At 45.8% G+C, this 57,671-nt stretch carries 47 protein-coding genes and 1 other annotated feature (1 of these 48 only partly in view); of the genes, 5 read left to right on the top strand and 42 right to left on the bottom strand.

Annotated features, from left to right (window positions below):
- Positions 1–84: 84 nt before the first annotated feature.
- Positions 85–304 (top strand) — a binding site (T-box leader).
- A 70-nt stretch (positions 305–374) separates the two neighbouring features.
- Positions 375–1,202 (top strand): pyrroline-5-carboxylate reductase, encoded by an 828-nt coding sequence (gene proC / locus ACKA06_RS14540; protein ID WP_032087797.1) that lies wholly within the window; start codon positions 375–377, stop codon positions 1,200–1,202.
- A gap of 97 nt (positions 1,203–1,299) precedes the next feature.
- Complete coding sequence (gene namA / locus ACKA06_RS14535) at positions 1,300–2,316, top strand: NADPH dehydrogenase NamA (RefSeq protein ID WP_411159962.1); 1,017 nt, start codon at positions 1,300–1,302, stop codon at positions 2,314–2,316.
- An 892-nt stretch (positions 2,317–3,208) separates the two neighbouring features.
- On the opposite strand, the gene ACKA06_RS14530 is transcribed toward namA, so the two are convergent.
- Positions 3,209–3,745 (bottom strand): histidine phosphatase family protein, encoded by a 537-nt coding sequence (locus ACKA06_RS14530; RefSeq protein ID WP_198259261.1) that lies wholly within the window; start codon positions 3,743–3,745, stop codon positions 3,209–3,211.
- A gap of 18 nt (positions 3,746–3,763) precedes the next feature.
- Positions 3,764–4,690 (bottom strand): ribonuclease Z, encoded by a 927-nt coding sequence (gene rnz, locus ACKA06_RS14525; RefSeq protein WP_032087794.1) that lies wholly within the window; start codon positions 4,688–4,690, stop codon positions 3,764–3,766.
- A gap of 366 nt (positions 4,691–5,056) precedes the next feature.
- Between rnz and zwf the strand changes: the two genes are divergently transcribed.
- Positions 5,057–6,559, top strand: a complete 1,503-nt coding sequence (zwf, locus tag ACKA06_RS14520) for a glucose-6-phosphate dehydrogenase (protein ID WP_032087793.1) — start codon at positions 5,057–5,059, stop codon at positions 6,557–6,559.
- Between the two features lie 56 nt (positions 6,560–6,615).
- Here the strand turns inward: zwf and gndA are convergent, their stop codons facing one another.
- The 6 genes from gndA to mce form a co-directional block, all read right to left on the bottom strand.
- The gene (gene gndA / locus ACKA06_RS14515) at positions 6,616–8,025 is read right to left on the bottom strand and encodes an NADP-dependent phosphogluconate dehydrogenase (protein ID WP_198259262.1); all 1,410 of its coding nucleotides are present in this window, start codon (positions 8,023–8,025) and stop codon (positions 6,616–6,618) included.
- Between the two features lie 146 nt (positions 8,026–8,171).
- Entirely contained in the window at positions 8,172–9,425 is a 1,254-nt protein-coding gene (locus ACKA06_RS14510) for a DNA polymerase IV (protein ID WP_198259263.1), read from the bottom strand.
- A 21-nt stretch (positions 9,426–9,446) separates the two neighbouring features.
- A complete protein-coding gene (locus ACKA06_RS14505; protein ID WP_411159961.1) occupies positions 9,447–9,917 on the bottom strand; it encodes a chemotaxis protein CheW in 471 nt (156 codons plus the stop codon).
- A 261-nt stretch (positions 9,918–10,178) separates the two neighbouring features.
- Positions 10,179–11,300, bottom strand: a complete 1,122-nt coding sequence (locus tag ACKA06_RS14500) for a M20/M25/M40 family metallo-hydrolase (RefSeq protein WP_411159960.1) — start codon at positions 11,298–11,300, stop codon at positions 10,179–10,181.
- Between the two features lie 73 nt (positions 11,301–11,373).
- Positions 11,374–12,921 (bottom strand): acyl-CoA carboxylase subunit beta, encoded by a 1,548-nt coding sequence (locus ACKA06_RS14495; protein WP_032087788.1) that lies wholly within the window; start codon positions 12,919–12,921, stop codon positions 11,374–11,376.
- Positions 12,921–13,340: a methylmalonyl-CoA epimerase gene (mce, locus tag ACKA06_RS14490; protein WP_411159959.1), complete on the bottom strand. Its 420-nt coding sequence runs from the start codon at positions 13,338–13,340 to the stop codon at positions 12,921–12,923. Before mce ends, ACKA06_RS14495 begins: the two co-directional genes overlap by 1 nt.
- Positions 13,341–13,514: 174 nt before the next feature.
- On the opposite strand from mce, the gene prli42 reads away from it, so the two are divergent.
- Positions 13,515–13,628 (top strand): stressosome-associated protein Prli42, encoded by a 114-nt coding sequence (gene prli42, locus ACKA06_RS14485; protein WP_156416136.1) that lies wholly within the window; start codon positions 13,515–13,517, stop codon positions 13,626–13,628.
- Between the two features lie 499 nt (positions 13,629–14,127).
- On the opposite strand, the gene ACKA06_RS14480 is transcribed toward prli42, so the two are convergent.
- The 18 genes from ACKA06_RS14480 to ACKA06_RS14395 form a co-directional block, all read right to left on the bottom strand.
- Positions 14,128–14,631: a L,D-transpeptidase gene (locus tag ACKA06_RS14480; protein WP_411159958.1), complete on the bottom strand. Its 504-nt coding sequence runs from the start codon at positions 14,629–14,631 to the stop codon at positions 14,128–14,130.
- Between the two features lie 27 nt (positions 14,632–14,658).
- Positions 14,659–15,645 (bottom strand): aromatic acid exporter family protein, encoded by a 987-nt coding sequence (locus ACKA06_RS14475; protein WP_058297697.1) that lies wholly within the window; start codon positions 15,643–15,645, stop codon positions 14,659–14,661.
- Between the two features lie 149 nt (positions 15,646–15,794).
- Positions 15,795–16,511: an amino acid ABC transporter ATP-binding protein gene (locus tag ACKA06_RS14470; protein WP_032087784.1), complete on the bottom strand. Its 717-nt coding sequence runs from the start codon at positions 16,509–16,511 to the stop codon at positions 15,795–15,797.
- Positions 16,504–17,163: an amino acid ABC transporter permease gene (locus ACKA06_RS14465; RefSeq protein ID WP_032087783.1), complete on the bottom strand. Its 660-nt coding sequence runs from the start codon at positions 17,161–17,163 to the stop codon at positions 16,504–16,506. Before ACKA06_RS14465 ends, ACKA06_RS14470 begins: the two co-directional genes overlap by 8 nt.
- An 83-nt stretch (positions 17,164–17,246) precedes the next feature.
- Positions 17,247–18,017, bottom strand: coding sequence for a transporter substrate-binding domain-containing protein (locus ACKA06_RS14460; protein ID WP_032087782.1), 771 nt, complete (start codon positions 18,015–18,017; stop codon positions 17,247–17,249).
- Between the two features lie 1,032 nt (positions 18,018–19,049).
- Positions 19,050–19,487 carry a BrxA/BrxB family bacilliredoxin gene (locus tag ACKA06_RS14455; RefSeq protein ID WP_411159957.1) on the bottom strand — a complete coding sequence of 146 codons (438 nt, stop codon included), beginning with the start codon at positions 19,485–19,487 and terminating at the stop codon, positions 19,050–19,052.
- Between the two features lie 126 nt (positions 19,488–19,613).
- The gene (gene meaB / locus ACKA06_RS14450) at positions 19,614–20,645 is read right to left on the bottom strand and encodes a methylmalonyl Co-A mutase-associated GTPase MeaB (protein WP_081941101.1); all 1,032 of its coding nucleotides are present in this window, start codon (positions 20,643–20,645) and stop codon (positions 19,614–19,616) included.
- Positions 20,645–22,777, bottom strand: coding sequence for a methylmalonyl-CoA mutase (gene scpA, locus ACKA06_RS14445; RefSeq protein ID WP_411159967.1), 2,133 nt, complete (start codon positions 22,775–22,777; stop codon positions 20,645–20,647). Before scpA ends, meaB begins: the two co-directional genes overlap by 1 nt.
- 20 nt (positions 22,778–22,797) lie before the next feature.
- Entirely contained in the window at positions 22,798–24,606 is a 1,809-nt protein-coding gene (locus tag ACKA06_RS14440; RefSeq protein ID WP_411159956.1) for a methylmalonyl-CoA mutase family protein, read from the bottom strand.
- A gap of 211 nt (positions 24,607–24,817) precedes the next feature.
- Entirely contained in the window at positions 24,818–29,176 is a 4,359-nt protein-coding gene (locus tag ACKA06_RS14435) for a S8 family serine peptidase (protein ID WP_411159955.1), read from the bottom strand.
- Between the two features lie 551 nt (positions 29,177–29,727).
- Positions 29,728–31,056 (bottom strand): dihydrolipoamide acetyltransferase family protein, encoded by a 1,329-nt coding sequence (locus tag ACKA06_RS14430; protein ID WP_411159954.1) that lies wholly within the window; start codon positions 31,054–31,056, stop codon positions 29,728–29,730.
- 42 nt (positions 31,057–31,098) lie between these two features.
- Positions 31,099–32,082: an alpha-ketoacid dehydrogenase subunit beta gene (locus tag ACKA06_RS14425; RefSeq protein ID WP_032087775.1), complete on the bottom strand. Its 984-nt coding sequence runs from the start codon at positions 32,080–32,082 to the stop codon at positions 31,099–31,101.
- A 13-nt stretch (positions 32,083–32,095) separates the two neighbouring features.
- A complete protein-coding gene (locus ACKA06_RS14420) occupies positions 32,096–33,094 on the bottom strand; it encodes a thiamine pyrophosphate-dependent dehydrogenase E1 component subunit alpha (protein WP_058297705.1) in 999 nt (332 codons plus the stop codon).
- Positions 33,095–33,337: 243 nt separating this feature from the next.
- Positions 33,338–34,762 (bottom strand): dihydrolipoyl dehydrogenase, encoded by a 1,425-nt coding sequence (lpdA, locus tag ACKA06_RS14415; protein ID WP_411159953.1) that lies wholly within the window; start codon positions 34,760–34,762, stop codon positions 33,338–33,340.
- 19 nt (positions 34,763–34,781) lie between these two features.
- On the bottom strand, positions 34,782–35,888 hold the full coding sequence (buk, locus tag ACKA06_RS14410; RefSeq protein ID WP_032087772.1) for a butyrate kinase: 1,107 nt from the start codon (positions 35,886–35,888) through the stop codon (positions 34,782–34,784).
- 145 nt (positions 35,889–36,033) lie between these two features.
- Positions 36,034–37,128 carry a branched-chain amino acid dehydrogenase gene (gene bcd, locus ACKA06_RS14405; protein WP_032087771.1) on the bottom strand — a complete coding sequence of 365 codons (1,095 nt, stop codon included), beginning with the start codon at positions 37,126–37,128 and terminating at the stop codon, positions 36,034–36,036.
- A gap of 48 nt (positions 37,129–37,176) precedes the next feature.
- Entirely contained in the window at positions 37,177–38,082 is a 906-nt protein-coding gene (yqiS, locus tag ACKA06_RS14400; protein WP_058298091.1) for a phosphate butyryltransferase, read from the bottom strand.
- Positions 38,083–38,219: 137 nt separating this feature from the next.
- Positions 38,220–40,286 (bottom strand): sigma 54-interacting transcriptional regulator, encoded by a 2,067-nt coding sequence (locus ACKA06_RS14395; protein WP_411159952.1) that lies wholly within the window; start codon positions 40,284–40,286, stop codon positions 38,220–38,222.
- A gap of 141 nt (positions 40,287–40,427) precedes the next feature.
- On the opposite strand from ACKA06_RS14395, the gene ACKA06_RS14390 reads away from it, so the two are divergent.
- A complete protein-coding gene (locus ACKA06_RS14390) occupies positions 40,428–40,667 on the top strand; it encodes a DUF2627 domain-containing protein (RefSeq protein ID WP_032087769.1) in 240 nt (79 codons plus the stop codon).
- Positions 40,668–40,702: 35 nt separating this feature from the next.
- Here ACKA06_RS14390 and ACKA06_RS14385 read toward each other — a convergent pair whose 3' ends face one another.
- From ACKA06_RS14385 to accB, 16 genes are all read right to left on the bottom strand, one after another.
- Positions 40,703–41,431, bottom strand: coding sequence for a glycerophosphodiester phosphodiesterase (locus ACKA06_RS14385; protein ID WP_411159951.1), 729 nt, complete (start codon positions 41,429–41,431; stop codon positions 40,703–40,705).
- Between the two features lie 160 nt (positions 41,432–41,591).
- Positions 41,592–42,347, bottom strand: coding sequence for a sporulation transcription factor Spo0A (spo0A, locus tag ACKA06_RS14380; RefSeq protein WP_411159950.1), 756 nt, complete (start codon positions 42,345–42,347; stop codon positions 41,592–41,594).
- A 630-nt stretch (positions 42,348–42,977) separates the two neighbouring features.
- Positions 42,978–44,267, bottom strand: coding sequence for a SpoIVB peptidase (gene spoIVB / locus ACKA06_RS14375; RefSeq protein ID WP_198258802.1), 1,290 nt, complete (start codon positions 44,265–44,267; stop codon positions 42,978–42,980).
- A gap of 123 nt (positions 44,268–44,390) precedes the next feature.
- Positions 44,391–46,097: a DNA repair protein RecN gene (gene recN / locus ACKA06_RS14370; RefSeq protein ID WP_411159949.1), complete on the bottom strand. Its 1,707-nt coding sequence runs from the start codon at positions 46,095–46,097 to the stop codon at positions 44,391–44,393.
- Between the two features lie 143 nt (positions 46,098–46,240).
- The gene (gene ahrC / locus ACKA06_RS14365; protein WP_032087939.1) at positions 46,241–46,690 is read right to left on the bottom strand and encodes a transcriptional regulator AhrC/ArgR; all 450 of its coding nucleotides are present in this window, start codon (positions 46,688–46,690) and stop codon (positions 46,241–46,243) included.
- Positions 46,691–47,590: 900 nt separating this feature from the next.
- Entirely contained in the window at positions 47,591–48,421 is an 831-nt protein-coding gene (locus tag ACKA06_RS14360) for a TlyA family RNA methyltransferase (RefSeq protein WP_411159948.1), read from the bottom strand.
- Between the two features lie 3 nt (positions 48,422–48,424).
- Positions 48,425–50,317: a 1-deoxy-D-xylulose-5-phosphate synthase gene (dxs, locus tag ACKA06_RS14355; protein WP_411159947.1), complete on the bottom strand. Its 1,893-nt coding sequence runs from the start codon at positions 50,315–50,317 to the stop codon at positions 48,425–48,427.
- 30 nt (positions 50,318–50,347) lie between these two features.
- A complete protein-coding gene (locus ACKA06_RS14350; RefSeq protein WP_411159946.1) occupies positions 50,348–50,959 on the bottom strand; it encodes a hypothetical protein in 612 nt (203 codons plus the stop codon).
- Positions 50,960–51,660: 701 nt separating this feature from the next.
- Positions 51,661–52,533 (bottom strand): polyprenyl synthetase family protein, encoded by an 873-nt coding sequence (locus ACKA06_RS14345; protein WP_411159966.1) that lies wholly within the window; start codon positions 52,531–52,533, stop codon positions 51,661–51,663.
- A gap of 21 nt (positions 52,534–52,554) precedes the next feature.
- The gene (gene xseB / locus ACKA06_RS14340) at positions 52,555–52,788 is read right to left on the bottom strand and encodes an exodeoxyribonuclease VII small subunit (protein ID WP_032087760.1); all 234 of its coding nucleotides are present in this window, start codon (positions 52,786–52,788) and stop codon (positions 52,555–52,557) included.
- Positions 52,781–54,142 (bottom strand): exodeoxyribonuclease VII large subunit, encoded by a 1,362-nt coding sequence (gene xseA, locus ACKA06_RS14335; RefSeq protein WP_411159945.1) that lies wholly within the window; start codon positions 54,140–54,142, stop codon positions 52,781–52,783. Before xseA ends, xseB begins: the two co-directional genes overlap by 8 nt.
- Before the next feature lie 120 nt (positions 54,143–54,262).
- Positions 54,263–55,129 (bottom strand): bifunctional methylenetetrahydrofolate dehydrogenase/methenyltetrahydrofolate cyclohydrolase FolD, encoded by an 867-nt coding sequence (folD, locus tag ACKA06_RS14330; RefSeq protein ID WP_214871836.1) that lies wholly within the window; start codon positions 55,127–55,129, stop codon positions 54,263–54,265.
- Between the two features lie 21 nt (positions 55,130–55,150).
- Positions 55,151–55,534: a transcription antitermination factor NusB gene (nusB, locus tag ACKA06_RS14325; protein WP_064564149.1), complete on the bottom strand. Its 384-nt coding sequence runs from the start codon at positions 55,532–55,534 to the stop codon at positions 55,151–55,153.
- Positions 55,535–55,671: 137 nt separating this feature from the next.
- On the bottom strand, positions 55,672–56,082 hold the full coding sequence (locus ACKA06_RS14320) for an Asp23/Gls24 family envelope stress response protein (RefSeq protein ID WP_032087756.1): 411 nt from the start codon (positions 56,080–56,082) through the stop codon (positions 55,672–55,674).
- 24 nt (positions 56,083–56,106) lie between these two features.
- Positions 56,107–57,459, bottom strand: a complete 1,353-nt coding sequence (gene accC / locus ACKA06_RS14315) for an acetyl-CoA carboxylase biotin carboxylase subunit (protein ID WP_032087755.1) — start codon at positions 57,457–57,459, stop codon at positions 56,107–56,109.
- Positions 57,460–57,474: 15 nt separating this feature from the next.
- Positions 57,475–57,671: the 3' portion of an acetyl-CoA carboxylase biotin carboxyl carrier protein gene (gene accB / locus ACKA06_RS14310; RefSeq protein ID WP_411159944.1), read on the bottom strand. It continues 310 nt past the right edge of the window; 197 of the gene's 507 nt are visible here — the last part of the coding sequence; its start codon lies beyond the right edge, outside the window; the stop codon is at positions 57,475–57,477.

Raw genomic sequence — 57,671 nt, 5'->3', positions numbered from 1 at the left:
GTCATTTTTCTTATCTTGTGAATATACTGAAATAAGCACTTGACAGACAAGCTGCTTTTTTAAGATAATCACCTATAACATATTGGTAAAGCGATGATAAAGAATAGTAACGGACAAATGACGCAAGAGAACGGTGCCCGTCAGGCTGGAAGGCACTGTCGTCCACTTTGTCTGTGAACCTGCCTTTAGAGCGTCTTTAAAATAGAACGTCTCCAGCGTTACATGGAAATCAAGTGTATCCCCCGGCTTTCCCGGTGGATAAAACAAGGTGGTACCACGGAAGCATGACCCTTTCGTCCTTTATGGATGAAGGGGTCTTTTGTTTTTTCAAGCAGGATTAGCTGCAGCATTTTTCATAAGGAGGGAATAGTAAAATGAAGACATTATTTGTCGGTGCCGGGTCAATGGCACATGCCTTGTTAAACGGGGCCCTTGAGGCAAGGGTTTTGGAGAAAGAAAACGTGTACGTCACGAATCGGTCCAACCGTCAGCGGCTGACAGAGGTAACAAACCATTTCGGTGTAAACGGGGTGCATGCCCCCCTCCCTTCACATGAACCATTCGACGTGGTCATCCTGGCCATGAAGCCAAAGGATTTCCACTCTGCAGCTCCTGCCGTCAAGCATTTTTTGACCGGTGATACGCTTGTCATATCTGTTCTTGCGGGCATTGGCATCGAGCAGATCCGGGAAGCCCTGTCATTCAACGGGGCGATTGCAAGGGCGATGCCGAATACGAGTGCTTCAGTGGGACGATCCGCGACGGCCGTCACCTGTAATGGATCTCTCTCAGAAAAGCAGAGGGAATGGACAATGAAGTTTTTCTCTTCGGTCGGTTTGGCGGTGGAAGTCCCGGAAGAACAGATGGATTTGATCACAGCCGTATCAGGAAGCGGACCGGCTTATATTTATTATGTCGCAGAAATGCTTGAAAAAGCGGCAGTGGACCTGGGGCTGCACAGTGAACTGGCAAAAGCCCTGATTAGGGAAACCATTTCAGGTGCATCCGTGATGCTTGAGAAATCCGGCCTCGAAGCTGAAATCCTTCGAAAGAATGTAACCAGCCCGGGCGGAACGACGGAAGCAGGCATCAGTGTCCTTGACAAATATGGAGTAAGCGAAGCCTTTACCCATTGTGTCGATGCAGCAAAGAACCGCTCCAAGGAGATGGGAAGTGAAGTGCTTTTGAACCGGGTAAAATAAAAAGCAGATTTCTTTCTTCACCAAAAAGCTGCTGATATAATGAAAACGCATTATTATTTAGGTACTCGAAATATAGGCGAAAGGGGATTTTTTTGCATTGAAATCAAAACTGTTCGAACCTTATACATTGAAGAATATTGAGCTGAAAAACCGTATCGTGATGGCACCGATGTGCATGTACTCTTCCCATAATGAAGATGGGAAAGTGGAAAACTGGCACCGGACCCATTACGTGAGCAGGGCTGTCGGCGGTACAGGCTTGATCATACAGGAAGCGACCGCGGTCACACCGCAGGGCAGGATCTCCCCGCAGGACCTCGGCATCTGGAGCGACGACCACATTGAAGGGTTGAGCGAACTAGTGAGCCTTATCAAGGAGCAAGGGGCGAAGACAGGAATCCAGCTGGCCCACGCCGGCAGAAAAGCCGTGTTGGAAGGTGACATCATCGCTCCTTCTTCAATCCCTTTCAATGAAGATATGAAAACCCCATTGGAAATGACAGCAGATGATATCAAAGAAACCATCACCGCATTCGTGAGAGGCGCGGAAAGAGCCAAAAAGGCTGGTTTCGATGTTATCGAGATCCATGGTGCCCATGGTTACCTCATCAACGAGTTCCTGTCACCACTCTCGAATAAACGCAGCGATGAATATGGCGGGTCTGCAGAAAACCGCTACCGCTTCCTCCGTCAAGTGATTGACGGCATAAAAGCAGTATGGGACGGCCCCCTCCTCGTGCGTGTATCGGCAAAAGATTACCACGAAGACGGACTGGACGCTGAAGATTATGTGGTATTTTCACAATGGATGAAGGAGCAGGGTGTCGACCTGATCGACGTAAGCTCCGGAGCCGTCGTTCCGGCCCGGATACCGGTATACCCTGGTTATCAGGTGAAGCTTGCCGAAACCATCAAAGAAGGGGCCGGCATCCCTGCAGGAGCCGTCGGCCTCATCACCTCCGGCCTTCAAGCTGAAGAAATCCTGCAAAATGACCGTGCAGACTTGATCTTCCTCGGAAGGGAACTCCTCCGGAACCCATACTGGCCGCGCACCGCAGCGGGCGAACTGAACGAAGAAATCGAAGCACCGAAGCAGTATGAACGGGGCTGGTGAGACGAAAAGCGGAGGCGGCCCGTTCAGCCCCGACAAGCGTTGGAAGTCCGGCAAGTGAAGTCGCTCTTTGACTTCAGTGGACGGACTGAAACGTCTCGAGGGGCTGGCCGCAGGAGCTAGACAATTAGAAAAGCGGAAGTGGGCGTTTGCTCCCTTTGAAAAATGTTCTTAGGCTTTAGAGGCACTGTTTGCCTCAAAAGCCTAAGGTTAATTTTCAAACGGGAGCAGACCACTCGAGCTGGACAATGAGAAAAGCGGAGGCGGCTCGCTCTGGGACGACAAGCATAAGGCGAGCCAGCCGGAAAGGCGTTTTTTGCCTTTTTGGCTGGCTTGACTTATGACCTCGAGTCCCAAGCCGCCGGAGCTGGACATGAGAAAAGCGGAGGCGGCCCGTTCAGCCCCGACAAGCGTTGGAAGCCCGGCAAGTGAAGTCGCTCTTTGACTTCAGTGGACGGACTGAAACGTCTCGAGGGGCTGGCCGCAGGAGCTGGACAATTAGAAAAGCGGAAGGGCTTTGACCAGAGGCGTGGGGCATAAGACGAAGGGGCCGGGAAGGCCCCACGGTCCGGCCAGCACCTTGTTCCCGCTGAAAGCAAACCGACAGAAGATGGCTATTTAAAGATTTGATAATAAAATCCTGTTTTTGATAATATATTGGGATTTTTGATAATATATTGTCCGTTTTTGATAATAAGTCTGATTGGAAGCTTGATTCGAGGTCGTTCTGAGGGCCAGGATGATTCATAGATGGTAAATTTCAACCATGATTGATGAATTTTTCTATAAAACAACGATTTTGAATAAAATTCATACAGTTTTCGCTGAAAAGGATGCTCGGAATGTGGAGATGATCTCCGCATATCCATGCATCCTTTTTAATTACCGGATGAAATCATATCTCCCAAACCCGACGGACCAGCCCTTCACCCGCATTTATAAGATACACATCCGGGTTGCTCAATGCGAACAGTTCATCATATCCATACTTCTCGTCGAAGTAACGAAGGAGCAAAGTCGATAGGTTTCCATGGCTCACGACGACAATGTGATCTTCTTTTCTTTCCAGGACATCGTCAATAAAAGAAGAAGCACGTGCCATTGCCTGTTCATTTGATTCTCCCCCGGGAAAGGCTAGTGAAAAATCCTCAAAACTTTCCCTCAGTCTGTCCTTCCAATCCGGAAGATCTTTTTCACTGAGGATCCGTTCGCCCAGGCGCTCATCTTCCTGAACGGAGATCCCGCTGCAATCTGAGAACGGCTGGATGGTTTGCAGCGTTCGCGTGAAAGGGCTGGAATAAATCGCTTCAATCGGATATTTTCCAAGGAAGGAAGAGAGGCGGTGCGCCTGCTCCCTCCCTTCTGCTGTCAAAGATTCATGAAACGCCTGGCCACCTGCTTTGGCATGACGGACGATATAGATGGTTTTCATGACAGGGTCTCCTCTCTACTATTTTTTCACTGGTATCGTATATTCCAAAAAGTCTTTTGCTATGTAGCTTTCAGGAAAGGTTTCCCTTGCCTCCTTTTGCAGCTCCGGCCAGGATTCTTTCGCGAACCGTGAAGAGATGTGGGTCAGGAACAGGACATTGACCCCGGATTCTGAGGCTGTCTGTGCGGCCTGTTCGGTTGTAGAATGAAAATATTCATAAGCCATTTCTTCCTGATCTTTATTGAATGTCGCTTCATGGACAAGAACATCAGCAGACTTCGCAAGCTCGTATGCAGGCCTGCAGGTTCGTGTATCCCCGAGTATGGTAACCACGCGTCCCGGGATGGAATGGCCTAAATACTCTTTTCCGTCGACGATGCTCCCATCATCAAGAACCACTGCTTCGCCCGCTTTAAGCCTCTTATAGATTGGCCCGGGCTTCACTCCCCTCTCCTTCAAACGGTCTACCTGGAGTTCACCTGGCTTATCCTTTTCCTCCACTCGGTAGCCAAATGTCTGAAGACCGTGCTGGAGTTCCTTCGCTTCTACTCTGAAACTCTCATCTTCAAAGACAATCCCTTCTTCCACTTCCACGATTTCAAGGGGGTATTTCAGATGGGTCTGGCTGATGGATAATGAGACTTCTATAAACTCTCTGATCCCTTTTGGTCCATAGACGACCAGCTCCGATTCCCCTCCCTGAAATGATCTGCTCCCAAGAAGGCCGGGCAGTCCATATATGTGATCACCATGAAGATGGGTGATAAAGATTTTTTCTATTCTTCTCGGCTTTAGACTTGTATGTAAAATCTGGTGCTGGGTGGCTTCACCGCAATCAAACAGCCACACCGCCCCTCTTTCTTCCAATAATTTCAAAGCAATGCTTGTCACATTGCGGAGCTTTGCCGGGACCCCGGCTCCCGTTCCTAAAAATAACAATTCCACATTCTTCACTCCCGCCTGCTTACGATTGGTATCCTTATCATAGCATATTTTCCCGTTTGAATTCCTTTGCTAAAGGAGCATTCAATCGGTTCATCCCACTTCCGCAGACAGACGGGAATTACGGGAATTTGTTATAAGTTTTAAAAATAAAGCCAACATAAAGAAGATGAAGATTTTGAAATGGGATCGACTGGCCACTGGAAGCGGCAGATAAATCCCAAATATTTCCCAATAACAAGCTTATCAGCAAATGATTTGCTAAATCCCCGTTTAATCTTTAAAATTAAGTAATTGTAATAGATATTAAATAGGAAGAAACCATTCAATTAAAACAGATAAGCAACTAGATAAAGTGAGGTCATGACTGTGAAAAACACTGATACACCCTCTTCTCTGATTACTATTTTTGGAGCTACAGGGGACTTAGCCAAAAGAAAACTATATCCATCCCTTTATCATTTATTCCGAAAAGGTAAAATCTCGGAACAGTTTGCCGTCATCGGTGTCGGACGCCGTGACTGGTCGAATGAAGAATTTCAAGAGCATGTAAGAACGTCCGTACATAATGCACTGGGGAGCCAGGAAAACATCGAGGGATTCGTTTCTCATTTTTACTATCAGCAAAACGATCTCTCAAACAGTGATTCTTATCAGGCTCAGAAGCAATTATCGGAAGAATTGGATGAACATTATCAGCTGGAAGGAAATCGTATCTTCTACCTGGCAATGGCACCGGAATTCTTCGGTACGATCACGGAAGATTTGAAAACACAAGGGTTGACCGATACGAAAGGGTTCCAGCGCCTGGTCATTGAAAAACCTTTCGGACATGACCTGCCGTCTGCTGAACAGCTGAACAGTCATATCCGCGAATCCTTTTCTGAAGATCAAATTTATCGTATCGATCACTATCTCGGTAAAGAAATGGTGCAGAATATCGAAGTCATCCGATTTGCGAATGCCATGTTCGAGCCGTTATGGAATAATCGGTATATCTCAAACATCCAGGTAACTTCTTCTGAAGAATTGGGTGTAGAGGAACGCGGAAGATATTATGAAAAAAGCGGTGCTCTCAGGGATATGGTGCAGAACCATATGCTTCAAATGGTCGCACTCCTCGCAATGGAGCCGCCGATCAAACTGACGACTGAAGAAATCAGAAGTGAAAAGGTCCGTGTGTTAAGGGCCCTCCGACCATTCAAACAGGATGAAGTGAAGGACTACTTTGTTCGTGGACAGTATGGTCCGGGCACTTCAAAAGGACAGACTGTGGTAGGGTATCGCGAAGCTGAAAATGTGGACGACTATTCCAATACTGAGACGTTTGTAGCAGGGAAATTAATGATTGATAATTTCCGCTGGGCAGGCGTGCCGTTCTATATCCGCACCGGGAAACGGATGGCCGCGAAGTCCACGAAGATCGTGATCCAATTCAAGGATATTCCGATGAATCTTTACTATAATACCGATAAGCCCTTGGCTCCGAACCTGCTCGTCATCCACATTCAGCCGGAAGAAGGGATCACCCTGCATCTGAATGTGAAGAAATCAGGACAGAACATTGAAACGACTCCTGTTAAATTAAACTTCGCCAATAACAGCGTCGACGGAATGAACACACCGGAAGCATATGAAAAACTCCTGCATGACTGCATGCGCGGGGACGCGACGAATTTCACCCACTGGGATGAAGTGAAACTTTCCTGGGCATTCGTCGACAAAATTTCCGAAGTTTGGGAAAAGACGCGTGATGAACAGTTCCCTAACTATGAGTCCGGTTCAATGGGACCAAAAGCTGCCGATAATCTACTCGCAAAAGACGGTTACTACTGGTGGCCGATCGCAAATTTGGATGTAGATCAATGTTAATATAAAGAAACACCAAAAAAGCCCCGCTGATTTCAGCGGGGCTTTTACTATTATTCTTATTTCATCCACTCAGTATGGAAAGTGCCTTCTTTATCAACTCGCTGATAGGTGTGTGCACCAAAGTAGTCACGCTGTGCCTGGATCAGGTTCGCAGGAAGCGTCTCTGTGCGGTAGCTGTCATAATAAGCAAGGGCAGCAGAGAATCCAGGTACCGGAACACCATTTTGAACGGCAACCGAGATGACCTCGCGCAGTGCATATTGATAACTTTCCACAATCTCTTTGAAGTAAGGATCAAGCAGCAGATTGGCAAGGTCTGACTCACGGTCATACGCTTCCTTGATCTTTTGCAGGAATTGGGCACGGATGATGCAGCCCCCTCGGAAGATCATGGCGATATCACCGTATTGAAGGTTCCAATCATATTCATCGCTCGCCGAACGCATCTGGGCGAATCCTTGTGCATATGAAACAATCTTACTCATATAAAGTGCCTTGCGAATGGATTCGATGAGCGCTTCCTTGTCACCTTTGAATTCGGAAGTGTCGGGACCGTTCAGGATCTTGCTCGCTTTTACACGTTCGTCTTTGATTGCTGAAATGAAGCGTGCAAAGACGGATTCAGTGATGATCGGCAAGGACACACCAAGGTCAAGGGCACTTTGGCTGGTCCATTTCCCGGTACCCTTTTGACCGGCTTTATCCAGGATCACATCGACCATCGGCTTTCCTGTTTCCTCATCTTTTTTCGTGAAGATATCGGCCGTGATTTCGATCAGGTAGCTGTCGAGTTCGCCTTTATTCCAGTCGGCAAACACTTCGTGGAGTTCTTCGGCATTTAAACCGAGAACGTTTTTCATAAGGAAGTAAGATTCTGCGATCAGCTGCATATCCCCGTATTCAATGCCGTTATGAACCATCTTCACATAGTGGCCGGCACCGTCCGGACCGATGTAGGTCGTACATGCTTCACCGTTCACTTTGGCAGCGATGTCTTCAAGGATGGGAGCAACAAGGTCATACGCTTCCTTTTGACCGCCAGGCATGATCGAAGGGCCTGTCAATGCCCCTTCTTCCCCTCCTGATACACCCGTACCGATGAAGTGGATGCCGGATTCGCTCAGTTCTTGGTTTCGTCTTCTAGTATCTTCAAAGAAGGTATTTCCGCCGTCGATCAGGATATCCCCTTTCTCGAGGAAAGGCTTCAATTGATCGATTGTAGCATCCGTTGCTTTACCCGCTTTTACCATAAGGAGGATTTTCCTTGGTTTTTCGAGTGAGTTCACGAACTCTTCAATTGTGTATGTAGGAACAACTTTCTTTCCTGTTGATTCATTCACCATTTCATCCGTCTTTTCACGGGAACGATTATAAACAGACACAGAATATCCTCTGCTTTCAATATTCCATGCAAGGTTTTTACCCATTACTGCCAATCCAATAACGCCGATTTCTTGCTTAGACATTTCGTTCAACGTCCTTTCTGTGTGGTTTTACTGGTTATAGAAATCATTTCTTTAACACGCAGTCAATCCATTTCAATCTAACAAGAATACGGACCTGATGCAAATCATCCGTTCCCTGCAACCGCATCAATCATTTAGAATGCCCATTAATCGCGTAAAAAGTCCTTGTTAAAACTTGTGTCCTGTTTTGTATCATATGAAGGTTTCTTGTCTTTTCCCCTGATCCCTTTTGAAATGGCGTCTTTCCCGAACTTTTCCTGCAATTGAGAAAGTACATTGTACAGTGGTTCTTCCTTGGCTGCACTTTCATATGAGAAAAGATCAAGCTGCTCTGTCGCCTCGTTTTTCTCCATTAGATCCTGTGCCGTCACTCCAAGCAGCCGGACCGGATCCCCGTTCCAATGCTTTAAAAACAGCTGCCTGGCGTGTTGGAAGAGATCTTCTTTTGTACTGACAGGGTTTTCGGTCTTTCTGCTTCTCGTAATGGTTTTCCGGTATTTATCCCGGATCATGATCTGGACAGTCGTTCCCACAACGTCCTTCTGATGCAGCCGCTGGGAGACTTTTGCGCAGAGCTTTTCAATGGTGGATAAAAGTTCACTCTGGTTCGCAGTATCCCTAGGGAGTGTGGTGGAATTTCCGACGCTCTTATAATCATAAATCGAATCGGGATCCACGACTCTCCGGTCTATCCCGTTTGCCCGTTCTTTCAAGCGAAGCCCGTTGATTCCCAGTACAGATTTGAGCTGTATTTCGTTGGCCGTTGCAAGGTCTTTGCATGTAACGACTCCGATCGTTTCCAGCTTTTCGGCGGTTTTAGAACCGACACCGTGCATTTCGATTACAGGGAGCGGCCATAACTTCCCCGGGATATCCCGTTTCCTCAATACAGTTATGCCCATCGGTTTTTTCATATCAGAAGCGGTTTTTGCAAGGAATTTATTTGGCGCAATCCCGATCGAGCAGGGCAGGTCCAGCTGACTCTTGATTTGGTGTTGAATGGAAGAGGCTATTTCAAGCGGGCTTCCTTTTTCATATGAATCGGTAATATCGATGTACCCTTCATCGATGGAAACCGGTTCCACCAGTTCGGAGTATTGCCTTAGAATATCGAACATGCCCCTTGAAGCAGCACGGTAGCGATCGAAGTTCGGTGTTTTTATTATCAGATCCGGGCATAATTTCCTTGCTTCCCAAAGAGGCATCGTTGTTTTCACCCCGAAGCTTCTGGCTTCGTAGCTGCATGTAACAATGATGCCCTTTCTCTCCTTCGGGTTTCCCGCGATTGCCAGCGGCTTTCCTTTAAGACTTGGATCAAATGCCATTTCAACCGATGCATAGAAGCTGTTCATATCGACATGAAGAATGACCCTGCCATTCTTGGGATAAAGTGAATTCATACTATCGCATCTTTCGTTTTATTAGTTTTGGGAGATTTTTTGCTCGTAAACATAGTCCCTGATTTCTTTCATACCTTCAAGGCTCTCGATTAAAACCTCCGGATCGATCTTCGTGATCATACGATCCTCGAGATTGATGACACCATCGAAATACCTGGTCCTGGAGTATGCAAGGAGGCCGGCATCTGTCACTGCCCCTTTGGGAACTTCCAGGATCTCTTTCGCTTCTTTTACCACGAGGCCTGCCTGGAGTGTTTCAGTATGGATGACCAGGAGAAACAGCCCTTCTTCATTATCTGATCTTTGGTCATATAATATGGAAGATAGATCCAGTACCGGTATGAGTTCATTTCTCACTTTCACCAAACCGAGAACGTATGATGGCAGATGCGGAATCGGGTTGATGCCCTCCAGTTTTTCAATTGATACGACCTGTTCGATCGGGAGTGCATATTCTTCCCTGCCTGCATGGAATACAACTACTTTTGTCATGATTAGTGATGTCCCCTCTCAACTCTGTTTATGTTACTTCTAATGTACCATAATTAAATATATTTGAAGAGCTTGGAAGGATGTATTTAGAAATAATGAAAAAATGTCCATTAACAAATCGCTATTGTTAATGGACATTGGGCAGCTCCGGCGGATTGGGATTCGAGGTCATAAGTCAAGCCAGCCAAAAAGGCAAATAACGCGTTTCCTGCTGACTCGTCTTATGCTTGTCGTCCCAAATGACCCGCCTTCGCTTTTTTCTTATTCTGCTACTTCCTGAATGACCGCTACGACCATTTCTGCAAGTTTGTTCAGTTCTTCCACTGGCATTCTTTCATTTTTCGTATGGATTTCTTCATATCCCACCGCCAGGTTCACTGTCGGTACGCCGAAGCCTGCGATGACGTTGGCATCACTTCCGCCTCCGCTTGTCAGCAGTTCACTCGGGCGTCCGATTTTCTTGGCAGCACGTTTGGCAACTTCAACGACTTCGTCTCCGTCACTGAACTTGAAGCCTGGATACATGACATGGACTTCCACTTCAGCCTTTCCGCCCATTTCTTCCGCTGTCGTTTCAAATGCATGCTTCATTTTTTCTACTTGTGCTTCCATTTTTTCAGGAACCAGTGAACGTGCCTCTGCTAAAATGTCTACTTGCTCGCATACGATATTTGTAGCTTTACCGCCTTCGAAACGTCCGATATTCGCCGTTGTTTCTTCATCGATGCGGCCAAGCGGCATTTTAGCAATCGCTTTGGCTGCAATCGTGATGGCTGATACACCTTTTTCAGGAGCCACACCTGCATGCGCTGTTTTCCCAAAGATCGTTGCCAGGATTTTCGCCTGCGTAGGAGCCGCCACGATAATATTGCCGACTTTACCGTCAGAATCCAGTGCAAAACCGTACTTCGCTTTGACAAGAGAGGAATCAAGAGCTTTGGCCCCCACGAGACCCGACTCTTCCCCTACGGTAATGATGAATTGAATGTCACCGTGAGAGATATTCTGTTCTTTCAGCACAGTAATCGCTTCAAGCATCGTCGCAAGGCCGGCTTTATCATCAGCCCCAAGGATCGTCGTTCCGTCGGAGTAAACATAACCGTCTTCTTTCAAGGTCGGTTTAACACCTTTGGCAGGAACCACCGTATCCATATGGGAAGTGAAGTAAATCGTACCCACTCCATCTTTGTTACCCTTCAGGTTACAGATCAGGTTGCCGGCACCGTGTCCGGTCACATCCATGGTATCGTCCTCGTACACATCGACACCCAGGTCCGTGAACTTCTTCGTCAATACTTTTGCGATTTCAGCTTCATCTTTCGTTTCAGAATCGATTTGCACCAATTCAAGGAATTCATTCAATAAACGTTCTTGATTTATCATTTAATAGACCTCCACAATATGTATTCACTGTTCCAGTATATCGTGAATGCTGTGACCGGACAAATAAACTCCCTTACAGAGGGATGTTGCCGTGTTTCTTCGCCGGTCTCTCTTCTTTTTTATTTCTCATCATTTCAAGTCCCTGGATCAGCTTGATGCGGGTTTCACGCGGATCGATGACATCATCCACCATCCCCCGGGATGCTGCCACGTATGGATTGGCGAATTTCTCACGGTATTCTTCGATTTTCCGGGCGCGCAGTTCTTCAGGGTTATCGCTTGCAGCGATTTCCCTTGCGAAGATGATATTTGCCGCACCCTGCGGCCCCATCACGGCGATTTCGGCATTCGGCCATGCGAAAACAAGATCCGCACCAATCGACTTGCTGTTAAGTGCTACGTAAGCCCCTCCGTATGCTTTGCGCAGGATAACAGTCATCTTGGGCACCGTAGCTTCCGAGTAGGCATATAAAATTTTGGCTCCATGACGGATGATCCCCCCATGCTCCTGTTTGATCCCCGGGAAGAAGCCGGTGACATCTTCAAATGTAATAAGGGGGATATTGAACGAATCGCAGAAACGGATGAACCTCGATGCCTTATCGGATGAATCGATATCCAGTCCCCCCGCCATGAACTTCGGTTGATTGCAAACGAGCCCGACCACTTCGCCTTTGATTCGTGCAAGGCCGACAACGATATTTTTGGCAAATTCCTTTTGGACCTCCATGAAGCTGTCCGCGTCCACGATTTCATTGATGACTGTCCGCACGTCATAAGGCCGGAGCGCATCAAATGGGATGAGGTCGGTCAAGTCGGCACGGTAATCATCTTCTTCGGACGCTTCAAGGCGCGGCGGCTTTTCCTCGTTGTTCTGCGGCAGGTAGCTTAATAATCTGCGCACCTCGAGAAGGACCTCTTCCTCGGTCTTCCCCCTGAAATGGGCATTTCCGCTGATCGAATTGTGGACTTTCGCACCGCCGAGGTCTTCTGAACTGATTTTTTCCCCCGTCACTGTCTCTATTACCTTTGGACCGGTGATGAACATCTGGCTTGTTTCATCCACCATGAAAACAAAGTCCGTTATCGCAGGGGAATAGACTGCTCCTCCCGCACATGGGCCCATGATGACGGAAATCTGCGGGATCACTCCCGAGTAGATGGAATTACGATAGAAGATATGCCCGTAACCGTCGAGGGACACAACGCCCTCCTGGATCCGCGCACCGCCCGAGTCGTTCAAGCCGATGAAAGGGGCTCCGTTCTTGACGGCCAAATCCATGACATGGGCAATTTTTTTTGCATGCATTTCCCCGAGTGCCCCGCCGAACACAGTGAAGTCCTGTGAAAAGAGATAAATCGGCTTACCGTCCACTTTTCCGTATCCGGTGACGACTCCGTCCCCTGGTCCTTCCACTCCGTTCAAGCCGAAATCCGAACATCTGTGTTCGATGAATGGGTTCAATTCAACGAAACTTCCCGGATCGACCAGGATATCGATCCTTTCCCTTGCCGTCAGTTTCCCTTTTTCATGCTGTTTATCAATTTTTGCGTCACCGCCGCCAAGTTCCACTTCGCGCCTGCGGTCATACAGTTCATTAATTTTTTCATAGATATCCATTATGCAAGATCCTCCTTGGTGTTTGATTTATTACAAAGCTCGTACAGGACGCCGTGCGATGATTTTGGATGCATGAAGGCGACCATTGCTCCGCCTGCCCCCTGTTTCGGGGATTCATTGATCATTTTCACGCCTTTTTCCTTCAATTCGGCAAGGCGGTCTTCGATGTCTTGTACACCGAAAGCGACATGATGTATCCCTTCTCCCCTTTTCTCGATGAATTTTGCAACAGGACTTTCTTTATGTAGTGGTTCGAGTAATTCCAGTTTAATATTTCCTCCATCAATAAAAGCCACTTTCACTCCCTGGGATGCCACTTCTTCCATTTTCAGCAGCTTCAATCCAAGCGTTTGTTCATAAAATGGAAGAACATGTTCAATTGATGATACGGCTATCCCGATGTGATCCACTCTGTTCATTCTACCCATCCCCTTACTAATTTCTGCTTGCCTTCTTTTTATTCATTCGATTCCGGGTGTCGAAAATCCTCCTATTTTCACGAATAATTAAAGCGTTTTCTTTAAGGGGACAGGTTGTATTCTCAATCTATACGCGATAAAATATGCTTATAAAATTATTTAGGGTTTTACTGAATGAATGGAGAGATTCGATTGGGTAATAAAAAGATGAGAAAGATAGTCGTTTATTTAATGTTATTTGCAATGATTGCCTCCACGATTATGGCTGGCTTGACATTTTTATTATAGGTTCGGTATAAAAAAAGATTTGCCCTCCGTTTTAACGTGGGCAAATCTTTTTTATTTTGTCATGCTTAAACACCGCATTTGATTTCCGTGCAAGACTTCGCTTTCCGCGGGTAGCCCGTGAGCCTCCTCGTCACTACGTTCCTGCGGGGTCTCACTTGTCCAGCTCCGGCGGCTAGAGTCTCGAGACATAAGCCATGCCATCCAAAAAGGCAAAGAGCGCCTTTCCGGATGCCCTGTCTTATGCTTGTCATCTCTGAACGAGCCGCCTCCGCTTTTCTAGCTGTCCAGCTGCAGGGCTTAGAGGCACATGTCATAAGTCAAACCGACCAAGAAGGTAAAGAGCGCCTTCGTGATCGATTCGTCTTATGCCACACGCCTCTCTTCAAAGCCCTTCCGCTTTTCTAATAAGCTACTCTTCCCGCAGGAGTCTTCGTCTTGCACTCCAATCAAATGCTGGACCCGAGAACAAACACAGCAATCAACTACTATTAAAGCATTTTCATTTCAATGCACCATATTCCTCCCCCAGCTGCTGGAAGGTTTTTGGTGATTTGACGACGAGGATCTTTGTGCCGACGGGGACCCTGTCATAGATGAATTCTACGTTTTTGTTGAGCATCCGTATGCAGCCGTTTGAAATATATTTTCCGATGCTAGAAGGCCGATTGGTGCCGTGGACGCCGTAGATCCTTCCATCCGTCCCTTTTGCATCGAACCCGACCCACCTGGATCCCAGCGGGTTTCTCGGGTCACCGCCCGGAATATTCTTTTTGCGATAGTATGGATCTTTTGCTTTTACCGTTACGGTGAAAAGGCCTTCGGGTGTCAATTCGGTGGTTTTGCCGGTAGCCACGCCGTATGTGCCGGCAATCTTTCCTTCGTTGATGAAGGCAAGCTGATTATTTTCTTTGTTGACGATGAGAAACGGATCTCCCGGCAGCGGGTTCCTGCCCAGCGGCCAGATCGGAGACGCCATCAGCAAAATGGCAAGAAGTATACGCATTGCTTCTGTCACCCTTTACATTCGATCTTAGGTGTAGTGTACTTCTCTTTTGCCTTTCTCATTCTTTTGAATCCCCTTGAAGGAACTTTTGATCAATAGATACTGTTCCATCTCACGGACAAACTGATAAAGCGCCGCACGCACTTCAAATTCCTCGCGTGTTTGCGGGAGTTCCATCTGTTCGAATTCGACTTTCATATCGTACAATTTTTTCAGATAGAAAAGAGCTGTGTTACCCGGATGGATATGCTGACTCAGTTCTTCCAGGAAATGGGCTATTTTCTTACCCGGTTCCACTTTTATGGAAATGGAAGCAGCGATCGGCAGTATCCGCTGCAAAATCTCAAACTGCTTCTCCCTCATCTTGAAGTAAAGATAATATAAGTCCTCATGGCGGAGGAAGTGGTTTTCCACTTCTTTGAAGGCAAGGGTCTTTGCCTCTTTCAGCAATTCTTCTGTTTCCGTTATTTCCCTTCCGTCCCAGTCACTCTGATTGGTTTTGAGATGGTTGATCAGTTCACAGAAAATCTTATAAAAGTTTGCTTCGATCTGCTCCTGGTATTCGGCTAGTTTATTTTCCACACTCGGCATGTACAGATTCATGATGAGTGCAATGCCGATGCCGATCACGATGATCCCCAGTTCATTTTCAAAAAGTCCAAGCGTTACATTTCCCGCGGAATAGACGTGAAGGATGATGACCGAACTGGTGACAATCCCTTCTTTAATCCGCAATGACACCGTGACAGGGATGAAAACAAGAAGCAAGAGACCAATGACGGCCGGGTGGTACGCAATGAATTCAAAGAACGCCGCCGAGAAAAGCATGGCAATGACACATGCCGCAAATCTGCTTGAGGACGCCTGAACCGATTTTTTCTTTGTGTTTTGGATGCAGAGGATGGTCAGGATCCCCGCCGATACGAAATTATCAAGCTGGAAAAATTGGGCCAGACTGATCGCCAGGGCAGTCCCAATCCCGGTCTTAAGTGTACGATATCCTATTCGGAACATGCTTTTTCTCCTAACAGTTAAAATGATTCTTTAAGAATACCATAGAAATGGATGAACGAAAAAGAAGGATTGATTCATTGCCAACCCTTCTTTTCTTCTGTTAGTTCTATATCGATGCTTGCAGCACCTTTACCGGTAAAAAATAAAGCTTATAGTACTTTTTCAAGAAATTCTTTTGCCCTCGGAGTTTTCGGCTGAAAGAAGAAGTCATCCGGATTCCCTTCCTCGACGATTTTGCCGTCATCCATGAATATGACCCTGTCGGCCACTTCTTTGGCAAACCCCATTTCGTGGGTGACAATAATCATGGTCATCCCGGATTTCGCCAGGTCTTTCATGACGGACAATACTTCCTTTACCATTTCGGGATCAAGGGCGGATGTCGGTTCATCGAATAACATGACTTTCGGTTCCATCGCCAGAGCCCGGGCGATTGCCACACGCTGCTTCTGCCCCCCTGAAAGCCGATTCGGAAATTCACCGCTCTTCTCCTTCAACCCCACCTTTTTCAATAATTCGATGCCCATTAGCTCTGCTTTTTCACGCTTTACTTTCTTCACCTTAATCGGCGAATAGGTTACATTTTCAAGCACAGTCATATGAGGAAAGAGGTGAAAATGCTGAAAGACCATCCCGACTTCCTGTCTGATTTGACCGATATTCTTATTATCAACAGACAACCCCTCGAATTGAATGGTGCCGCCGCTTGGCTGCTCCAGATAATTCAGGCATCTCAGCAAGGTGGACTTCCCGGATCCCGAAGGACCGACCACCGCGAGCACCTCACCTTTTTGAACCGTGATGTCAATACCTTTCAATACATCAAGTTTTCCGAATGATTTTGTAATCGCTGTTCCTTTAATCATTTCCTTTCAGTCTCCTTTCAAGCAGCTTGCCGAGCAGTGTCAATACCATGACCATAATATAATAGATGAATCCTGCAAGCAGGAGCGGTTCAAAGAACGAATAAAGATCGCTTCCGACCATATACGATCTTCTCATTACATCCATTGCCCCGATCACCGTGACAATGGCTGATTCCTTTGTCAGCGTGATAAATTCATTCATTAAAGCAGGCAGGATGTTCTTTATCGCCTGGGGCAGAATGATATCCTTCATTGTTTGACTGTAGGGGATACCGAGGGCCATCGCAGCTTCCTTCTGTCCCTTATCTACAGCATTGATGCCAGCCCGGATGATTTCCGAGATATACGCAGCCGAGTTTAATGAGAAGGATAGAATTGCCGCAGTATAAGGCTCGATCTGTGTCCCGAACAGCTGGGGCGATCCGTAGAAAATAATCATCAGCTGCAGTACAAGCGGTGTCCCCCTGAAGACAGATGTATAAGCGTCAGCAAACCACACCAGCGGTTTGACTGGACTGATTTTGAATAATGATAAAATGATGCCGAATAAAAATCCGAGAATGCCTGCTGCCCCGACGATCATCAGAGTGACCTTCAATCCTTCCAGGATAAAAGGGATCGATGGAAGCAGTTGTGCAAAGTCAAGTTTCATATTTCATCCTCCGTCACTGTGTAAATTGAAGAAAGGCCAACCTTTGTGGATGGTCAGCCTTTCGTTTTCGTTTGCCGCTACCTTTAACCGTTGAACCATTTTTCCGCTAGTTTATCGAGTTCCCCGTTTTCCTCTAATTTCTTTAAGGCAGCATTGAATTCTTCTGTAAGTTCGCTGTCCTTAGGAAAAGCAATGGCAGAGCCTGCCTCTTCTTCGTTGACCTTCATCGTTGAACCTTGAAGGTCATTGTTCTTATCCAGGTAGCCGGCGGCCACTGTATTTTCAATGATGATGGCATCGAATCGGCCATTTTGAAGATCCTGGATCAGCTCAGGAATACGGTCCCTCGTTTCCACCTTCAAATCGATGGAGGACTGCATGCCCTCTGCTTCATCCTGCTGAATCGAACCTAACTGAACCCCGACCGTCTTGCCGTCCAGATCTTTTTCCGAGGAAATCCCGCTGTCTGTCTTTGTGATGATCATGTTCTTCGCCGTGTAATAGACTTCACTGAAATCCACATTCTTTTTTCGCTCCGGGGTCGGTGTCATCGCCGAAAGGACGAAGTCCACTTGACCAGTCTTCAACGCGGTGATAAGGCCGCTGAACTCCATATCCTTTATTTCAACCTCATATCCCAGCTCATCCGCCAGCTTATTGGCAAGGTCGATATCGTACCCTATGAATTGGTCGCTGTTTGCAGTATCCACGTACTCAAAAGGTTTATAGTCTGCGGATGTACCCATGATCAATTTTTTTGAATCACCGGATGCAGTGCTGCTTTCCTTCGAGCCGCATGCAGCAAGACCGGCTGACAATAATAGTGCTAAGGATAAAATTAGAAGCTTTTTCATTTGATTGTTGCCCTCCTGTTATGAATAAATATAAAAATTAATGTATATTAATTAGTATATTTGTAGTTTATCAGGTTTTTATTTTTATGCAATACTTTTTATATTTATAAATTAATGTTTGTATTTTCAGAAAACAGGTACCTAGATATCTATGGGGTTTGGATGCCGCTGTTTATTTCCGGGCAAGCCTTCGCTTTTGGAAGGGTGGTTGGTGAGCTTCGTTATTTTTGGCAGGAACTGTTCCAATCTGGAAAAAAAGGTTTAGGGAATCGATATATATTTACTTATTTTCCCAAGTGATGGAATTATCCTTAAAATTAAAAGATTAATTGTCAAAATTAGAAGAATAATGGTCAATATTCAAAGATTAAAGGACCGAATTCAAAGATTATCAGCCAAAACTCGAAGATTTGTAAAATTATGTAACTTTCAATAGTAAAAACTCACTCACAAATACAGCTGCACGGCCTCTAGTGGGTCATTTACACCATATAGTCCAGTCTTTCGGCTGTTTCAACCGATTTCAGGATAAAGCATTGAGCAACCGGCTATATTCCGTGGTCGATCCCAAAATCCCCGCGCTTTTCTGATAGGATTCTTCGTTCTGATCTCCGCTGGTGATGAGTAAAAGGCCAATTTAAATTGAAAATAGTTATAAAAACCTGCCGTGTACTGCCCGGCAGGCCAAAAAACATTACGTTGAATTACACAATACTGTAAACGCTCCTGATGAGGCTGTCTAAATACATGAAAGAGCGGGCTTTTTGTCTATATGCGGGGTGGAATCTTTCGAATTGACAAGGTAATCTTCGAATATGGCCCAATAATCTTTTAATTTTGACCCTTAATCCTTCGATTTCCACCATTTATCTTTCGATTCCGGCGATAATTCCGTCACTTGTAAAAATAAGGAAACACAAACCCGTCCCTGCCCCCAAACAAATCAAAACAAAAACCCGGACCAATTTAAAATGGTCCGGGTTTAACTCAAGGCTCAAACAACACTGTACAAGAGCCGATTCCTGAAGATGCTTAAACTTCTTCGCAATATTCATCAAAATAGGATTGAAGCTTGTTTACAACCGACATCGGATCGTGTCCTTCGATTTCATGTCTTTCTACCATTGTCAAGAGTTCTCCATCTTTTAAAAGGGCGAAAGATGGTGAGGAAGGCGGATAGCCGGTGAAGTAACTGCGTGCTTTAGCGGTTGCTTCTTTATCCTGGCCGGCGAATACCGTTACAAGCTGATCCGGTCTTTTATCATAATGGATGGCATGTGCTGCTGCCGGGCGGGCGATTCCGCCTGCACAACCACATACTGAGTTAATCATGACAAGTGTAGTGCCCGGCTTGATGAAAGCCTGTTCCACATCTTCTTCTGATGTTAATTGTGAATATCCTGATGCCTCCATTTCCTGACGGGCCTGGCGGACGATATCGTTCATAAATAAATTGAAATCCATATCCATTTTATGACGCTCCTTTTCAATGCTCTATGTCTTTATCATTCTTCACGGTAGACGAAGTTTGATGTACCCCCATCATACCAAGTTTGTCCCTTTATTTTCAATTAAAATTGACTAAAAAGGTGTGAATTAAGACTTCTTATACAGTTGAAGCAGTTCTTCGATGGCTTTGGATGTGGTCAGGTCACCGCTTTTGATTTTTTCTTCCATTCGCGGGACTGCCGGTTTGATTTTTTCGTCCAGGAAGAAATCTGACAGGATCCGGTCTTTTAACATGGTGTAAAACCATTCTTTCTTTTGGCGCATCCTTCTTTCCTGAAAACTGCCGGTTTCTTTGGTTGTCTTCTCGAATTCATTTATGACATCCCATAACTCTTTCAAACCGCTTTTTTCAAGGGCTGAGCATGTATACGCCCTTGAGTTCCATCCTTTTGTAGCCGGCACTAGAAAGTGAAGGATCTGGTTCAGTTCACGTCTCGTCTTTTCAGCGAGCTGCTTATTTTTCCCGTCCGCTTTATTGACGACCATGGCATCTGCGAGTTCCATGATGCCTTTTTTCATCCCCTGAAGCTCATCTCCCGCGCCGGTGATGGCGAGTAAGAGGAAGAAGTCGACCATCTGTCTGACCATCACTTCACTCTGCCCGACTCCGACGGTCTCGATGATCATGATGTCATATCCTGCAGCTTCACACAAAAGCAATGTTTCATTCGTTTTCCGGTGAACCCCGCCGAGCGTGCCCGCTGTCGGGGACGGCCTGACGAACGCCTTTGGATTTTTGGAAAGCTGCTCCATCCTTGTTTTATCCCCGAGGATGCTTCCCCCTGATAAGGAGGAGCTTGGATCGATTGCAAGAACCGCGACAGAGTGCCCCTGATTGCACAGCATTTCTCCAAACGCTTCGATGAAGGTGCTTTTCCCTGCCCCGGGGACTCCCGTAATCCCGATCCTGAGGCTGTTCCCGGTATGGGGCATCAATTCCCCCAGAAGTTCCTGGCCCCATTCATAGTGATGGGGGGCGTTGCTCTCTATGAGTGTGATGGCTTTTGCCAAGGAACTGCGATTTCCATTCAGGACCCCTTCTTTCAATGCTGGAATTGAAATGGAATCTTGTTTTCTCTTAACAAATTTCCTCTTTTTCTCCGGCTTCCGGGAATCCATTATTCGGTCACTTCCTCATAACCGAGGACTTCATAGATTTCCTTTATCACCTTCTGTGCTGCCACCGGTATGATTGTACCAGGTCCGAACACGGCAGATGCCCCGTTATTCAGCAGGAACTCATAATCCTTGGCAGGAATGACGCCGCCTACGACAATCAATATGTCTTCCCTGCCGAGTTTTGCAAGCTCTGCTGCAAGCTGCGGCAGGAGGGTTTTATGCCCGGCAGCAAGGGAGCTGAACCCAATGACATGCACATCGTTTTCGACTGCCTGCAGTGCCGTTTCCTCCGGCGTTTGAAACAGCGGTCCGATATCGACGTCAAATCCAAGATCGGCGAATGCCGTACTGATCACCTTCGCACCCCTGTCGTGCCCGTCCTGGCCCATCTTCGCAATCAAGATACGTGGTCTCCTTCCTTCGTTCTCAAGGAATTCCTCGGTCATTTCCTGCACCACTGCAATTTCATTTTCATTCGAGAAATTTGAACTGTACACGCCGCTTATGCTCCTTATCGTCGCTTTATGCCTGCCTGATACTTTTTCGACTGCACCGGATATTTCACCGAGGGTTGCTCTGGCCCGGGCTGCGTCAACTGCCTTTTCTAGAAGATTCCCTTCCCCTGTCTGCGCTGCGTTCGTCAAGGCGTCCAGTGCTTTCAGGACTTCATCTTCATTTCTCTCATCTTTTAATTTTTGGATTCTCTCGATCTGCTTTTGTCTGACGGCAGTATTGTCAATATCGAGTGTTTCAATTTCATCTTCTTTATCCAGACGGTACTTATTGACGCCGATGATCGATTCTTTACCTGAGTCGATCATTGCCTGCCTTCTTGCAGCAGCTTCTTCGATCCTCATCTTTGGCAGACCTGTTTCGATCGCTTTCGTCATCCCGCCGAGCTCTTCTATTTCTTCAATATGCTCCCATGCCTTCTCCATGAGCTGCTGGGTAAGGGATTCGACATAGTGGGAACCGGCCCACGGGTCGATGACTTTTGTGATCAAGGTTTCTTCCTGCAGATAAAGCTGGGTGTTACGTGCGATCCGTGCTGAAAAGTCAGTCGGCAGGGCGATGGCCTCATCTAGTGCGTTCGTATGAAGCGACTGGGTATGGCCCATCGCTGCTGCATGCGCCTCAATCAGGGTCCGGGTCACATTGTTGAAAGGATCCTGTTCCGTCAGGCTCCACCCTGATGTTTGGGAGTGGGTCCTGAGCGCCATTGATTTCACATTCTCAGGGTCAAATGATTTCATCATCTTTGCCCAGATCCTTCTCGCGGCACGCATTTTTGCCACTTCCATGAAATAATTCATCCCGATTGCCCAAAAGAATGACAGCCTCGGTGCGAAAGAATCGATGTCGATCCCCGCCTTTAAACCGGTCCTGACGTATTCAAGCCCGTCTGCAAGGGTATAGGCAAGTTCGATATCGGCAGGTGCCCCCGCTTCCTGCATATGATATCCCGAGATGCTGATGCTGTTGAATTTAGGCATGTTCCTGGAGGTATACTCAAAGATATCCGCTATGATTTTCATGGAAGTCTCCGGCGGGTATATATACGTATTCCTCACCATGTATTCTTTTAAGATATCATTCTGAATGGTTCCTGAGAGCTTCTCCTGCGGGACACCCTGTTCTTCTGCCGTGACGATATAAAAAGCCAGGATCGGCAGCACAGCGCCGTTCATCGTCATGGATACCGACATTTGGTCAAGCGGGATCCCATCGAAAAGTATTTTCATATCGAGGATGGAATCGATTGCCACCCCTGCTTTTCCGACGTCCCCCACCACTCTTGGGTGATCTGAATCATAGCCCCGGTGTGTCGCAAGGTCGAAGGCCACCGAAAGTCCCTTTTGCCCCATGCTTAAGTTTCTCCGGTAAAACGCATTACTTTCTTCTGCAGTTGAAAAACCTGCATATTGACGCACGGTCCACGGCCTGTTCACATACATCGTCGGATACGGCCCGCGGGTGAACGGGGCAATACCAGGCAGATCTTCACGATGGGCCATAGTCTTGGTATCTTCCTCTGTATAGAGCGACTTGATCGTTATATTTTCATTTGTTTCATAGGTGCTGCCTGGAGCAGGAAAATCTCCCGCAGCAGCCCTTGGGGAATACGGGTCCATTCCCTGCCAGTCGGGTTTAATCATTTCTTTTCCTCCTCCCAGATGGTCAGTAGATCATTCAGTTTCTCCAGCATATTCTGGTTCCGGTGGATACAGCCGTTCAACCCAAGCTGAGTCCAGGCCGCCATCTTCTCTTCGTTCAATTTACCTGCAGCATCGACTTTTATTTGTGAATGGTATTTGCCGGCTGTCTCCACGATCAATGGGAGCCATGAATCATATTCTTCATCCCGGCCGCAAACAACATAATATGGATAATTGGTTTCTTCCATGAAGGCGAGGACATCCTCTTTCGTAAAACAAGGACGGCTCAGGTGGGAATGGATGCCCCCTGTGGACAAGAAACCACTGACAAAATCTGCGCGCGGCTTGTGACTCTTCAGTTCACCCAGTCCAATGATTCCTGCGGCCGGTTTTTCCCCTGACCTTCTTATTTCTTCAGCCCTTCTTCTGAGCTTTTCAAACGGCAGGGAAAGCCTGTAGTCATCTGACGGTTCCACGCCGATAAGCGAATCTTCAGGATTTGCATAAATGTTGGTGCCAATCATGGATTGTGAACGCGTGGATAAATCAGCAAGCCTCTTTTCCAGCACCTTGTTCACGCTCTCCTGGATATCACCTTTCTTCAGTAAATCGGCCATTCCGCCTTCCGAATCGATCCGCAGGAATTCCGACCAGGCTTTTCTTCCGACCTCTTCGGTCAGCCATTCCACATAATAGGACCCCCCGGCTGGATCGATCACTTTATTTAAATGAGCTTCTTCCCCAAGGATCAGCTGTATGTTGCGTGCAGCCCTTTCAGAAAGCGGGGTTGTCTCACCCGACACGCTGTCAAAAGGATGTACAACCAGAAAATCGACGCCGGAAAGAACGGCAGAAAATGCCTCTCCGCCCGTCCGGAGCAGGTTCACATGGCGATCAAGGGCTGATTTATTGAACTGTGATGTCTCAACGCTGATACTGATGAAGCGTTCACATAATTCTTTATCAATGCCATAAGAAGTAAGAATGTCCTTCCATACCTTTTTGAACGCTCTTATCTTGGAAAGTTCCATGAAGAAGTGACTTCCTGCCGAGAAATGAACATGTATCTTTCCAGCAATCTCTTCAGGGGACCATCCCTTTTCTTGAAATATATCAAAATATAAGACTCCCGTACTAAATGCATAGGCAAGCTCCTGCACTGCATTCGCTCCCTGATTGTGATAGGGTGTCGTATTGATGATGATTGTCTTGATGTGCGGGAGGCTGGATGACACAGCGACAGTCTTTTCTGTCCATTCATCAAGCTGGCAATCACCCTGCTTGAAGGCAATTTCAGAAATTGGATCATATCCGATCACTCCGTGGGAACCTTTCAGCGATTCATCGCTATCCGCCAAGGAAGACAGTCTGTCAGCCAGAACGGCATTATTCTTCTCAATGTTGAATAAAGGCAGATTCTCTCCAGCAGTCCCGTGGATAAAGTTGTCAAATCCTTCATCCATTTGCATATCTTCCACCGAAAATGACAAGCAGTTTTGTCCTCTTGAAATTGCTGCTTGCAGGGCATGTGTTAATTCATCCCACGTTCCCCTTTTTATTACTTGTGCGATTTTCCACTCTTGAACGGAGGAAACCTTTTTATTCACCCCCGGTATATAGGACTCCACCCGGTCGTTTGCGGGAAGATCTTCCTGGGTAAACAACGGCTTAAGTTCAATCCCTTCATACGTTCCGGTATGTAATGATTCTACGCTCCTCCCTTTCAAGGCTTTCTTTGCCGCTACCTGCCATGCTTGAAGATTGGGAGGATCGAATGATTGATTCTTCATCTCACTAAGCTTCATATGTACCCCTCTTTCATTTCGCATTTTTGAAATCGTTTTCAAAATTATACTCAACTGCCCCTTTGTTTCTTTTCGCTGCCGGTTTTGATAAAATTCGAAATTTTTATTTAATACTATTTCAGTATATAAAAAAAATCTCTTTTCTTCAATTCTTCATTAATATCAGAAAAAAGAAGAGCCGGCATGCCGGCTCTTCCCCCTTCTTGATTCTTTATTTTTTAGCGTTGATGTAAAGCTTTCCTTCTGCACGTTTAGTGGTTACATTTCCGAAGTCGTCAGAGATCTTGACTTCAACCACGGCCCCAGGTGCTTTCACATTGGACGTTGCCGTGTAGTATCCTACATAATGTCCTTCAGAAGTTTCCATCATCGGAAGTTCAGTTGCGTTCGTCAATTGTCCTCCTGCATTCGTCAGCGGCATGTGGATGGCGAATGTTGCATCCAATCCAGGTTCGCTGTCAAATTCGATTTTTACCGATTCACCTTTTTTCAATTCTTTATCTTCAGCCGGAAGAAGATTATCGATTTCAATGTCGCCGAACTTGGCAAATACCGTTACCGATTTCTTCTTTTTGTTGCCGGCTTTATCTTTTGCAACAACTTGAATGACATTTTCTCCCTGGTCCAGAAGAAGTCTGTGGCTGAATTCGCCGTCTTTCACAGTTGCTTTTTCCCCATTCACTTTCACCCATGCAAGGTGATCCTCGTTAATGGTTCCTTTTACCGTGATGGCCTCGCGATTTGTTTTCAGTCCTTCTTCAGGAGAAGTGATGGCGAGTTCCGGCTTCACCTGATCGAGCGTGATCGTAACAGGTTCGGAAGCCCCCGTCATACCCTGCTCTGTTGCAGCTTTTGCCGTAATGACATTCTCCCCGTCATCCAAGGTAACATTTGCAGAGAATGTACCGTCTTCAGCCGTTTCAGCTTGAGCCACTTCATCGTCCCCATTGTATAGATGGACGGTAGTGGTAGGGGCTGAAGTACCTTCAACGGTGACCGATTCGTCTTTCGTATATGAACCGTCTTTAGGTGAAGTGATGACTGGTGCAGTCACTTCGTAATTCACTGTTGCACGGATCATATAGTTTCCTTCATCTTCTGGAGAAGGCGACCATGCTCCCCCGACCAGCTGCCAGCTGCGCGCAGCGTATTCACCGTCTTCATCTGTACCTAATCCAGGTGCGTTAGGGTTAGGGGCAGATTGGATGTAGACCATATAGAAGTCTCCATCGACCATGATTCCGTGTTCACTAAGATCGACGTGCGTCCATTCGCCATTTCTTAAAGCAGTTGCATCAAATGGACCTGCGAGCTTCTTACCTGGTGCCCCGTCAGTTCCGGAAGCGTCGTAAATTGCCACTTGGAAATCAGTTCCGCCCGGTACCGGCCATTCTGTATCCCAGAATCGGAATAGACCTCCGGTTACCATTGCTGAATCGTTTCCTTCTTCCAGTGACATCTTAACGGCCCACCCATTACCTGCATCATAGAAGGCACGTGCATTTTCAGCTGTCCCATCATCGTAACCGATTTCACCAGGGTAGCCGATGAATGGCTCAAGGGAAACGTCCGCTTCAGCAGCTTCCCCGCCTTCAATGGTCACACTCACCTCTTGGCTGTAGTAGTAAGGTGCAACGATTTTGAGCGTATATTCACCTTCATAAGCTTCGAGTTCGTATTCACCGTCTGCATTTGTTTCAACCGGAGTTACCACGGCATCTTCCATCAAGAAGACTGTCGCACCTTCGACAGGTTCGCCTGTCATTTGGTTGGTCACAACACCCGAAACAGTTCCGCGCGGGATTTCTTCCAGCGTAAAGTTCGCTGTTGAAGTTTCATCGGCTTCCACTGTGACACTTTGTGTCTGTGATCTGTACCCGTAAGTTGAAGCCTGTAGTGTAAATTCTCCTGCAGCATGGGTCATTTGATAAGATCCATCTGCCGGATTCGTATAAGCAGAACGTCCAGTTTCAAGCACAGTAACCTCTGCTTGCAGCGGTAATAATACCGGAGCAGGAGAGTTGCCTTCCACAGGGGCTTCTTTCTTGGCAGGCTCAGCCATTTCAATCTTATTAGGATTCACACTAGGTTTCTTTGAAACCGAAGCCGAGCTGTCACTCTTAGACTTTAAACCTAACTTTGCTTTGCCTGCAGGCATAATGGATTCTGCACTCAATTTCACATCATCCAGATACCATCCTTGTTTCACGACGCTTCCATCCGTCGTCACATTGAATGCCACATAAACACGCTGGCCGGCATATTCACTTAAGTCTACCTCGCCGTCGATCCAGCCGTCCGTCACATTATTTACACGCAGAGCCTGAGTCCAGTTCTCTCCGTCTGTTGAGACAAATACGTGACCGTAATCGTAGTTTCTTTCAAGTTCATGCCACTGCTTGAACTGAAGGAAGCTGTTCCCTTCCGGCAGGTCGATCGGAGGCATCTGCAGGGACATATTCGCGCGATTATCATAATTCCCATCAAGATTCGTTGCATATACTTTTTCACCGGATACTGCGCTGCCAGGTCCTGTAGTCGGAACGCCCCACTCCCAGCTGTTTGCTTCTCCATATGAAGTCCAGCCGGCAGGAGTTGTTTCAAAGTCCTGCTCATATCCAACTGTGATACCCGGTAATAAAGCTACTGTATACGTATCACTGTCGGCTTCATTTCCGCCGTAGTCAGCAGCAGTCCACTTATAATTCACTTCGTCACCGGTCAGATCCGCACCCGGAATGACTGCTTCGTAAGTTCCGGAAGTATAATCGCCGGATGTTCTTGAAGCATCAACGGTAACCCACTCACCATCAGCTTTTTGATAGCTAAGGGATACATTTGTGACACTGATATTATCATTTACATCCGCTTGCAGAGGCAGCTCCATACCTTTGAATGCCTCCGCCGGAGCATCGTGGGAGATTTCAGGAGCTTCCGAGTCATCTCCTTCTTTCGATACATTTCCTTCAATCTTACCTATTCCGCTCATGACTGATGAGACTGCATCAAATGCATTCACAAGCCCATGGCCATAACCGTTATTCGGGGATTCAGGGAATGTGCCGTCAGTCAACGGTACTGCTGTAGACGTCAGGATTTCTTCGATATCATCGACTGTCAAATCAGAATTAACCTGCTTTAACAGTGCGGCTACAGCCGATACGTGCGGCCCTGCCATTGATGTACCGTTCCAGCCGCCTTCATAACCGCTGCCAGGGACAGATGAACGGATGTTCACGCCCGGTGCTGAAATTTCGGGCTTCACTTCGTCATATGGAGAAGGTCCCTGTAAAGAGAAGCTCGCAAGGCGATTGCTGCTGTCAGTCGCACCAGTAGCAAACGACTCAGGATAGTTTGCCGGTGTCGCTACCGAACCTGGTCCACCCGGGTTGAATAAAGTCGTGTTTCCTGCTGAGAATTCAGGGAAGATTTCCGCTGCTCTCCATGCAGCAACCATTTCGCGGTACCATTCATCTAAGCCAGGTCCGCCTCCCCAAGAGTTATTGACTACATCCGGAGCCATTTCAGGATGCGGATTCCCTTCTGCATCAGTAGGGGCGAGAATCCATTCACCTGCCTCCAATAAGTCAACATCTGTTCCTCCATTGGCAGTGAATGCCTTAACCGCAATCCACTTCGCTCCAGGAGCAACACCGATCTGATTATTTCCATCTGGTTCAGAACCCACCATTGTACCAGTTACATGTGTACCATGTCCTTGATCATCATAAGGTGTGCCCTGGCCTGCTGTTGCATCGAACCAGTTGAACTCATTATCCGGGGTATCAGGATTTTGAGGATCAAACCCTCTGTATTTTTCCTTCAATGCCGGGTGATTCCATTGAACACCGGTATCGATGGATGCGACTACCGTACCGGCACCGTCGATTCCCATATCCCATACGGCCGGTGCACCGATCTGCTCGAGGTTCCACTCGATTGAAGCCGGCTTATTGTCCGCTTTTTCAGCCTTTTTCACATCCAGGGTGGCTGCAGAGCCATCTGCTTTTACCGGCTGGATGAGCTGGCGGGTTTCATTCGGAAGAATTTTCGCTACTTCAGGATATTGAGCGATTTTTTCCATGACTTCTTTTGTACTTGTGACTGCCATACCGTTGACTACGTAGAAATCCTTCACGTTTTTGACGGCACCGCTCTTTTTCTCTTTGTTTAAGTATTTTTGTACTTCTGCTTGAGTTTCAAGTGCAGTGGAACGCAGCTCTGAAACAACCATATTACGCTTCAGCAACTTTTTATTATTAGCTGTAAGCTTTTGTTTCTCGGCTTTTTCAGCCGCTTTTTTTGCTACGCCCTTAGTGTCTACCTGCTCCTTGAACTTCACTAAGTATGTGACGTGCTTATCTTTCTTGAATTGATCTTGGAGCTTTGATGTGATTTTCGATTGCGGACTTACTTTTGCAGTATCATTCACCGACGTAGAAGCCTTTCCTTTTGCTACAGTCGGCATCGAAGTACTTGCTGCGTTAGAGTTGAATGGAAACATTAGTGGAATGAACATTACTAGGGTCAATACGATTGAGAACCACTTTCTCTTACTTCTTCCCCTCATTTAATTCCCTCCCGGATTATATTGATGTTTCCTTCAAAAATCCACCTCCTCATATAGAATCACCTGGTAAAATGTAGGTGTTACACCAAAGATAACCAAGGTTAATTGTAAAATGTTGTAACTTTTTGTCATTATTAATCTGAATTTTCGGAAAATGAACGAATGGTCTGATTCCTCTTTTTTCCTGAAAGGATGAAAGACTCATATATTCCATAACTTCAGGCATATTCTTTTATTTCAGGTAGAAAAACAGGGGTCATTGGGAGGGGTTTGGGTAAAATGAAAATTTCGATTTTAAAAAATAAGGAATAGGGGTCATAGCGGTTTTATGCTCGGCTTCCCTACCCTGATAAAGCACTACGAAAAAATGTAATTTTTTAGAAGGATTATTCTTCCAGGAATATTAAGGGTGATTGTCCCGTGTTTTCATTTTATCAAGTACCATAAATAGGAAAATAAGCTGATTCAAGGTAATAGAAAAAAGGACTAACCGCTCAGGTCAGTCCTTTTTCCATGCCGGTCTGCCTTGTAAAAAAGCAGTATCCCGAATATTAATATACAGACGTATTTTCCTTAGAAGTATTCTCCAGAATCTCTTTGATCCGCTGGAGGAATCTTCCGCAAACAAGGCCGTCAAGCACCCGGTGATCGAGTGACATACACAGATTCACCATATCACGGACTGCAATCATGCCATTATTCATGACGACAGGACGTTTGACAATCGATTCGACCTGCAGGATGGCGGCCTGAGGATAGTTGATAATACCCATTGATTGGACAGAGCCGAAAGACCCGGTATTATTCACTGTAAAGGTGCCGCCCTGCATATCTTCGGACTTCAGCTTGCCGCTCCGCACTTTTCCGGCAAGGTCCGTGATTTCACGTGCAATGCCTTTGATCGTTTTTTCATCTGCATTTTTGATGACCGGAACGAATAACGCATCGTCCGTTGCTACAGCGATCGAGATATTGACGTCTTTCTTCTGGATGATTTTATCCCCTGCCCACATTGAATTGATCTGTGGGAACTCTTTAAGTGCCTGGGACACAGCTTTCACGAAGAAAGCGAAGAATGTTAAGTTAAAGCCTTCGCGCTGTTTGAATTCAGTTTTGAGTGAGTTCCTGTATTCCACTAGGTTTGTCACGTCCACTTCCATCATCGTCCAGGCGTGTGGAGCTTCATGCTTGCTTCTTACCATATTGGATGCGATGGCTTTACGGACACCTGTAACAGGTATTTCAATATCTCCCGGCATGACCGGTACATTCGGTGCAGGTGCTGCCTGCTTCGCAGCCACTGCAGGCTGAGCTTGTTCTTTTACAGGAGCTTGCTGTGGTGCCTGTGCTTCCGCTTGTTGTGTTTCAGATGCATCGCCGGCTTTAGGGATATTTCCGGATTCGATGATTTTCTTGAGATCTTTTCTGGTGATGCGGCCGCCGCTTCCTGTGCCATCCACCTGATTCAAGTCGATATCGTGTTCCTGGGAAAGCTTCAATACGGCCGGAGAATATCTCGCCTTATTTCCGGCTTCTTTCTTCGGCGCTTTGTTTTGGGCAGGTGCCGGAGATGATTTCTCACCTGCAGTCTCCTTCTTTTCCTCTTTCGGAGCGTCTTCCGAAGGCGCAGAGCCGCCTCCTTCCACTTCGATCGAGCAGATGATCTCCCCGACTTCCAATGTATCTCCTTCATCAGCAATCAATTCTTTTATCGTACCTGTAAAGGATGATGGCACTTCGGCATTTACTTTATCCGTCTGCACTTCTGCAATCGGGTCATATTTATTGACAGTATCGCCGGGAGATACGAGCCATTTACTGATTGTACCTTCTGTAACACTTTCCCCCAGCTGCGGCATCTTCATTTTTTCTATACCCATGAGGAACCCTCCTAACGTTTTGCTTTCAGTATGTTTGTTGGATTAAAATTCTGCGAGCTCTCGCATTGCTTTTTCTACTTTGTCCGGGTTGATCATAAAGTATTTTTCCATTGTAGGAGCATATGGCATTGCAGGTATATCAGGTCCGGCAAGCCGCTTGATCGGTGCGTCAAGTTCGAACAGGCAGTTTTCTGCAATGATGGCTGATACTTCACCCATGATGCTTCCTTCTTTGTTATCTTCGGTTACAAGCAGTACTTTACCGGTTTTAGAAGCAGCTTCGATGATGGCTTCCTTATCCAGTGGATAGATCGTTCTTAAATCCAGGATATGAGCTTCGATTCCATCCTGGGCAAGCTTTTCTGCAGCCTGGAGTGCGAAGTGGACGGATAGTCCGTATGTGATGACAGTGAGGTCTTCACCTTCCCGTTTCACATCCGCTTTCCCGATTGGAAGCGTGTAGTCATCTTCAGGAACCTCGCCTTTGATTAAGCGGTAGGCACGTTTATGCTCGAAGAAAAGAACCGGATCCTCATCACGGATCGCCGCTTTCAACAATCCTTTTACATCATAAGGAGTCGAAGGCATCACGATTTTAAGTCCAGGCTGATTGGCAAATACTGCTTCAACGGATTGCGAGTGGTATAAAGCTCCATGTACTCCGCCCCCGTAAGGTGCACGGATGACCATCGGACAGCTCCAGTCATTATTCGAGCGGTAACGGATACGGGCCGCTTCGGAGATGATCTGGTTTACGGCCGGCATGATGAAATCCGCAAACTGCATTTCGGCAATCGGTCTCATACCGTACATCGCAGCACCGATCCCGACACCTGCAATGGCTGACTCTGCAAGTGGAGTATCAATTACGCGCTCTTCGCCGAATTGGTCATACAGCCCGTGAGTCGCTTTGAATACACCGCCTTTTTTCCCAACATCCTCACCAAGTACGAATACTTTTTCATCCCGTTCCATTTCTTCTCTAATCGCCATAGTTACGGCATCAATGTATGAAATTACTGGCATAGTCTATTCCCCCTTACTTCTCTTCTGCGTATACAAACTTCATTGCCGATTCAGGGTCGGCATATGGAGCATTTTCTGCATAATCTGTTGCTTCGTTCACTTGCTTCATCACGCGGTCATTGATTTCTTTTTCAAGAGCATCATCCATTACGCCGGTCTCTTTCAGATAAGCACCGAATGTAATGATCGGGTCGTTCGTTTTTGCTTTTGCCACTTCATCCGGAGAACGATAGCTTCGATCATCATCGTCTGAAGAGTGAGGAGTCAAACGGTAAGAAACCGTTTCGATCAGAGTAGGGCCTTCTCCGCGGCGGCCGCGGTCTGCCGCTTCTTTAACTGCCTTGTATACTTCCAGAGGATCATTTCCATCAACCGTGTATCCTGGCATTCCGTACCCGATAGCACGATCTGATACATTTTCACATGCCAATTGCTTTTCAATTGGAACAGAGATTGCGTATTTATTGTTTTCACACATAAAGATAACCGGAAGCTTATGTACCCCTGCGAAGTTAGCACCTTCATGGAAGTCACCCTGATTTGAAGAACCTTCACCGAACGTTACGAAGGTGACAAGGTCTTTCTTTTCCATTTTCCCTGCAAGTGCAATTCCTACTGCGTGCGGGACCTGTGTCGTAACAGGTGAAGACCCGGTTACGATATTATTTTTCTTTTGACCGAAGTGACCAGGCATCTGGCGTCCGCCTGAGTTTGGATCTTCAGCTTTGGCAAATCCAGAAAGCATCAATTCCTGAGCCGTCATGCCGAATGTCAGCACAACACCCATATCACGGTAGTATGGAAGGACATAATCCTTTTCTTTATCCAATGCGAAGGCTGCCCCGATTTGTGCAGCTTCCTGCCCCTGACATGAGATGACGAATGGGATTTTCCCGGAACGGTTCAATAACCACATACGCTCATCAATTTTTCTAGCAAGTAGCATCGTTTCATACATTTCTAATACTTTTTCATTAGAGAGACCTAATTCTTCATGACGATTCTCTGCCATATCATTTTACCTCCTGCGGGTTAAAGTCTTTATGAGAGGGAAATGAAATCCCCCTCTATGTTTTAGGCTCTTTTCTCATACTTTTCTGCTTTACACATAAGAAAATACCGGAACTTGGGTATTTTCGGGTTTTCTGCCCGTCTCTTATTTAAGCTTGATTTCGAAAAGAGCACGTCCACAATCTATATACAGGCTGGAAGCCTATTTACGAAAAGCAACAAACTTTTTGGAAACATCCTTGTTTTAAGAATGGATCGCTTTTCCGTCCACTGCCAATGCGGCTTCCCCTATCGCTTCTGATAGAGAAGGATGCGGGTGGATGGTATGTCCGATTTCCCATGGGGTTGCGTCAAGAACTCTTGCAAGTCCAGCTTCGGAAATCATGTCTGTCACATGAGGACCGATCATATGGACACCAAGGATATCATCTGTATCCTTATCGGCAATGATCTTCACAAAACCATCAGATTCACCATAAACAAGAGCCTTCCCGATTGCCCTGAAGCTGAATTTCCCAACCTTCAGCTCGAAGCCTACTTCCTTGGCCTCTTGTTCAGTCATCCCGACGCTCGCAATTTCCGGATTGCTGTAAATGCATTTTGAAATCAATGAGTAGTCAATCGGCTGCGGTTTCTCATTGGCCAGGTGCTCAACAGCTGTGATGCCCTCGTGAGAAGCAACATGAGCCAGCTGCAGACCGCCGATGACGTCACCGATTGCGTAGATGTGTGATTCTTTCGTTTGGAAGAAATCATTTACTTCAACAAAGCCTTTTTCTATTTTGATGTCGGTGTTTTCCAGGCCTATTCCCTCTACATTTGCCTGCCTGCCGACAGAGACAAGGATTTTTTCAGCAGTGAATAACTTCTCTTCGCCCTTATGTTCAGCATTGATCGTTACATTTCCGTCACCTTTTTGCAGGGATTCCGGGAGTACTTTTGCACCTGTTACGATTTTCACGCCTTTTTTCTTCATTAATCGCTGCATTTCCTTTGAAATTTCATGATCTTCAGTCGGTACGATTTTGTCAGCGTACTCGACTACCGTCACTTCAACGTCAAAGTCGGATAACATGGAAGCCCACTCGATACCGATCACACCGCCGCCGACGATGATGATTGATTTCGGCAGCTGTTCAAGTGACAGCGCTTCATCTGAAGATAAAACATATTCACCGTCGATATCCAGCCCCGGCAGGGAACGAGGACGCGAACCTGTTGCTACGATTACATTTTTCGGGATCAGCATCTCATTCTCTTCGCCATTGTTCATCTCAACCGAAATCGTACCTGGCATAGGAGAAAAAATAGATGGGCCAAGAATGCGTCCGATTCCCTCGAAAACATCGATTTTTCCTTGTTTCATCAGGTGCTGAACACCTTTATGAAGCTGTTCGACGATGCCATTCTTACGGGATTGGACTTTCTCGAAATCAAGTTCCACACCGTTGATTTTCACACCGAAGCTGTCACTGTGTTTCGCAGTGGCATAAACTTCCGCACTGCGTAAAAGTGCTTTACTCGGAATGCATCCTCTATGGAGACAAGTACCCCCAAGTTTCCCTTTTTCAACGATAGCTGTCTTCAACCCTAATTGTGATGCGCGGATAGCGGCGACATAACCGCCCGTACCCCCGCCCAGAATGACTAAATCATATTCTTGTGCCAAAGCTGCATCCTCCTCAAACTTATACTGTTGCTTCTTCTTTTACTGTTCCGGGATATTCTTTATGGTCTTCTTCATTTTTAAGGACTCTGAGAGCACCTTCAGCCAGCGCCTGAAGCTCATTCTCACCTGGATGGATGATGACATCAGCTATCCAATTTATGCGTTCACTGATTGCCTTGACGAAATCCTTGCCATACGCAAGTCCCCCCGTTAAGACGATCGCATCGACCTTTCCGTTCAGAACGGCACTTGCAGAACCGATTTCCTTTGCGATTTGATAGGCCATTGCATCATAAACTTCCTGGGCCTTGCCATCGCCCTTTTCAATCATCTTCTCTACTTTGACGGCATCATTTGTTCCGAGATATCCTACAAGTCCTCCTTGGCCGACCAGCTTTTTCATGATTTCATCCCGATAATAATCTCCCGAGAAGCAGAGATCGACCAAATCGCCGGCAGGCACTGTACCCGCCCTTTCAGGACTGAATGGACCATCCCCATGCAGTCCGTTATTCACATCAATCACTTTTCCGCTTTTATGGGCACCGACCGTGATACCGCCTCCCATATGCGTGATGATCAGATTAAGTTCTTCGTACTTTTTCCCTAATTGCTTTGCCACTCTTCTGGCCACTGCTTTTTGATTCAAAGCGTGGAATATGCTTTTTCTTTCAATCAAGGAAAAACCGGAGACCCTTGCCAATGGTTGAAGCTCGTCCACAACGACTGGATCGACAATATAGGAAGGGATATTCAGTCCCGATGCAATTTCAAAAGCCAATATTCCGCCAAGATTAGAAGCATGCTGACCTGAAAATCCTTCTCTCAAATCTTTCAGCATTTCATCATTGACTAAATATGTCCCGCCTTCAATCGGTCTTAATAAACCGCCGCGTCCGCAGACTGCACTTAATTTACTGATGTTGATGCCTTCTTCATCAAGCGTCTGGAGAATCGTGTTTTTACGGAATTCATATTGATCGATGATATTTGGGAATTCATTTATTTTCTCCGTTTCATGACGGATCGTTTTTTCAAAAATGGACCGGTCATCATCGAAAACACCAATCTTTGTTGATGTCGATCCGGGATTTATGACTAAAATTCGATGTTTTGTTTCCTGCACTGCTGTTACCTCCATTTGGGTAGCTGTTTTATTTTCCTGTATTGAAATATCCCCCTATGACAGATAACCCCTTGTTCCCATCAATCCCTTATATCAGGTAAGAAACGCTTCACTTCTGGAGAAGTCAAGCGTCCTTGTTTGTTTATCAGCGTCTGCTCAGAATATGCTGCCCGTTTTGTAAGAATTGACTTCTTGAACGGCGCATTTTTTCAATTCGTTCTTCCGCCATGCGGTCAGCGGCTACATATGTCGGAACGTTGTCACGCTTTGCAATCTCGATGACGCGCTCAACATTGTTATAGACCTGCTCCACTTTTTTCATCGCTCTTTCGCTGTTATAACCGTAAAGTTCATCTGCCACATTGATTACACCGCCGGCATTGATGACATAATCAGGTGCATATACGATGCCCATCTCATGGATGGCATCACCATGACGGGTTTCTTTCAGTTGGTTATTCGCCGCTCCTGCAATGACCTTGGCCTTGATCTGGGAAATGGTTTCATCATTGATGATGGCGCCAAGTGCACATGGAGCAAAGATATCACAGTCAACACTATAGATTTCTGAAGGATCTACTGCTTTTGCTCCAAAGTCGTTTACAGCGCGATCAACGGATTCTTTATGGATATCCGTAACAATCAGGTTCGCTCCTTCTTCGTGCAGGTGTTTACACATGTTGTAAGCAACATTCCCTACACCCTGCACAGCGATCGTTTTTCCTTCAAGCGAGTCCGTGCCGAATGCTTCTTTAGCTGCTGCCTTCATGCCGCGGTACACACCGTATGCCGTTACAGGTGAAGGATTGCCCGAAGAACCGAATGCAGGTGAAATACCCGTTACATAATCTGTTTCTTCATGGATCAGATCCATATCTGCCACAGTGGTCCCTACATCCTCGGCTGTGATATAGCGGCCATTTAGTCCCTGGATATAACGTCCGAACGCACGGAACATTTCTTCATTTTTGTCTTTGCGAGGATCTCCGATGATAACCGTTTTCCCACCGCCGAGGTTCAGTCCGGCTGCGGCATTCTTGTAAGTCATGCCTTTTGCCAGGCGAAGGGCATCTTCAATTGCCGCTTCTTCCGAATCATACGTCCACATACGGGTTCCGCCGAGAGCAGGCCCGAGTGTTGTATCATGAATGGCGATGATTGCTTTCAATCCTGATACTTCGTCTTGACAGAATACTAATTGCTCATAATCATACTTTTCCATATAGCTGAATATTTTCATTTGAATTTCCTCCCCAGGATCATTACTAGTTAGTGTTTGATAAATGGTTTATTTAGAAGCAGAGCAGATTGCGAGTGCAAGTGAGTATAATTTACTTTCCGCACTGTCTGCTCTGGATGTCAGCACAATAGGTGCTTTAGCACCGGCGATCACGGCACCCACTTTGGCTTTTGCAAAGTAAATCAGTGATTTATACAGTGCATTGCCGGTTTCAATATTCGGGACGAGCAGGATATCTGCTTGTCCTGCTACTTCACTTTGAATTCCTTTGTGTTCAGCAGCCTTGTGCGAGATGGCATTATCAAGAGCCAGCGGCCCATCTATGATGCACCCTCTGATCTGCCCCCTGTTATTCATTGCGGTGAGCGCTGCTGCATCAAGGGTGGCCTGCATGGCGGGATTCACCGTTTCAACTGCAGCGAGCGGAGCGACTTTAGGCGTGGTGACACCGATCGCAGCGGCTGTTCTGACGGCATTTTCTACGATTTGCGCCTTCTGGTTCAAATCAGGAGTGATATTCATTGCCGCATCTGTAACGAACACAAGCTGCTTAAAGTCAGGTATTTCAAACGCAGCGACATGCGATAATACATTTCCTGTTCGAAGGCCCCACTCTTTATTCAGCACAGCTTTCAGAATGACTGCGGTAGGGACATTCCCTTTCATCAGGGCATCTGCTTCGTTTTCCCTGACCGCTTTCACAGCAAGCTCAGCTGCCTTTTGCGGTGAAGCTGCATGCTTGATTTTTACCGCATCATGCGATTTTATCCCAGGCACGCTTTCTTCTATAATGGCTTCTATCTTTTCTTTGTCTCCAAACAAAATGAATTCGGCCATATTTTTGTCGGCTGCCATACCGACAGCCTCAAGTACTTCTTTATCTTCTGCAGCTGCCACTGCTACTACAGAATGTTCTGTTTGGGTTGCTTTTTCCACTAAAGACTGAAGATTCATGAAGGTAAATTTCAACCCTTTCAATAAAAAATTTGTTCCCACTCTACTTACTTGCAAGAAGCGTGCCAACTTTCAAATGTTGAAAACGCTTTATTTTCAGCAACTGTAACCATGCAAAAAAATTCACACCATGCAATTTATTTCATGCTATTTATTTCAATGTTATATTTTTCAAGCTTGTAATACAAGTTTCGCACTGAAACATTCAATATTTTTGCAGCAGCTGTTTTGTTACCATTATTCTGCTCTAAAACCTCTTGAATTATCTTTTTTTCATATTCCTCAAGCTGGGAATTTAAATCTCTCCCAGACGGCACTCCACCTTCTTTTTTCTTTCCGGCTTCTTTCACGCTGCTGTCCAGCGAGGGAAGGTGGTTCAAGTCGATGATCGTTTCATTATATTTCATGAAGATCATCGCACGGCCGAGTACATTTTCAAGCTCCCTTACATTGCCTGGCCAGTGATATTCCATCAGTTTCTTTATCGCATTTTCTGTTATTCCTTCTACATTTCTTCCGTAATCCTGATTCAGCTTTGTAATCAGGCCTTCTGAAATGAGAGGGATGTCGCTTTTTCTGTTTCTGAGCGGCGGTATCTGGATGGGCATCCGGTTCAAACGATAATATAAATCTTCCCTGAAGGATCCATCGGCGATGCCTTTCTCTAAGTTGACATTGGTTGCAGCAATCACCCTTACATTGATGCTGATGCTTTTCGTCCCTCCTACCCTGACGATTTCGTTCTCCTGAAGGACCCTTAGTAGCTTCGCCTGAGTATTGGCACTGAGCTCACCGATTTCATCCAGGAAGATGCTGCCTTTGTCGGCTTCTTCAAATAAACCCCTCTTCCCTCCCCGTTTCGCACCGGAAAAGGCACCCTCTTCATAACCGAATAATTCACTTTCAAGGAGACTCTCAGACAATGCGGCACAGTTCACACGAAGGAACTTATTGAATTTACGGTCGCTTGCATTATGTATCGCATGGGCAAACAATTCCTTCCCGGTACCCGATTCCCCTCTCAGCAGCACGGTCGCAGGTGTTTTCGCACCGAGTTTCGCCTGCTCAATGGCGATCTGCATCTCATCAGACTTGCCGATGATATCTTCAAACATATATTTAGCTTCGAGAGTACGGATGATTTTCCTCGCCCTGTCCAGTTCCTGAGTAAGCGACTGAATTTCCGACATGTCATGTATGACGCCGACGCTCCCTTTCAATTTCCCGTTCACGATGATGGGAGCGACATTCACGATGACTTCTTTTCGCTTCGGCCCCACTCTCATTTTCGTTCCACGGATCGCCCTCCTTGTCTGAAGGACCTTCAGATGGATACTTTCCCCTTCCGAAATATCAGCGGTGGCAGGCTTGCCGATCACTTCATCCCGGCTGAGCCCGGTAATCCTTGTATATGCAGGGTTGATCATGATCCCCTTACCTTCTTCGTCGACCACAGATATAGCATCATCGCTTGAATGAATAATCGCTTCAAGCATCGTCTGGATTTCTTTTAAATTTGTAATTTCTTCAGCCAGATTTACAACTTCCGTAATATCTTTAAAGACCGTGAATGCCCCAATGACTTCCTCGTTTTCAGTAATCATGGGGATACGGTTAGATATTATCTTCAGGCCGTTTTTGAGGACAACTTCCTTATTGATCTCAGTTCTGCGCGTTTCAAGTGTCGTCGTGAGCTTACTTTCAGGAATCACTTCATTGATATGTTTCCCTATCACCGAATCACTGCTGAGGCCTATCATCCGTTCGGCACTTTTATTGAACAACATGACGGTACCTCTGGAATCGATGCCAACCATCCCGTCATCAGTCGAATTAAAAATAAGATCCCGTTTAAAAGACTCGCTCGTCAACTGACCGATCAGGTCTTCTTTTTCTTCAAGGAGTTTGGATATGAGAAACGCTACGCTTCCGGGAATGAGCACTGTATTCCTGCCCCGTTCTTCCCTGACATCCTCGAACACTTGCCGGTCCCCCGTCACTTCAATCACAATGTCGATCGAATCATCCAGGAACGACTTCCAGTCCTTCCCTGTGGGGATGCCCCACTCTTCAGCCAGCCTCAGGCCAGCAGCACTTTCATTCACATCGGTTATTCCGATCACTTTCATTAAAGAAACTTCATGGAGGATCTTCAGGATTGCTGTGCCGCCTTTCCCTCCGCCGATAATTAAAACCTTTTGCAATTTTTTTCACCCCAAAAGTGGATATATGCAATTCATTTCATGTTTGATTTATATTTATTTTACATGACTCAGAACTGCTTGACAATTTTCCAGATGAAGTTAGAATTTCTAGTAGTGAGATAAAAAGGAGTTATGTCCATAATGGTACGGATCATTGCACTGATTATCATGCTGGTACCTGGTGCTTTGGCAGCACTTGGCATCAAATTGATGAGAGATATGCTTTTCGGCATCCTGCAGCCCCCAATCCCGTTTTTGTGGCTGCAATTTATTATAGGATTGGTACTCTTCCTGGCAGGCCTTGGGTTCATTGCAGGGTTTGTGCTGCATCGCGACAAGAAGAGAAACAAAGTCCAGGATCGATTCAATAAAAAAAGCTAGCGTGACATTACGCTGGCTTTTTATCATTCTGCCTCTCAGTATTTTGATCTTATTTCTTTTGCCTTTTCAGGGTAATCCGTGACAATGGCCGAGCAGCCGATTGAGAACAGCCTTTTCAGCTGGTGGGCTTTATTTACTGTATACGGTCTTACCGAAACCCCGTTTTTCATCGATTCTGCTATGATTTCATCACTTGCCACCTTTTGGTTGGGGTGGATGGCGTCAGCACCCAGGGACCGCGCATATACCCAGGGCATATATAAACCCGTGGAATATAAGGGGGCAATCTCTATCGATGCATCAAGCCGTTTGCAGGCCACAATCGAGTAATGGTTGAAAGAAGAAATGATGACACGATCGGAATATCCATATTTATTGATCATTTGTATGACCTTTTCTTCCATGCCTTCATAATCCATAATGCTGTTCTTTAATTCGATATTGCATATAAGATCATTATGCTGCATCCAATCAAAAACCTCATTAAGCGTCGGTATTTTCTGTTTATGGAAAAATTTCTTTTTAAATGTGTAATGTGCATGCAATTTTCTCAGATCTTTTAAAGAGTAGTCTTTAATGAACCCTTTTCCGTTTGTCGTCCTGTCGACCGTCTCATCATGGATGACCACAATTTCACCATCCCTGGTCAATTGGACATCAAGTTCAATCCCGTCCGCTCCGACTCTTTCCGCTTCCCAAAAAGCATCCATTGTATTTTCGGGATGAGTACCTGCCGATCCCCTGTGTGCAAATATCAATGTCACTCTGCGTCACTTCCCATGTAAGTTTAGATTCGATAGTTTGATTTACCCTTTACGGTTATATTATATGTATTAATCTCTCCTCAAAGAAATAAAAAACCCAATAAATCCTGGATTCATCGGGTTCATGTACTATTTTAATGTAAAATGATTACTTACCTTTTCAAGAAGCCTTATGCTCTAGTCTCAGCTTATCTGCAACCATGGCAATGAATTCACTATTGGTCGGCTTCGCTTTGGACATGCTTACTGTGTATCCGAACAAGGAAGAGATGGAATCGATATTCCCGCGGCTCCAGGCAACTTCAATGGCATGACGGATGGCACGTTCCACACGGGAAGCTGTAGTATTGTATTTCTTGGCAATATCAGGGTAAAGGACCTTTGTTATGGAGCCAAGCAGCTCGATATCATTATATACCATGGAAATGGCTTCTCTGAGGTAAAGGTAGCCTTTGATATGCGCAGGTACGCCGATTTCGTGAATGATGCTTGTGATGCTCGCATCCAAGTTTCTAGGTTTAGATTCTGCAGCCATTCTGGATGAGGAATGTTTTTTGATGATTGGGTTTGACTTTCCGCTGACCTGCCTGATATGACTGACCAGATTTTCCATATCGAAAGGCTTGAGGATGAAATAGGATGCTCCTAAATCGACAGCCTTCTTCGTTACATCTTCCTGACCGAATGCCGTCAGCATAATGACATTTGGTATCGTTTTCTTTTCACGCAGCCGCTCCAGTACCGCCAGACCATCAAGGTGCGGCATGATGATATCAAGAACCAATACATCCGGATCAACTTCTTCCATCAAGTCCAGGCATTCCTGCCCATTATGGGCAATACCCACCACTTCCATATCATCCTGTGATGCAATGTAGTCTTCAAGCAAAGAAGTTAACTCCCGGTTATCATCCACGACACATACTTAAATTGATTTCACTACAGGTTTCCTCCTCGAATCCATTTTAATTCGTGTGTATATTTTCATGTCTATAATTTTATTCTAAATTACTTTTTCGACAATGCAACCAAAAATCCTTTTATTTTTTAAAAAATACCAATAAATATATTATTTTCTCTCATTTACTTTGTTTTCCTTTATTTTTCGACCTCTTTCGCTATTCGAAGGAGTATTTGTCGAATAATCTTTATTTTATCAATATAAACGTGTTCTTACAAATGTATATCACTTCTAATAACGCTGTAGATTTCGTGGTGGACTTCGCTTTCCGCGGGTAACCCGTGAGTCTCGTCTGCTTCGCCTTCTGAAAGAAAAGCGGAAGGGTTTTGCTCAAATTCGGGTGGCATAAGGTGGGCCGCGAAGGTGTTCTTTTCCTTTTTAGACGAGTTGACGTGCCTCTTATCCCCGGAGCTGGACATGTCTCACACTGGCCGCTTCTCCTGCAGGATTTTCTTCATCTTAACTCCAATCAGCCGCTGAAAAGAATGAAATTAATTATCCGACCGTTATAAAAAAATTTAATGATAATAAAAAGAACCCATCTGAAGCGCCGTTGGTTCCGGCACTGTAGAAGGGTTTGATAAGTCAGCTTGCTCTTTCATGGTTTTGTTTGTAAATATCGATGCCCGCTTCGCTCAGCATCCATTCGATATGGACACCGTATCCGCTAGTCGGGTCATTCACGAATACGTGGGTGACAGCTCCGATCAGCTTTCCGTCCTGTATGATCGGACTTCCGCTCATCCCCTGCACGATTCCGCCTGTCTTTTCTAATAACTCAGGATCTGTTACCTTTATGACCATTCCTTTTGTAGCCGGGAATTTCTGTGGAATCGTACTGACGATTTCAACATCGTATTTTTCCACTTTACTGCCATCCACGACCGTAAGGATTTCCGCCGGCCCTTCTTTTACCTGATGTGAAAGGGCGATCCTCATCGGTTTATCAAGGATGTTATTTTCCACCGATTGATTAAGCTCCCCAAATATCCCAAAAGGACTGTTGCGGGTAATATTCCCGATAACATTTCTGTCTGCAGAGAAGCGCGCAAGTTTTTCTCCCGGTTTTCCTCCGCTGCCTTTTTCAATTGACGTGACTTCTGAATTGACGATTTCTCCATCTTCTACCACAATCGGTTTTTTCGTATCCATATCGGAAATCACATGGCCGAGAGCTCCGTATTTTTGGGATTTCGGATCGTAAAATGTCATGGTACCGATACCGGCTGCAGAGTCACGGATATATAAACCGAGTTTATACCCGTCCTCACCTTTTTCCTTAAGAGGCATCAATGATGTTTTTACGATCTCTTCCTCACGCTTGATGACGACTTCCATGCTTTTTGATTCTTCTCCCGCTTTTTGAACAAAAGGGGCCACATCTGCAAGTTGTTCAATTTTCTTCCCATTGATTTCAGTGATCATATCGCCAACCTGGATCCCCGCCTTTTCCCCAGGTGATACTTTCCCTTTATCTGTGTCAACCAGATGGTGACCAACCACCAGAACGCCGACTGTATTTAATTTTACCCCGATTGATTGACCGCCGGGTATGACTTTAAAATCTTTCAGTACCTCGACATTGACCTTCTTGACTGGCAGACCGGCTAATTCAAGCACGACCTCATCTTTACCGACCGCTTTTCCCTGAATGGACAAAAGGCCTTTTTCTTGATGCAATGCCACATTCTTATCGTTTAACGAACTCATTGCCGTAACGGATCCTGCCTTGGGGAGAGCAACTTGATCCCCTTCCATCACTTTGACAGAGTTCGGTATATTCACTAATTGTTGAACAGGTTCATAAAATCCAAAAAAACAAAGCGAAACAAGGAGAATTCCACCTATACATTTCCTTAAACAGTCTAAACTCACTATTTTCACTCTCCTCGCTTCAAATGCACAATCACTTACTTGGCTACAGTTTTAATTTTGCCTTTAAAAGCTGTATTTATAACTGGTAATAAAGAAAAAAAGCTACCCTGGATGGATAGCTTTTCATGTTTCTTTTATTGTATTTGCAAGTTGGAGAAGCTCTTTTGCGTGCTCCTGTGTCAAATCAGTTATTTCCACACCTGAGATCATACGGGAGATTTCCCTTACCTTTTCGTTCTCCTCAAGGCGTTTGACCGATGTACTTGTCCTGCCCTTGAGCAGCCTTTTCGAAATGAATAAATGACTGTCAGCCATTGCAGCAACCTGCGGGAGATGAGAAATGCACATGACCTGCGAGTGGGTGGCAACCTGATATATTTTTTCTGCTATTGCCTGGGCCACTCTTCCGCTTACACCTGTATCTACTTCATCAAAGATAATCGATGTGATGCCTTGATGTTTTGAAAAAATTGTCTTAAGCGCAAGCATGATCCTTGAAAGTTCGCCGCCTGAAGCCACTTTTGACAATGGTTTCAAAGGTTCCCCGGGATTGGTGGATATGTAGAATTCAACATGATCCCATCCATCCTTTTTAAATTGTGAAAATGAAAAAGATTCATCCCGGACCGTGCTGAAGCGCACCTCAAATTTTGTCTTATCCATGTAAAGCTGTTTTAGCTGTTCATGAATGCTTCCAGTCAATTTCTTGGCCCATTTCTTTCTCGTATGAGTCAAATTTTTCGCTTCCACGATCAGATCTTTCTCAAGCGAAAGGAGTTTTTTCTGAAGCTCGTCTATATGTGAATCCTTATTCAGGATCGTCTCGATTTCTTCTTCGATCTTTGATCCATATGCAAGGATTTCATCGACCGACGAACCATATTTTCTCTTCAAGCTGTTTATTTCATTCAATCTTGTTTCAATCAGATCAAGACGGTCAGGTTCAAATTCAAGCTGATCCAATTCTCCCCTGATTTGATGGACGGCATCTTCAAGGACGTAAAAGGCATTCGATACTGACTCAAGCGTTTTTTGATACTGGTTGTCAAGATCCGCCGCCGTTTCAAGGTGACTCATTGCAAGACCGGTCCAATCCAGCCCCTTCCCTTCACCTTGAATGCTGTTATATGAGGTCTGGAGCGATTCATATAACTTCTCGAAATTCATCAGTTTCCTTTTTTCTTCCAAAAGTTCTTCATCTTCATTCAGTTTCAAATCCGCTTCCTGAATTTCCTTCAGCTGAAATGTAATAAGGTCCAACCGGTGGGCCATCTCCTGCTCGTTGTCATTCAATCTGCTCAGCTGCTTGTGTATAGTACTGTATTCTTTATAGATTTCCCGGTAAGAAGCTAAATTAGCCTGGATTTCTTTTCCCCCGAATTGATCAAGAAGGGATAAGTGAAGATGTTCATTCATCAATTCCTGATGTTCATGCTGCCCGTGAATATCAATCAATGCACCACCAATTTCCCTCATGATGGCGATTGTCACCAGCTTGCCATTCACCCTGCATACACTTTTTCCGCTGCTGGCTATCTCTCTTCGGAGAACAATCATTCCCTCTTCGATTTCAATCCCGAATTCTGAAACTTTTTCATAACAAGGATGCGCTTCATCGTCAAGAATGAACAGACCTTCTATTTCTGCTTTTTTCTCTCCATGACGAACATACTCTGCAGATCCCCGTCCTCCGACCAATAGGTGGATCGCATCGATGATGATTGATTTACCAGCACCAGTTTCCCCTGATAATACAGTGAGCCCTTCTTCAAAAGATAAAGCCAGCGTGTCGATGATAGCAAAATTTTTAATGGATAATTCTTGTAACAAGAAACATTCACCTCAGTTGATAAGGTACTTATTTTGTATTGTCCGTGAATAAGTATATTTCCTACTATTTACTATAAGAAACGCGAAAAGTTGAAAAGCGGGTGAAACATTCTCCACCCGCCGCCTGTATAAAGAAAAGCATCTTATAACATGTCGAGAAAACGTTCGGTTATGACCTTCGTTTCATCCTCTGTTCTGCAAATGATCAGGCATGTGTCATCCCCGCAGATCGTCCCGAGGATCTCTTCCCAATCCAGATTGTCAATAAGGGCACCGATCGCGTTGGCGTTGCCAGGGAGCGTCTTCATGACCAGCATATGACCGGCCGTATCAATCTTAACGAAAGCATCGGTCAGCGTCCTTTTTAATTTTTGAAGAGGGTTGAATCTCTGATCTGCCGGAAGGCTGTATTTATATCTTCCGTCCATCAGGGGGACTTTAACCAAGTGGAGCTCTTTAATATCCCGGGAAACAGTGGCCTGAGTGACGTTGAAGCCTGCATTTTTAAGGCTGTCCACCAACTCATCCTGTGTTTCCACATCTCTATTTGTAATGATTTCTCTTATTTTGATATGACGTTGTCCTTTGTTCATCATCGAACTAAACACCTCTAACCTAGCCTGTATATTTATACCTCTACGCTTATAGTAGCCTATTTTATGGATAAGTACAACAGAAAAGCGGAGGCGGCTCGTTCAGAGGCGACAAGCATAAGGCAAGCAAGACGGAAAGGCGGCTTTTTGCCTTTTTGGCTTGCTTGACTTATGACCTCGAGCCTCTAGCCGCTGGAGCTGGACAATGAAAAGCGGAGGGGCTTTGCTCAGAGGCGGGTGGCATAAGACGAAGCGGCCATGAAGGCGCTTTTTGCCTTCTTGGACACTTTGGCTTATGACATGTGCCTCTAAGCCCCGGAGCTGGACAAGAAAAGCGGAGGCGGCTCGTTCAGAGGCGACAAGCATAAGGCGAGCAAGACGGAAAGGCGATTTTTGCCTTTTTGGCCTGCTTGACTTATGACCTCGAGCCTCTAGCCGCCGGAGCTGGACAATGAAAAGCGGTTGGGCTTTGCTCAGAGGCGGGTGGCATAAGACGAAGCGGCCATGAAGGCGCTTTTTGCCTTCTTGGTCACTTTGGCTTATGACATGTGCCTCTAAGCCCCGTAGCTGGACAAGAAAAGCGGAGGCGGCTCGTTCAGAGGCGACAAGCATAAGGCGAGCAAGACGGAAAGGCGGCTTTTTGCCTTTTTGGCTTGCTTGACTTATGACCTCGAGCCTCTAGCCGCCGGAGCTGGACAATGAAAAGCAGAGGCGGATGGTTAATCCCACAGGAGCCTTCCTCTTGCCCTCTAATCAACCGTTAGAAATCCGCTAGAAAGAGGTAAAATCTAAATGTACTTTTAACAAATTAAAATCCCGAACTAATTTTGCTCCATCTTTTGCAAAATAGTTCGGGATATACTTAGACTAAAACACTTTTGTCCCAGTCTCATTTTAGTATTAGTTATTCGCTTTGAACTCGCTGTGCGCCTCGTTGATGACTTGCTGGGGAGTGATATCCAGATGTGACTTCCCTTCGCTGTCAGAGCCCGTGGAGCGGATATGGATAAGAAATTCGATATTCCCGTCACCTCCAGTGATCGGCGAAAATGATAAGCCATGGATGTCGTACCCTTCGTTAAGTGCCAGGTTCATTATTTTCTCGATGACTGAAAGGTGGACTTTAGGGTCTCGGACAATGCCTTTTTTGCCGACCTGATCCTTTCCCGCTTCAAATTGAGGTTTAATCAGGGCGATGCAGTCGCCCCCTGGGACTAAAAGCGTCCTTAATACCGGCAGGATGAGCGAAAGTGAAATGAAAGAGACATCAATCGATGCAAAAGAAGGCATCTCACCTGGCAGATCAGCCGGTGTGACGTAACGGAAATTCGTCCTTTCCATCACGATGACCCTCTCATCCTGTCTTAACTTCCATGCAAGCTGGTTGTATCCGACATCGACAGCATAAGACATCTTTGCCCCATTTTGGAGAGCGCAATCCGTGAATCCTCCGGTTGAGGATCCAATATCGATCATGACCTTATCCTTTACATCAATATCGAATGCCTTTAATGCCTTTTCAAGTTTGAGTCCGCCCCTGCTTACATAAGGCATCATCTTTCCTTTGATCGTGAGATGGACATCCTCACTTACTTTTTCACCAGGCTTATCCAGTCTCTCTTCATTGCCGTATACCAGTCCAGCCATGATGGCCCTCTTTGCTTTTTCTCTTGTTTCTATAAGCCCTTTATCAACTAAGAGCACATCTAATCGTTGTTTTTTTGCTTTCATATATTAAGCCCTTTTTTGTTTTTTTGGAGTGATTGTCAGAATCCTGTCCATTACATTCTCTTTTGTCATCCCGATTTCATTCAATAATTCTTTTACGCTTCCATGCTCGATGAAATAATCCGGTATGCCGATCCGGTCGATGACCGCATTCCTGTAGCCGTTTTCCTGTACGTATTCAAGCACAGCACTTCCGAATCCGCCTTGCAGCACCGCTTCTTCAATGGTAAGGACCGGTATATCTTCTTCGAAGATGGATTTCAGCATTTTTTCATCCATCGGTTTAATGAATCTTGCATTTACGACACGTACAGAAATTCCCTGCTCTTCAAGTTCTTTTGCTGCTTCGAGTGCCATCGGAATCGTCGTGCCAAACGTAAGGACTGCGACATCAGTTCCTTTTTTCAATACTTCCCATTCACCGATCGGGATGGCTTTCAATTCGGAATCCATCGGAACACCATACCCGTTGCCTCTCGGATACCTCAGTGCAATCGGTCCTGCATCATAGTCCAGTGCCGTCTTGACCAGATGCTGACCTTCATTTTCATCTTTCGGCATCATGATGACCATGTTCGGGAGATGTCTCAAAAATGCAATATCAAATACACCTTGATGCGTTTCTCCATCTGCCCCGACAAGTCCGGCCCGGTCGATTCCGATGAAGACATTCAGGTTTTGCCTGCAAATATCATGCACCACCTGATCGTACGCCCTTTGAAGGAAGGTGGAATAAATGGCAAGGAACGGTTTCATATTTTGGGTTGCCAGCCCTGCAGCCACCGTTGTTGCGTGCTGTTCTGCGATTCCCACATCAAACATCCGGTCCGGAAACTCTTGGGCAAATCCCAATAATTTCGAACCGACCGGCATCGCAGGCGTGATCGCCACGATTCGTTCGTCTTCCCTCGCAATCTTCCTCACCGTCTCACTCACAAGGCCGCTCCAGGAAGGGGGCGCATTAACCGGCTTGATGATATCGCCTGTATCGATTTTATAAGGGCCAGTCCCATGCCAGTCCCCTTTTTTGTCAGACTCTGCAGGACGGAATCCCTTCCCTTTTTTCGTAATGACGTGAAGGAGAACCGGTCCTTTTGTCTTCTTTGCATACTGGATATTTTCTTCAAGTTCATTAAAGTCATGGCCGTCGATCGGACCAAGATACGTGAAGCCCAGTTCCTCAAAGAACATCCCGGAAACAAAGAGGTATTTAAGGCTGTCCTTCACTCTTTCTGCCGTACTGGCAAGCCTTCCGCCGACAGCAGGGATTCGTTTGAGGATGTATTCAAGTTCATCCTTCACCCAGTTGTATTTACCTGCGGTGCGCAATCTCCCGAGTACACTGTGCAGGGCGCCGACATTGGGAGCGATGGACATTTCATTATCATTCAACACAACGATCATATCTTTCTTTTCATGACCGATATGATTCAATGCTTCCAGCGCCATTCCACCCGTCAGCGCGCCGTCTCCGATAACAGGGATGATGAATGATTTTTCTTTTTTCACATCGCGGGCAATGGCCATCCCCATGGCTGCAGAAAGGGATGTTGAGCTGTGGCCGGTCTCCCATACATCATGCTCGCTTTCATTCCTTTTGGGGAATCCGCACAGTCCTTTGTACTGTCTCAGTGTATCGAACTGACAGGCTCGCCCTGTCAGGATCTTATGTACATATGATTGATGCCCGACGTCCCAGAGAATTTTATCAACGGGGCTGTTAAAATGCTTATGAAGGGAAACAGTCAGTTCCACGACACCCAAGTTTGGACCAATATGACCCCCAGTTTTGGAAAGATTCCCGATTAAAAACTGGCGTATCTCTTGACTGAGCTCTTCTAATTGCTCATTACTCATCGACTTAAGAAAAGAAGGCTCCTTTATTGATAGTAAATCCATTGGATCCACTCACTTTCATGACTATATAGTTTATTTCTCTGATTTTCGTTTTTTCTTCTTTTGGTCTTTTTTATCTTTTATGAGAACAATATGGAATCGATCCTCAATGAATTGAAGAACAGTCCCGACTCTAAATATTATATCCTTAGAATACGTAATGGCAAACGTTTTCCCCAGCGCTTTGCCGCCTACGGTCAAGGAGGCGATGATGCTTGTCAGCGTTACACTGACGATATATTCCTTGATGGAACCGCCTTCGAGCTGGAAGGAAACCGCTAATTGTATGATGACGATGGCAGAGGCTGTACCGCTTATGATCCCTGAAATATCACCGATGACATCATTACAGAAACTTGCGAAGCGGTCGGCATTCCTTACGATCCGGATTGAGTACTTTGCACCGTACACTTTCTTTGCCGCCATTGCATGGAATGGTGTTTCATCCGCCGCTGTGGAGGCAATGCCCAGCATATCGAAAAAGATCCCTATACACACAATGATAAGAACCACGAATAATCCCGTGCCCCACGCCACACCGTTAAGAACCATGTTGGATGTAACTGAAAAAATAGCCGCTAACACGAATGTGATAACGGCAATACTAATACTCCATTTTATTGAGTTTTTTAATGTATCATTCATTATCGTCTGCACACACCGTTTCTACTGTGTCTATTACGCATAAGTCCTATGTAGTTGGATGGTCATATATGAAGTAAAAATTGCAGCTTAGGTCCAGTAGGTTTTCCCAATCAGGTACCGGATGTTGCCATACCGGCGGTTTCCCTTTAAACCCGACTTAGCCGCGTCACCACAGGCTAGACTGGATTACCACTTAGTCCGCACTATAATCCTTCATATATGTCAAAGCGAACAGTCTAGGAGTTTTCCTCAACAACCCTTGACACAATCCTTAGCCTCTTTTGCAAAAAGGATTTCATATGGACGAAAAAGCACATATCAATGGCCAACTGATGTGTACTTTGTAACCATAATCCCCTCTCTCTTCACTCAAGGCAGGCTACGCTGCTAGTGATGGATCCCATCACAGTCGCAGGTTCATACTCTGTTCTCATTGCACATGCATTATGCCAGCGTAAGAAACAGAGCCTCCGCGGCTTGCGGGTCAACGCCCACATGCCATTGTGGATCGCCCTCAAGCCTTACTCCCAGATATGACCCAAAGCTGGGCGCCTCAAGCCAAGTCCAGGAACTTCATCGATGTGCCCTTTAGTGGATTTTTAGGCCCACCTTCAGGATTGGTAGGTTGACTAGAATACTGCACCACCCAAATGTTTATATCTGTATTATATCATATTTCACGATTTCCTCAAACAATAACATCAATGATTGCGGTTTACAATCAGGCGGGCAATTTGCTTAAGGAGTTTCGTATCCATTCTCAGCCCGTCAAGGGAATTCAGCGCTTCATCAAGATGAAATTGAAGTTTTTTCTTGGAGCCGTCGATAGTCAACAACCCTGGATAAGTACTTTTTTGTTTGGACTCATCACTTCCGGTCCGCTTACCGATCAACTCTTCTTCCCCTTCGATATCCAGAATGTCATCCTGGATCTGAAATGCGAGCCCAATATGATGAGCAAAGCGTTCCAACCGTGTCTGTTCTTCCACCGAAGCCCCCGCGATAACAGCTCCCGCAAGCACACTGAATATCAATAATTTACCTGTTTTATGAACATGGATCGTTTCCAATTCTTCGACAGACAGCTTTTTATTTTCACCTTCTATATCAGCGACCTGCCCGCCCACCATGCCTTCAGGACCGGCACTGTGCGCCAGGAGACCAATCAATTTGACCTTTTGATCACTCGTAATAAGCGGATCTTCGGCAATGAGCCCGAAACTGTGTGTCAAAAGTCCGTCACCCGCCAGAATGGCCATCGCTTCCCCAAAAACTTTGTGGTTCGTCGGCTTACCCCTTCTCAGATCATCGTCGTCCATTGAAGGAAGATCGTCGTGGATCAAAGAATATGTATGAATCATTTCAAGTGCAGCCGCTGTCTTCAATCCAAGCTCCGGGTCTTTTTTAAAACCCTCTATGACAGCCAGTAAAAGGACCGGCCTTATTCTTTTCCCGCCGGCTTCAAGAGAATAGACCATGGCTTCTTTTATCGTCGAAGGCATATTTTTGGTCTGTACATAGCCGACCATCGTTTCTTCTAGCTTTTGTTTATACTTTTGCTGGAATATGTCCAAATCAACATGAAGGCTCACCCACTAGTCCTCCTCTTTGATATCGAAGGATTTTTCACCTTCATCCGTGATCATTTTAGTCAACTGTTTTTCTGCGCTGTTGAGAGTATCATGGCAGTATTTAGAAAGTGCCATGCCTTTTTGATAAAACTGGAGTGCTTTTTCTAAAGGAACCTCTCCTTCCTCCAATTGCTCAACAATGCCTTCCAATTGCTCCATTGCCTCTTCAAATGACAAATCTTCTTTCGTCTTAGCCATTATTTTCCCGCTCCTTTACCGAGTCTACTTCGCACTGAATCGTTCCGTCTTGTACATCTATTTCGAGTTTATCACCTTTCGCCACCTGCCGGGAAGATTTAATCAGTTCCTTTCCCTCTCCATATACGAGACTGTACCCTCTATCCATTATTTTAAGTGGGCTGAGCGCATGTAAAGTTGCAATGACTGAGCCCAGGCGATGCCCTTTTTCTTTAAGGACAGCTTTAAACTGTTTTCCTACTTGTTCTTCCAGGAATTTTATCCGTTCCTCGTGAACCTTCAAGATCTGCGAAGGATGAACCCTCTGCAGCCGGGAATGCAGCCCTTCAACAGAATCCTTATGGTGCCTGACTTGGAGAGTGACCGTTTTTTGAAGCTGGTCTGTCAATCTGTCCACATGTTCCACCTTTTGCTGGTAGATGGTATGGGGATTCCTTAAGGCGTACGATTTTGAAAGACTGTTCAGCCGGCTGCGTTCACCCTCTATCTTCGTTTTGAACGATTTAATCATTCTCAATTTACGATTCATGATCCGTTCCAGCAGGTCATCAATATGGGGAACGGCAAGCTCCCCTGCACCAGTCGGAGTCGGGGCACGCAAGTCTGCAACAAAATCGGCGATTGTAAAGTCCGTTTCATGACCCACAGCCGATATGACCGGTATTCTTGAATTCACGATCGCTTCGGCCACCACTTCTTCATTGAACGCCCACAGCTCTTCAATCGATCCCCCGCCGCGTCCGGCGATCAGCACATCGATCCCTCCATATTCATTGGCTTTTTCAATGGCTTCGGAAATCGAGGCGGCGGCCCGGTCACCCTGGACAAGCGCCGGGAAAATAAGGATTTCTCCTATCGGATACCTTCTTTTGATTGTTGTGATGATATCTCTTATTGCAGCACCTGTAGGAGAAGTGATGACCCCTATTTTCCCGGGAAACTTCGGAATCATCCTTTTTCTGCTGGGATCGAAATAACCCGCTTTATCAAGCTTTTCCTTTAATTGTTCGTAGGCCAGATAAAGTTCGCCGATCCCGTCAGGCTGCATTTCCTTTACATAAATTTGATATTGTCCGCCTGCCTCATAAACGGAAATGTCCCCGCTGATCAATACATTCATTCCGCTTTCAGGACGAAATTTAAGGGCTTGGTTATTGCTTGAAAACATGACCGAAAGGATTCTTGCCCTGTCATCTTTTAAAGTGAAATACATATGGCCGCTCGAATGCTGCTTGAAGTTCGAGATTTCCCCCCTTACAAAGAGATTGGATAAGTGAGGATCACGATCGAATTTCCTTTTTATGTATTTTGTAAGAGCCTGTACCGTCAAATAACGTGATTGTTCCTGTTCCATGTTAACCCGCCTTTTATAAGCCTATAAGTATATTCTGACACGTTTAATCCTGCAGGAATACATAAAGGGACAAGCTGATATGCCGTCCCTCATGAGTTGTTGTATATAGTGTACTATTTTTCATCTCTTTTGGCGATCTTCCAGCTGCCATCTTGCAGATTTCACTGTATTGTACAGAAGCATCGTGATGGTCATCGGACCGACTCCCCCGGGAACAGGTGTTATTTTACCTGCTGCTTCCCTGGCACTTTCGAAATCAACGTCGCCGCATAGGCGGCCTTCTTCATCCCGATTCATCCCTACATCGATGACCACAGCCCCTTTTTTAATATCTCCAGCACCGATAAACTTTGCTTTTCCGACAGCCGACACAAGAATATCCGCTTTTTTGGTGTAGTCGGTGAGATTGACTGTTTTGGAGTGGCAATACGTCACGGTTGCATCACGATTTAGAAACAATTGGCCTGCAGGCTTACCGACGATGTTGCTCCTGCCTAATATAACCACATGTTTTCCACTGATATCAATCTTTTCATACTCAAGCATCTTGATGATGCCAAGAGGGGTACACGAATAGAATGTATCCTGATTTGTAACCATCTTACCGATCGAGACCGGATGAAATCCATCCACATCCTTGGAAGGGGAAATGGTTTCAATGATGGTGATCGGATTTATGTGCTGAGGCAGGGGAAGCTGGACCAGGATGCCGTGTATATGATCCATCCCATTCAATTCCTCTATTTTATCCACCAGTTCTTCCTGTGTCAGCGATTCTTCAAACTGGTAAAGTTCGGAGTGAATCCCCAGCTTGCTGCAAGCTTTCCTCTTCATTCTCACATAGGTGTGAGAGGCATGATTGTCCCCGACCAGAATGACGGCAAGTCCCGGAGTCACATCATGTGATTTTAATTCAGAGATTGTTTCTTGCAGCTGCTCACGATAATAATTTGCGATGAGCCTGCCATCGATAAGTTCAGCTGACATATCATCAGCCTCCTCTCATTGTTAAGATTGGCTTATCTTGGAAAGTACACCATTTACGAATTTACTGGATTGATCGTCGCCGAATGTTTTGGCAATTTCAACGGCTTCGTTTATAACGACTTTGTTCGGGACGTCTTCAACAAATAATAATTCATACGTACCGATTCTTAATATATTTCGATCTACCTTGGCAAGGCGGTCAAAAGACCATTTTTCTAAATTAGTCCTGATTTTTCCGTCAATCGTTTCCTGGTTTTTCACAAAACCGAATACAATATCCTTCAGGAATGCGTCCACTTCTTCCCCGTCTACCACATTCGTCAGGGCTTCTTCGGGTTCCACATCACTCATATCTATTTGAAACAAAGCTTGTAGAGCTTTCTCACGGGCAACTCTTCTTTTCATATTTTCTAATTACTCCTTTAATCGTTTGTCAATTTTCATACCTTTGATAATAGCATAAACCGATACCTGTACGCACGTTTTTCTCGCAACAAAAAAGAACGGCCCCTAAAAAGGCCGTTCTCCCCTGCTGAATACATTTACATTTCTTCTTCGATTTCAGCTTCAATTGTCTGGTTCTCAAACTGTACTCCCACGATATGAACATTCACTTCATCTGCATCCAGTGCAGTCATGTTCAACAGGGCCTGGCGAATATTATCCTGGATCTTTTGAGCAACAGTCGGGATGGAAACGCCGAACTTCATGATGCAATATACATCAATGATGATCCCTTCTTCAGCAAGTTCCACCTTGACACCTTTGCCGTGGTTCTTCTTTCCAAGACGTTCGACTACACCTGTCGCGAAGCTTCCACGCATTTGAGATACGCCCTCCACCTCGGAAGCCGCGATTCCGGCAATGACTTCGATTACTTCAGGGGCGATTTCTATCTTCCCAAGTCCGTCTTTGCCTTGAGACATTTGTAAAAGGTTTTGATTTTCCGCCATATCAGGCACCTCCTAAAATTCACACTAGGATTTCATTACTTCATATTTTTCCAAGAACTTTGTATTGAACTCTCCACCTACAAACGTTTCATGTTCTAATAATTTCAAATGGAACGGGATGGTCGTATGCACCCCTTCTACAACAAATTCACTCAGAGCCCGTTTCATACGTGAGATCGTCTCTTCACGGGTCGCTCCATAAGTGATGACCTTCGCAATCATACTATCATAGTATGGAGGGATCATATAACCAGGATATGCAGCAGAATCCACTCTTACGCCAAGTCCGCCTGGAGGAAGATACATTTCTATCCTTCCCGCTGACGGCATGAAATTCTTTTCAGGATTCTCCGCGTTGATCCGGCACTCCATCGCCCATCCGGTGAACGTAACTTCTTCCTGGGATAGGGAAAGTTTCTCATTCGATGCAACTTTGATCTGTTCCTTGATCAAATCCACCCCTGTAACCTGTTCAGTCACAGGATGCTCCACCTGGATACGTGTATTCATCTCCATAAAATAAAATGACTGATTGTTGTAGTCATATATAAATTCTACCGTGCCTGCCCCGGTATAATCAACCGCTTTGGCGGCTTTTACTGCGGCCTCACCCATTTGGGCACGGATTTCTTCATTCAGTGCGGGTGAAGGTGTTTCTTCGATCAATTTTTGAAGACGGCGCTGAATGGTACAATCACGTTCCCCAAGATGGATCACATTCCCGAAGTTGTCGGCAAGTACCTGTATTTCAACGTGTCTGAAGTCTTCGATGAATTTTTCAATATAAACACCCGGATTTCCAAATGCCGTCATGGCTTCCTGCTGGGTGATATTCACACCCTTCACAAGATCTTCCTCTGTCTTCGCAACGCGGATCCCCTTACCGCCGCCGCCTGCAGTGGCTTTGATGATAACTGGATATCCCATTGAATCCGCCAGTTTCACGGCTTCATCCGCGTCTTTTACGATTCCTTTTGACCCCGGTACGATCGGCACTCCCGCTTCACGCATCGTTTCGCGCGCGACATCCTTTGTCCCCATTTTTGAAATGGCTTCAGGCGAAGGTCCGATGAATGTAATATTGCATTCGCGGCACAGTTCTGCAAAGTCTGAGTTCTCTGCCAGGAAGCCGTATCCCGGATGGATCCCGTCACAGTCCGTCAGTTTTGCCACGGAAATGATATTCGTGAAATTCAGGTAACTGTCCTTTGAAGCCGTCGGCCCTATGCAGTATGCTTCATCGGCAAGCTGGACGTGCAAGGCTTCTTTATCGGCTTCTGAATAAACAGCCACACTTTCTATATTCAATTCGCGGCAGGCACGGATGATCCTGACTGCTATTTCTCCTCTATTGGCAACCAATACCTTGTTTATCATAACGTTTATCGCTCCTTATTCAGGTTTGACTAAGAATAACGGCTGTCCATATTCAACAAGTTGACCGTCTTTCACCAAGATCTCAACAATTTCGCCTTTTACTTCGGCTTCAATTTCGTTGAACAGCTTCATCGCTTCAACGATACAGACAACACTGCTGTCATCCACTTTTGATCCGACTTTCACATATGCATCGGAATCAGGTGATGAAG

Source organism: Rossellomorea oryzaecorticis (genome assembly GCF_045897515.1).
Lineage (GTDB): Bacteria > Bacillota > Bacilli > Bacillales > Bacillaceae_B > Rossellomorea > Rossellomorea enclensis.
Note: the sequence above shows the minus strand (reverse complement) of the source record. Positions and strands in the feature narration are given on the sequence as shown.

Excerpts from the sequence above, each read along its gene's own strand:
- proC (WP_032087797.1), top strand. The coding sequence starts at position 375 with ATGAAGACATTATTTGTCGGTGCCGGGTCAATGGCACATGCCTTGTTA.
- ACKA06_RS14530 (WP_198259261.1), bottom strand. The coding sequence starts at position 3,745 with ATGAAAACCATCTATATCGTCCGTCATGCCAAAGCAGGTGGCCAGGCG.
- gndA (WP_198259262.1), bottom strand. The coding sequence starts at position 8,025 with ATGTCTAAGCAAGAAATCGGCGTTATTGGATTGGCAGTAATGGGTAAA.
- ACKA06_RS14510 (WP_198259263.1), bottom strand. The coding sequence starts at position 9,425 with ATGAATTCACTTTATCCCAAGAATGGCAGGGTCATTCTTCATGTCGAT.
- ACKA06_RS14505 (WP_411159961.1), bottom strand. The coding sequence starts at position 9,917 with ATGACAAAAGTAGTTGTATTCCATGCAGGCAGGGAAGAATATGCACTC.
- ACKA06_RS14500 (WP_411159960.1), bottom strand. The coding sequence starts at position 11,300 with ATGATAAATCAAGAACGTTTATTGAATGAATTCCTTGAATTGGTGCAA.
- ACKA06_RS14495 (WP_032087788.1), bottom strand. The coding sequence starts at position 12,921 with ATGGATATCTATGAAAAAATTAATGAACTGTATGACCGCAGGCGCGAA.
- mce (WP_411159959.1), bottom strand. The coding sequence starts at position 13,340 with ATGAACAGAGTGGATCACATCGGGATAGCCGTATCATCAATTGAACAT.
- prli42 (WP_156416136.1), top strand. The coding sequence starts at position 13,515 with ATGAATGGAGAGATTCGATTGGGTAATAAAAAGATGAGAAAGATAGTC.
- ACKA06_RS14480 (WP_411159958.1), bottom strand. The coding sequence starts at position 14,631 with ATGCGTATACTTCTTGCCATTTTGCTGATGGCGTCTCCGATCTGGCCG.
- ACKA06_RS14475 (WP_058297697.1), bottom strand. The coding sequence starts at position 15,645 with ATGTTCCGAATAGGATATCGTACACTTAAGACCGGGATTGGGACTGCC.
- ACKA06_RS14470 (WP_032087784.1), bottom strand. The coding sequence starts at position 16,511 with ATGATTAAAGGAACAGCGATTACAAAATCATTCGGAAAACTTGATGTA.
- ACKA06_RS14465 (WP_032087783.1), bottom strand. The coding sequence starts at position 17,163 with ATGAAACTTGACTTTGCACAACTGCTTCCATCGATCCCTTTTATCCTG.
- ACKA06_RS14460 (WP_032087782.1), bottom strand. The coding sequence starts at position 18,017 with ATGAAAAAGCTTCTAATTTTATCCTTAGCACTATTATTGTCAGCCGGT.
- ACKA06_RS14455 (WP_411159957.1), bottom strand. The coding sequence starts at position 19,487 with ATGGATATGGATTTCAATTTATTTATGAACGATATCGTCCGCCAGGCC.
- meaB (WP_081941101.1), bottom strand. The coding sequence starts at position 20,645 with ATGGATTCCCGGAAGCCGGAGAAAAAGAGGAAATTTGTTAAGAGAAAA.
- scpA (WP_411159967.1), bottom strand. The coding sequence starts at position 22,777 with ATGGACCCGTATTCCCCAAGGGCTGCTGCGGGAGATTTTCCTGCTCCA.
- ACKA06_RS14440 (WP_411159956.1), bottom strand. The coding sequence starts at position 24,606 with ATGAAGCTTAGTGAGATGAAGAATCAATCATTCGATCCTCCCAATCTT.
- ACKA06_RS14435 (WP_411159955.1), bottom strand. The coding sequence starts at position 29,176 with ATGAGGGGAAGAAGTAAGAGAAAGTGGTTCTCAATCGTATTGACCCTA.
- ACKA06_RS14430 (WP_411159954.1), bottom strand. The coding sequence starts at position 31,056 with ATGGGTATAGAAAAAATGAAGATGCCGCAGCTGGGGGAAAGTGTTACA.
- ACKA06_RS14425 (WP_032087775.1), bottom strand. The coding sequence starts at position 32,082 with ATGCCAGTAATTTCATACATTGATGCCGTAACTATGGCGATTAGAGAA.
- ACKA06_RS14420 (WP_058297705.1), bottom strand. The coding sequence starts at position 33,094 with ATGGCAGAGAATCGTCATGAAGAATTAGGTCTCTCTAATGAAAAAGTA.
- bcd (WP_032087771.1), bottom strand. The coding sequence starts at position 37,128 with ATGAAAATATTCAGCTATATGGAAAAGTATGATTATGAGCAATTAGTA.
- yqiS (WP_058298091.1), bottom strand. The coding sequence starts at position 38,082 with ATGAATCTTCAGTCTTTAGTGGAAAAAGCAACCCAAACAGAACATTCT.
- ACKA06_RS14390 (WP_032087769.1), top strand. The coding sequence starts at position 40,428 with ATGGTACGGATCATTGCACTGATTATCATGCTGGTACCTGGTGCTTTG.
- ahrC (WP_032087939.1), bottom strand. The coding sequence starts at position 46,690 with ATGAACAAAGGACAACGTCATATCAAAATAAGAGAAATCATTACAAAT.
- ACKA06_RS14360 (WP_411159948.1), bottom strand. The coding sequence starts at position 48,421 with ATGAAAGCAAAAAAACAACGATTAGATGTGCTCTTAGTTGATAAAGGG.
- dxs (WP_411159947.1), bottom strand. The coding sequence starts at position 50,317 with ATGGATTTACTATCAATAAAGGAGCCTTCTTTTCTTAAGTCGATGAGT.
- ACKA06_RS14350 (WP_411159946.1), bottom strand. The coding sequence starts at position 50,959 with ATGAATGATACATTAAAAAACTCAATAAAATGGAGTATTAGTATTGCC.
- xseB (WP_032087760.1), bottom strand. The coding sequence starts at position 52,788 with ATGGCTAAGACGAAAGAAGATTTGTCATTTGAAGAGGCAATGGAGCAA.
- xseA (WP_411159945.1), bottom strand. The coding sequence starts at position 54,142 with ATGGAACAGGAACAATCACGTTATTTGACGGTACAGGCTCTTACAAAA.
- folD (WP_214871836.1), bottom strand. The coding sequence starts at position 55,129 with ATGTCAGCTGAACTTATCGATGGCAGGCTCATCGCAAATTATTATCGT.
- nusB (WP_064564149.1), bottom strand. The coding sequence starts at position 55,534 with ATGAAAAGAAGAGTTGCCCGTGAGAAAGCTCTACAAGCTTTGTTTCAA.
- ACKA06_RS14320 (WP_032087756.1), bottom strand. The coding sequence starts at position 56,082 with ATGGCGGAAAATCAAAACCTTTTACAAATGTCTCAAGGCAAAGACGGA.
- accC (WP_032087755.1), bottom strand. The coding sequence starts at position 57,459 with ATGATAAACAAGGTATTGGTTGCCAATAGAGGAGAAATAGCAGTCAGG.